This window comes from Paraburkholderia elongata (genome assembly GCF_013177735.1).
Classification (GTDB): Bacteria; Pseudomonadota; Gammaproteobacteria; order Burkholderiales; family Burkholderiaceae; genus Paraburkholderia; species Paraburkholderia elongata.
This window is the reverse complement of record NZ_WOEZ01000061.1, coordinates 1-49,805: the sequence shown is the minus strand read 5'-3', so window position 1 is coordinate 49,805 and position 49,805 is coordinate 1. Positions and strand designations below refer to the sequence as shown.

Annotated in this window: 40 protein-coding genes; 26 read left to right on the top strand and 14 right to left on the bottom strand. The window is 62.4% G+C overall.

Annotation, left to right across the window (positions count from 1 at the left end; genetic code table 11):
* Positions 1–536: 536 nt before the first annotated feature.
* Entirely contained in the window at positions 537–890 is a 354-nt protein-coding gene (locus tag GNZ13_RS12935) for a BON domain-containing protein (RefSeq protein WP_172164530.1), read from the top strand.
* A 353-nt stretch (positions 891–1,243) separates the two neighbouring features.
* Positions 1,244–1,492 carry a hypothetical protein gene (locus tag GNZ13_RS12930; protein WP_172164527.1) on the top strand — a complete coding sequence of 83 codons (249 nt, stop codon included), beginning with the start codon at positions 1,244–1,246 and terminating at the stop codon, positions 1,490–1,492.
* Between the two features lie 11 nt (positions 1,493–1,503).
* On the opposite strand, the gene GNZ13_RS12925 is transcribed toward GNZ13_RS12930, so the two are convergent.
* Both GNZ13_RS12925 and GNZ13_RS12920 read right to left on the bottom strand, forming a co-directional pair.
* Positions 1,504–2,292, bottom strand: coding sequence for a sulfite exporter TauE/SafE family protein (locus GNZ13_RS12925; RefSeq protein ID WP_172164524.1), 789 nt, complete (start codon positions 2,290–2,292; stop codon positions 1,504–1,506).
* Positions 2,293–2,598: 306 nt separating this feature from the next.
* Positions 2,599–3,252: a LysE family translocator gene (locus GNZ13_RS12920; protein WP_172164521.1), complete on the bottom strand. Its 654-nt coding sequence runs from the start codon at positions 3,250–3,252 to the stop codon at positions 2,599–2,601.
* A 295-nt stretch (positions 3,253–3,547) separates the two neighbouring features.
* Between GNZ13_RS12920 and GNZ13_RS12915 the strand changes: the two genes are divergently transcribed.
* The 4 genes from GNZ13_RS12915 to GNZ13_RS12900 all read left to right on the top strand — a co-directional run bounded on the left by GNZ13_RS12915 (position 3,548) and on the right by GNZ13_RS12900 (position 8,431).
* Entirely contained in the window at positions 3,548–4,441 is an 894-nt protein-coding gene (locus GNZ13_RS12915) for a LysR substrate-binding domain-containing protein (RefSeq protein WP_172164518.1), read from the top strand.
* 221 nt (positions 4,442–4,662) lie between these two features.
* Positions 4,663–5,640, top strand: a complete 978-nt coding sequence (locus tag GNZ13_RS12910) for a hydroxymethylglutaryl-CoA lyase (RefSeq protein ID WP_172164515.1) — start codon at positions 4,663–4,665, stop codon at positions 5,638–5,640.
* The gene (locus tag GNZ13_RS12905) at positions 5,637–6,893 is read left to right on the top strand and encodes a CaiB/BaiF CoA transferase family protein (RefSeq protein WP_172164512.1); all 1,257 of its coding nucleotides are present in this window, start codon (positions 5,637–5,639) and stop codon (positions 6,891–6,893) included. Before GNZ13_RS12910 ends, GNZ13_RS12905 begins: the two co-directional genes overlap by 4 nt.
* Before the next feature lie 53 nt (positions 6,894–6,946).
* The gene (locus GNZ13_RS12900; protein WP_172164509.1) at positions 6,947–8,431 is read left to right on the top strand and encodes an MFS transporter; all 1,485 of its coding nucleotides are present in this window, start codon (positions 6,947–6,949) and stop codon (positions 8,429–8,431) included.
* Positions 8,432–8,481: 50 nt separating this feature from the next.
* Here the strand turns inward: GNZ13_RS12900 and GNZ13_RS12895 are convergent, their stop codons facing one another.
* The gene (locus GNZ13_RS12895) at positions 8,482–8,622 is read right to left on the bottom strand and encodes a hypothetical protein (RefSeq protein WP_169486169.1); all 141 of its coding nucleotides are present in this window, start codon (positions 8,620–8,622) and stop codon (positions 8,482–8,484) included.
* 894 nt (positions 8,623–9,516) lie between these two features.
* Entirely contained in the window at positions 9,517–10,500 is a 984-nt protein-coding gene (locus GNZ13_RS12890; RefSeq protein ID WP_172164506.1) for a helix-turn-helix domain-containing protein, read from the bottom strand.
* Positions 10,501–10,826: 326 nt separating this feature from the next.
* Here GNZ13_RS12890 and GNZ13_RS12885 point away from each other — a divergent pair, with 326 nt between their 5' ends.
* Both GNZ13_RS12885 and GNZ13_RS12880 read left to right on the top strand, forming a co-directional pair.
* A complete protein-coding gene (locus tag GNZ13_RS12885) occupies positions 10,827–11,603 on the top strand; it encodes an SDR family NAD(P)-dependent oxidoreductase (RefSeq protein ID WP_172164503.1) in 777 nt (258 codons plus the stop codon).
* Between the two features lie 76 nt (positions 11,604–11,679).
* The gene (locus tag GNZ13_RS12880; RefSeq protein ID WP_172164500.1) at positions 11,680–13,218 is read left to right on the top strand and encodes an amino acid permease; all 1,539 of its coding nucleotides are present in this window, start codon (positions 11,680–11,682) and stop codon (positions 13,216–13,218) included.
* 124 nt (positions 13,219–13,342) lie between these two features.
* Here GNZ13_RS12880 and GNZ13_RS12875 read toward each other — a convergent pair whose 3' ends face one another.
* Positions 13,343–14,941 (bottom strand): glycoside hydrolase family protein, encoded by a 1,599-nt coding sequence (locus GNZ13_RS12875; protein WP_236001974.1) that lies wholly within the window; start codon positions 14,939–14,941, stop codon positions 13,343–13,345.
* On the opposite strand from GNZ13_RS12875, the gene GNZ13_RS52260 reads away from it, so the two are divergent.
* From GNZ13_RS52260 to GNZ13_RS12865, 3 genes are all read left to right on the top strand, one after another.
* Positions 14,925–15,305: a hypothetical protein gene (locus GNZ13_RS52260; protein WP_236001973.1), complete on the top strand. Its 381-nt coding sequence runs from the start codon at positions 14,925–14,927 to the stop codon at positions 15,303–15,305. The two genes, GNZ13_RS12875 and GNZ13_RS52260, sit on opposite strands and share 17 nt — an antisense overlap.
* A 312-nt stretch (positions 15,306–15,617) precedes the next feature.
* Complete coding sequence (locus GNZ13_RS12870; protein WP_172164494.1) at positions 15,618–15,929, top strand: hypothetical protein; 312 nt, start codon at positions 15,618–15,620, stop codon at positions 15,927–15,929.
* 89 nt (positions 15,930–16,018) lie between these two features.
* Entirely contained in the window at positions 16,019–17,104 is a 1,086-nt protein-coding gene (locus GNZ13_RS12865) for a glycosyltransferase family 4 protein (protein ID WP_172164491.1), read from the top strand.
* A gap of 25 nt (positions 17,105–17,129) precedes the next feature.
* Here the strand turns inward: GNZ13_RS12865 and GNZ13_RS12860 are convergent, their stop codons facing one another.
* The 3 genes from GNZ13_RS12860 to GNZ13_RS12850 form a co-directional block, all read right to left on the bottom strand.
* A complete protein-coding gene (locus GNZ13_RS12860; protein ID WP_172164489.1) occupies positions 17,130–19,511 on the bottom strand; it encodes an RICIN domain-containing protein in 2,382 nt (793 codons plus the stop codon).
* A gap of 146 nt (positions 19,512–19,657) precedes the next feature.
* On the bottom strand, positions 19,658–20,110 hold the full coding sequence (locus GNZ13_RS12855; RefSeq protein WP_172164486.1) for a GDP-mannose mannosyl hydrolase: 453 nt from the start codon (positions 20,108–20,110) through the stop codon (positions 19,658–19,660).
* Between the two features lie 169 nt (positions 20,111–20,279).
* Entirely contained in the window at positions 20,280–22,574 is a 2,295-nt protein-coding gene (locus GNZ13_RS12850) for a hypothetical protein (protein WP_172164483.1), read from the bottom strand.
* A gap of 819 nt (positions 22,575–23,393) precedes the next feature.
* Here GNZ13_RS12850 and GNZ13_RS12845 point away from each other — a divergent pair.
* The 9 genes from GNZ13_RS12845 (at position 23,394) to GNZ13_RS12805 (ending at position 35,865) form a co-directional block, all read left to right on the top strand.
* Complete coding sequence (locus tag GNZ13_RS12845; RefSeq protein ID WP_172164533.1) at positions 23,394–24,380, top strand: helix-turn-helix domain-containing protein; 987 nt, start codon at positions 23,394–23,396, stop codon at positions 24,378–24,380.
* 90 nt (positions 24,381–24,470) lie between these two features.
* Positions 24,471–26,087, top strand: coding sequence for a sugar phosphate nucleotidyltransferase (locus GNZ13_RS12840; RefSeq protein ID WP_172164481.1), 1,617 nt, complete (start codon positions 24,471–24,473; stop codon positions 26,085–26,087).
* Between the two features lie 58 nt (positions 26,088–26,145).
* On the top strand, positions 26,146–27,531 hold the full coding sequence (locus GNZ13_RS12835) for an undecaprenyl-phosphate glucose phosphotransferase (protein WP_172164478.1): 1,386 nt from the start codon (positions 26,146–26,148) through the stop codon (positions 27,529–27,531).
* A 65-nt stretch (positions 27,532–27,596) separates the two neighbouring features.
* Positions 27,597–28,736, top strand: a complete 1,140-nt coding sequence (locus GNZ13_RS12830) for a polysaccharide biosynthesis/export family protein (RefSeq protein ID WP_172164475.1) — start codon at positions 27,597–27,599, stop codon at positions 28,734–28,736.
* A gap of 49 nt (positions 28,737–28,785) precedes the next feature.
* Positions 28,786–31,020, top strand: a complete 2,235-nt coding sequence (locus tag GNZ13_RS12825) for a polysaccharide biosynthesis tyrosine autokinase (protein ID WP_172164472.1) — start codon at positions 28,786–28,788, stop codon at positions 31,018–31,020.
* A 100-nt stretch (positions 31,021–31,120) separates the two neighbouring features.
* A complete protein-coding gene (gene gmd / locus GNZ13_RS12820; protein ID WP_172164469.1) occupies positions 31,121–32,239 on the top strand; it encodes a GDP-mannose 4,6-dehydratase in 1,119 nt (372 codons plus the stop codon).
* 5 nt (positions 32,240–32,244) lie between these two features.
* Positions 32,245–33,204 carry a GDP-L-fucose synthase family protein gene (locus GNZ13_RS12815; protein ID WP_172164466.1) on the top strand — a complete coding sequence of 320 codons (960 nt, stop codon included), beginning with the start codon at positions 32,245–32,247 and terminating at the stop codon, positions 33,202–33,204.
* Positions 33,205–33,317: 113 nt separating this feature from the next.
* Positions 33,318–34,460, top strand: coding sequence for a glycosyltransferase family 4 protein (locus GNZ13_RS12810; protein ID WP_172164463.1), 1,143 nt, complete (start codon positions 33,318–33,320; stop codon positions 34,458–34,460).
* Between the two features lie 55 nt (positions 34,461–34,515).
* Complete coding sequence (locus GNZ13_RS12805; RefSeq protein WP_172164460.1) at positions 34,516–35,865, top strand: glycosyltransferase WbuB; 1,350 nt, start codon at positions 34,516–34,518, stop codon at positions 35,863–35,865.
* A gap of 31 nt (positions 35,866–35,896) precedes the next feature.
* Here GNZ13_RS12805 and GNZ13_RS12800 read toward each other — a convergent pair whose 3' ends face one another.
* Positions 35,897–36,418, bottom strand: a complete 522-nt coding sequence (locus GNZ13_RS12800; RefSeq protein WP_172164457.1) for a hypothetical protein — start codon at positions 36,416–36,418, stop codon at positions 35,897–35,899.
* A 176-nt stretch (positions 36,419–36,594) separates the two neighbouring features.
* Between GNZ13_RS12800 and GNZ13_RS12795 the strand changes: the two genes are divergently transcribed.
* Positions 36,595–37,215 (top strand): LbetaH domain-containing protein, encoded by a 621-nt coding sequence (locus tag GNZ13_RS12795; RefSeq protein ID WP_172164454.1) that lies wholly within the window; start codon positions 36,595–36,597, stop codon positions 37,213–37,215.
* A 228-nt stretch (positions 37,216–37,443) separates the two neighbouring features.
* Positions 37,444–39,186, top strand: coding sequence for an FAD-dependent oxidoreductase (locus GNZ13_RS12790; RefSeq protein WP_172164451.1), 1,743 nt, complete (start codon positions 37,444–37,446; stop codon positions 39,184–39,186).
* A 38-nt stretch (positions 39,187–39,224) separates the two neighbouring features.
* Here the strand turns inward: GNZ13_RS12790 and GNZ13_RS12785 are convergent, their stop codons facing one another.
* Together GNZ13_RS12785 and GNZ13_RS12780 are read right to left on the bottom strand one after the other, a co-directional pair.
* A complete protein-coding gene (locus GNZ13_RS12785; RefSeq protein WP_172164448.1) occupies positions 39,225–40,463 on the bottom strand; it encodes a glycosyltransferase in 1,239 nt (412 codons plus the stop codon).
* Positions 40,460–41,953: an O-antigen ligase family protein gene (locus GNZ13_RS12780; protein ID WP_172164445.1), complete on the bottom strand. Its 1,494-nt coding sequence runs from the start codon at positions 41,951–41,953 to the stop codon at positions 40,460–40,462. The genes GNZ13_RS12785 and GNZ13_RS12780 overlap by 4 nt, the downstream gene beginning before the upstream one ends.
* A gap of 282 nt (positions 41,954–42,235) precedes the next feature.
* Between GNZ13_RS12780 and GNZ13_RS12775 the strand changes: the two genes are divergently transcribed.
* Complete coding sequence (locus GNZ13_RS12775) at positions 42,236–43,384, top strand: acyltransferase family protein (RefSeq protein ID WP_172164442.1); 1,149 nt, start codon at positions 42,236–42,238, stop codon at positions 43,382–43,384.
* A 28-nt stretch (positions 43,385–43,412) separates the two neighbouring features.
* On the opposite strand, the gene GNZ13_RS12770 is transcribed toward GNZ13_RS12775, so the two are convergent.
* Positions 43,413–44,603 carry a glycosyltransferase gene (locus GNZ13_RS12770; protein ID WP_172164439.1) on the bottom strand — a complete coding sequence of 397 codons (1,191 nt, stop codon included), beginning with the start codon at positions 44,601–44,603 and terminating at the stop codon, positions 43,413–43,415.
* A gap of 350 nt (positions 44,604–44,953) precedes the next feature.
* On the opposite strand from GNZ13_RS12770, the gene GNZ13_RS12765 reads away from it, so the two are divergent.
* Together GNZ13_RS12765 and GNZ13_RS12760 are read left to right on the top strand one after the other, a co-directional pair.
* Positions 44,954–46,207, top strand: a complete 1,254-nt coding sequence (locus tag GNZ13_RS12765; RefSeq protein WP_172164436.1) for an oligosaccharide flippase family protein — start codon at positions 44,954–44,956, stop codon at positions 46,205–46,207.
* Positions 46,207–47,286: a glycosyltransferase gene (locus tag GNZ13_RS12760; RefSeq protein ID WP_172164433.1), complete on the top strand. Its 1,080-nt coding sequence runs from the start codon at positions 46,207–46,209 to the stop codon at positions 47,284–47,286. Before GNZ13_RS12765 ends, GNZ13_RS12760 begins: the two co-directional genes overlap by 1 nt.
* Positions 47,287–47,324: 38 nt before the next feature.
* On the opposite strand, the gene GNZ13_RS12755 is transcribed toward GNZ13_RS12760, so the two are convergent.
* Complete coding sequence (locus tag GNZ13_RS12755) at positions 47,325–48,344, bottom strand: hypothetical protein (protein ID WP_172164430.1); 1,020 nt, start codon at positions 48,342–48,344, stop codon at positions 47,325–47,327.
* Between the two features lie 80 nt (positions 48,345–48,424).
* The gene (locus GNZ13_RS52255; RefSeq protein ID WP_236001972.1) at positions 48,425–49,018 is read right to left on the bottom strand and encodes a hypothetical protein; all 594 of its coding nucleotides are present in this window, start codon (positions 49,016–49,018) and stop codon (positions 48,425–48,427) included.
* Positions 49,019–49,594: 576 nt separating this feature from the next.
* On the opposite strand from GNZ13_RS52255, the gene GNZ13_RS12745 reads away from it, so the two are divergent.
* The coding region (locus tag GNZ13_RS12745) for a hypothetical protein (protein WP_172164424.1) at positions 49,595–49,805 on the top strand (211 nt) is incomplete at its 3' end.

Below are 49,805 nucleotides of genomic sequence, written 5' to 3'. Positions count from 1 at the left end.
TGGAAGCACTTCAAGTACCACTGGCGGCGATTCGCGACGTGGACGAAAGAAACCATCGATGCGGAGCTGGAAATTCTGCTCAACGGATATGGTTCGAAATTCCAAGTAAATTTTTCGTGAACACTTAATATGAACGGCGCATGAATAAAACACGGTCCATGCCTTCATGGCAACCAGCAGGCACCCCGACGTATGACCAAACCCTTTGCGCTTCTGGCGCGACTAGATTAAATTGTCGATCGCTGCCGCGAACAGACGTTTGCGCGGCGTGACCCGGCACGGCAGACAAGAACCGGGCGCGCTGGCGGACTTCGCGGCTTGCCGGCTCTCGTACCGCATTGCATGCGTGACATCGCATGCGACTAAGTATGCGGCTAACTTCAGCCGGCCTCTCTCGCCTCTCGCACACCGTGTTGCAGCCATAGTCGGCCGTCGCTGAGCCGCGCCTCGTCGCGACTGAAAAGCATGGCCGCCCGTAGTCGTAACGAAGCCGCTTTTACATGCGGTCCAATGTGTAGCTAAGGAGAAGAGAAACTATGAAATCGGTCGGTTTTCTGAAAACGCTGGGCTCGGTCGTGGCGATGGTGGTGGCGTGCAACGTGTACGCTCAGACAAGCGATGCAACGGCTACGGGCACGACCGCAGCGCCGGCTGCAAGCACCAAGGCCGTCAAGAAGGCCAATAGCCAGTTGGGCCGCAAGGTGCGCGCCGCGCTCGCCAAGGCGCAAGGCATCGACGTCTCGAGCATTGCCGTGCGTGCTCGTGGCGGCGCGGTGACCCTGACGGGCTCGGTGCCTGCGCAAGGCCAGATCGACGCTGCCGGCGAAGTGGCCAAGGGCGTCGCCGGCGTGACGTCGGTGTCGAACAAGCTGACCGTTGTTCAGCAGTAAGGCGGCTGCATTGAGCAGGCCGCAATAAGCGGCCTGGCCCAAGCAGCGTGCAACAAGCGGCTTGCAACACGCGCACGAGGCGCCGGCAGGCGCGGAAGGCTGCATCGGGTGGTGTATGCGATTCGATATCGCTATGCGCTATCGTGATGTATGCCAGTGCGAGGGTTCCGGCGAATAACCGGGGCCCTTTTTTTCGCTTTATTTTTCGTAGCGGTGATTTTTAAAACGGTGATGATGGCTTCGACCTGTTACGGGCTGAACGCCAGCACCGCAACGGCCAATCTGTGCGCTGTGACACACAATTGACGCGTCGTGAAGCGTACTGTGATGCGAGCGGAACCGGAGCCAACGCCATGGAAATCACGCCTTTGCGCTATACCGATCTGCCGATCAGCGATCGGGCGGCTTTCGAGCTGGTGTGTGCGCGGCACGGATTTGCGCCGGCGCATTTCGACATCAGCGCCTGCCCGGATCCGGGCGATGCCGCGCACGAGCGCCTCGTCACGGTTCGGCGCGGCGGCTGGGCGCAGTCCTATCACGACCATCACGGCCAATGGGTCAGGCAGTTCGAGACCGATCTGACCTGCAGGTTTTTCAAATAGAGCGGCTTGCTCTATGCCAGCACGAGGCGCACGCCGACCAGCGTGAGCGTAGCGGCGAGCACGTTGCGCAATAGCGCGTCCGGCGCGCGCGACGACAGATAACTGCCGATCGCGATGCCCGGCAACGACCCCACCAGTAGCGACAGCAGCATCGACCAGTCGACCGAACCCAGCAGCCAATGACCCGCGCCCGCCAGCAGCGTGAGCGGCACCGCATGCGCGATATCGGAGCCGACGATGCGCGTGGTCGGCAGCAACGGATACAGCAGCAGCAACACCGTCACGCCGATGGCGCCCGCACCCACCGACGTCAGCGACACCAGCACGCCCAGCACCGCGCCGGTCAGCATGGTGAGTGCGAGGGTGCGGCCTTGCCTGGGGGCGCGCTGACGGCGCGCGCCGAGCGCCGCGAGTTGCGGGCGGAAGATCAGCGCCACGGCGGTCACCAGCAGCGCGACGCCGAGCACGATCTGGATCAGCCGGCTCGTGCCCGGCGTGTCCATCCCGTACCGATGCAGCAGGATCAAGGTGACGGTTGCGGCCGGTACGCTGCCGGACGCGAGGCGCAGGGTGATCTGCCAGTCGACGGAGCCTTTCAGACCGTGCACCAGCGTGCCGGTCGCCTTGGTGGCGGCCGCGTACAGCAGATCGGTGCCGACCGCGGTGGCCGGATGCACGTTGAACAGCAGAACCAGGATCGGCGTCATCAGCGAGCCGCCGCCGACACCCGTCAGTCCGACCAGAAAGCCGACGAACAGGCCGGAGACGGAATACAGCAGATTGATATGGGGAAGAGCCATTGAGCAGACCGCTGACGGTCGGGTGGGTTGGACAGGTTAGGCGGCAAGGCCGGTGCGCGCTTGCCTTCGAGCGTCGGCGAATGTCGGCGACAGGCCCGCGGCGGCACGGCGAAAGCCGCTATTGTCGCAAAACTGCCGCGCTTGCGTAGAAAGTGCTACGACAGGCCTAGGTGCGCCGCCTGCATCCGGTTCTCTATGTGGTGGTTTGATGGCGATTGCCGGTGGGGTGTTCGTGGCGTTGCGCGGTCGCTCGTGAGTCCGAAGGCGTGACTCTGAGCGTCCTTGCGCGGCGCTGCTAAACCTCATTCAAAGCGCGCGGCGAATCTCGACGATACCGAACGCCGCCAGCGTGAATCCGACGATCCGGTCGATCGCCACGCGCAGCTTGCTGCCGATCGCATGACGCGCGAGCGACACCACCGTCACGAGAAAACACCACCACGCGATCGAGCCGCAAAACACGCCGCCTACCGTGGTCAACGCGATGCTCGATGAAAACGCCCCACGCGGCGCGAGCGTCGTGAACAGCGCGGCGAACATGATGACGGTTTGCGGGTTGGTCAGCGTGAGCAGCAATGAACTCGCATACGCGCGCAGCGCGCCGGCGCGGCCCACCTGCGCGAGCTTGCCGTTGCCGTCGCTGCTGCCATTGCCGTTGGCCGTGTCGGCGGGCGCTTTTTGCAGCAAGGTACGCACGCCGAGATAGAGCAGGAACAGACCGGCGAGCAGATGCAAGGGGCGGTCATAGGCGAGCATGAACTGCGAAATTCCGACAAGGCCGAGTGCCGCGATCAGACCATAAACCGCATCGCCGGTCGCAATGCCGAAGCCGATTGCGAGCCCCGCGCGCGGACCGCCCGTCAGCGTGCGGCGAATGCATAGCATGCCCATCGGGCCGACCGGCGCGGCAATCGCGAGGCCGACGCCGGCCGAGGTGATGAAGAGACTGGCGGTTGACATGGGCAAGCCTTATGGGTTGTTCTGTTTAGTGGTTGATCGCGTGCGGGCGGGCGTCAGGCCGGCGCGCCCCCAAGCATAGCCAGACCGAAAATCCCGAGCAAGGCTGCGGGGACCAAGCAGCGCGAACCCGCACCGCGTCAACCTACGCAGTTTGACACACGGTCAGCCCTCACAACCTGGCGCGCGATCGACGATGCGAACCGGCGCGCCTGCCGTGGATACCCTGGGACGGACTCGGCCGCCACCTTCCTCGGGCATAATTTTCCCACTTCAAACACCCAGGGCACGCCCGTTCATGTGGCAAATCGATCAGGTGACGTTGCGCTTGTTCATCGCCGTCTGCGAGGAAGGCACGATCGCGCGTGCGGCTGAACGCGAGTTCATCGCGCCGTCCGCGGTCAGCAAGCGGCTCGCCGATCTCGAAGCGCTGGTCGACGTCGCGCTGCTCTCGCGCAGCCAGCGCGGCGTGCGCGCGACCGCCGCTGGCGAGACGCTGCTCAGACACGCGCGGCTCATCATGCGCGGCCACGAACGGCTGCAGGCGGAGCTCAGCGAATACGCGGCCGGCGCGCGCGGTCAGGTACGGGTGCTGGCGAACGTGTCGTCGATGGTCGAGTTTCTGCCTGAGGCGCTGTCGGTGTTTCTGAAGGCCAATCCGCAGATTCGTGTCGATGTCGAAGAGCGTGTCAGCGCCGAGATCGTGCGCGGCCTGGAAGAGGGGGTGGCCGATCTCGGCATCTGCCGCGATGTGGTGCCGATGGGCAGTCTCGATGTGCTGCAGTATCGATCCGATCATCTCGCGCTGATCGTGCCGCGCGATCATCCGCTGGCCGGAGAGGCCGCAATCAGCTTTGAGCAGACCCTGGCGTTCGATCATCTCGGGCTCGCATCTAACGCGTCGGTGAATGCGCTGATGCAGCGCATTGCGGTGGAAAAAGGCCGCGAGCTCAACTATCGAACCTATGTATCGACCTTCGATGCCGCCTATCGTTTTATCCAGGCGGGCCTTGCCGTCGCGATTCTGCCGAGCGAAGCGCTGCCCAGGCATGCCGCCGATGAATACGGCATCGTCGCCGTGCCGTTGCGCGAAGCGTGGGCAGAGCGGCGCTTCGTGATCTGCATGCGCGATCGCAATGCGCTGACGCTGACGGCGTCGCATTTACTCGACCATCTGCTGCGCTCGGTTTGAGCGCCGGCTAGACGTCCTCTCAACACCCTCAGAAAATCCCTTAAGGGTTTCCCCTTTTCGGCGGCGCACGCCCGTCCCGCTTGCCTGCGCCGCCATCGCGAGCGGCGATGGAGTGCGTCGTCAACGCAGACTTTGCCGTGTGGCCGCGGGCGGGCACGCTGTCACTCAGTTGCTTCCATCCCTCGCATTCCACTCAAGATTCAAGACCGGGATTCAAGACCATGAGTGACACCCAGAAGCGCGTCGTCGTGACCGAAGTCGGCATGCGCGACGGCCTGCAAAGCATCGCACGCACGATGCCCACCGAGTTCAAACGGCGCTGGATCGACGCTGCATATGCCGCCGGCGTGCGGCATATGGAAGTCGCGTCGTTCGTGCCGGAGAAGCTGTTGCCGCAAATGGCCGACGCCGACGAAGTGATCGCCCACGCGCTCACCTACGACGAACTGATCGTGACGGCGTTGGTGCCGAACCTGAAGGGCGCGCAACGTGCGCTCGAGTCCGGCGTGCATCGGATCGTCGCACCGATTTCGGTGAGCACGGCGCATAGCCTTGCCAATGTTCGCAAGACGCCTGTCGAGATGATCGAGTCGTTTGCCGCGATGCGCGAACTGATCGATAACACGGCTAGCGCGAACGCGCGGCGCGTGGAATTGATCGCCGGATTGTCGACGGTGTTCGGCTGCACGCTGCAAGGCGCGGTGCCTTACGCGGATATCGCCGCGATTGCGCGTGACGCGTTGCAGGCGGGCGCTGATGTCATTGCGCTCGGCGACACCACCGGCGAAGCGACGCCGCGCCAGGTCGGCGAAATCATCGAACTGGTGCGAGAGGTCGCGGGAAACAAGCTGCGCTCGCTGCATTTCCACGACACGCGCGGCCTTGGTCTCGCCAATACGCTGATAGCGCTGCAGCACGGCATCCGTGAATTCGATGCGTCGCTGGCCGGCCTCGGCGGCTGTCCGCATGCCCCGGGCGCAACCGGCAACGTGAACACCGAAGACCTGGTGTTCATGCTCGACAGCATGGGCTACGACACCGGCATCGACCTCACCAGACTCATTGCGTCGCGCGACGTCCTCGCCGACGCGCTGCCCGGCGAACCGCTGTACGGCTATCTGGCGCGTGCTGGTTTGCCGAAGCAGTTCAGTGCCGCCGCTCAACGTTTTGAACCTTCCGAATCACAGGTGCTGCAATGACTCCAGTTTCTTCTACGTCTGCCTCTTCCGCTTCTTCTGCACCTGCTTCTTCGGCGGAGCAGCAGGGCGCGTTGCCGCTTGCGGGCATTCGCGTGGTCGAGTTGTCGCATATGGTGATGGGGCCGACCTGCGGGATGATTCTTGGCGACCTCGGTGCCGAAGTCATCAAGGTCGAGCCACCGCGTGGCGATGGTACGCGCCGTTTGCTCGGCACCGGTGCGGGTTTTTTCCGTACCTTCAATCGCAACAAGAAGAGTGTCGCGCTCGACCTCGACAGCGAAGCGGGATTGGCCGCGCTGCACAAGCTGGTCGATACCGCGGATGTATTCGTCGAAAACTTCAAGCCCGGCCGAATGGCGAGCCTGGGTCTCGATTACGCGTCGCTGCGTGAACGCAATCCCAGGCTGATCTATGTCTCGCACAAAGGCTTTCTGAACGGTCCGTACGAACACCGTCTCGCGCTTGACGAAGTCGTGCAGATGATGGCCGGCCTCGCCTACATGACCGGACCCGTGGGGCGTCCGTTGCGTGCGGGCAGTTCGGTCAACGACATCATGGGCGGCATGTTCGGCGCGATCGGCGTGCTTGCCGCATTGCACGAACGGCATACGAGCGGACGCGGCAAGGAAGTGCAGAGCGCGCTGTTCGAAAACTGCGTGCTGCTTTCCGCGCAACACATGCAGCAATTCGCCGCGACTGGCGTGCCAGCTGCGCCGATGCCCGAGCGCATCAGCGCATGGGCGGTCTACGACGTGTTCAAGCTTGCCAACGACGAGCAGATGTTTATCGCCGCGACCGGCGACGGCCAGTGGCGCGCGTTGTGCGCGATTCTCGGCCGGGCCGACCTGCTGGCCGATCCGCGCCTCGCGACCAACAACGACCGCGTGCTGGCGCGCGAGTGGTTGCTGCAGACGCTCGGCGAAACCTTGAGTCGTTTCGAGGGTGTTGCGCTTGTGCCGCTGTTCGAACGCGACCACATCCCCTTCGCGTCGATCACGAAACCCGAAGACCTGTTCGACGATCCGCATCTGAACGAGAGCGGTGGCCTCGCGCGATTGACCCTCGATGACGGAAGCGAAACCGCGATGCCTTTGCTGCCGATTTCGATGGACGGTGCGCGTTTGCAACCGCGCCAGCCGATCGCCAAGATCGGCGAGCACACCGCCGAAGTGCTGCGTGGTCTGGGCTACGACGAAGCGCAGATCACGGCGTTGGGCGGTGGCGTGGCGCAGGTGCCGCAAGAAGCAGCGTGAACATAGTCAATCAATCTCATCCGGCGTCAGACCGGAATTCATGGAGACAGACGATGAAATCGTCGAATCATGCGGTGTATGCGACAGCGGTCGGCGATGCCGGCGCTCTGGGTGGTTTGCCCTCAGGCGCCGGCGCATCGGCGGGTGGCCGCGCTGAAGAAATCGCGCTGGACGGTGCGCGTATATCCGCGCGGCTCGACCGTTTGCCCGCCACGCGCTCGATCTGGCAACTGGTGATGCTGCTGAGCCTCGGCCTCTTCTTCGAACTGTACGACCTGATGTTCTCCGGCTACATCGCGCCGGGCCTCGTGCGCAGCGGCATCCTCACCGCGACGACGCACGGTTTGTTCGGCATCAACGGCGTGGCGAGTTTCATTGCGGCGTTATTCGCGAGCCTGTTTATCGGCACGGCGGCATGCGGTTTCCTCGCCGACCGTTTCGGGCGGCGTGCGATCTTCACATGGTCGTTGCTGTGGTACACCGCGGCCAACATCATCATGGCGTTTCAGGACACGGCGCTTGGGCTCAACCTCTGGCGTTTCATCGCGGGGATCGGCATTGGTGTGGAGATCGTGACGATCGGCACCTACATCTCCGAGCTCGTGCCGAAGCATGTGCGCGGCCGCGCGTCGGCCTTTTCGCAGGCGGTCGGTTTCTGCGCGGTGCCGATCGTCGCGTTTCTATCGTATTTGCTGGTGCCGCATCGTTACTTCGGTCTCGACGGCTGGCGTCTGGTCGTGCTGACCGGCGTGATGGGCGCAATCGTGGTGTGGTGGATTCGTCTGCGTTTGCCGGAGAGTCCACGCTGGCTCGCACAGAAAGGCCGCATCGAGGAAGCCGACGCGGTGATGAAGCGACTCGAAGCGCGCGTCGAACGAGAATATGGACGGCCCTTGCCGGAGCCGGCGTTGCCTGAACCGGTGCGTGCGCGTGCGGCGTTTCGCGATCTGCTGGTGGCGCCGTATCGCAAGCGCACGCTGATGCTGATCATTTTCCACGTGTTCCAGACGATGGGTTATTACGGCTTCGCGAACTGGATTCCGACGTTGCTGATCAAGCAGGGCATTACGGTCACGACGAGTTTGATGTACGCGAGCATCATTGCGATTGCGGCGCCGCTTGGACCGTTGTTGGGGATGCTGATTGCCGACCGCTTCGAGCGTAAGACGGTGATCATCTGCATGGCGGCGGTGAACGTGGTGTGCGGGCTGCTGTTCAGCCAGGCGCGGGAGACGGTGTTGCTTGTGAGTCTTGGGGTGTGTCTTGTGCTGGCGGGCAATATTATTTCGTACAGCTATCACGCCTATCAGGCGGAGCTTTTTCCGACCAGTATTCGGGCGAGGGCAGTGGGATTTGTTTATTCGTGGAGCCGGATTTCGGCGATGTTTTCCGCGTTTGTGATTGCGGGGTGTTTGAGCCGCTTTGGCGTGAGTGGGGTGTTCGTGTTTATTTCGGGCGCGATGGTGGTGGTGATGGCGGCCATCGGAACACTTGGGCCGAAGACGCGGGATGTCGCGTTGGAGGATATTTCGAGGTAGTGCCTGGGGGATGGTTGATGCCCGCCTGGCGGGGCGGGCTTAGTGCTTTCTTAATGTTTCTTTTGCGTTGCCGATACGGTTGGTGCCACGCGGATCGGCGGCGCGCCTGAAGGTGTCGTGGCCGGTGTAGGTTTCTTGGCCTGCTTCGGTTTCTTTACTTCGCGGTTACTGCGCATTTGACCTTTTGCCATGATGGGCTCCCCAATAGGCTTTTATCGCTCCGCGAGGGAGCAGGAGGGTAGTGTGCGCTGATTTTTTGGTTTATGGGAGGGGTTTTGGTTTTTTTTGCCTTCGCGGCGCGTTTTGTTTGTTTGCCTACGGCGTTGGGGTTTGCTTGGTCTGTTTGCCTGCTCGGCGCTTGTTTGTCTGTCTGCCTACGGCGTTGGCCTTTCCTTGAGTTCTTATTGGTTTATTAGCGTCGCCCCTGTGCGGGGCGGGCACTTACTTCTCTTTGCCGCCGCAAAGAAAGTAAGCAAAGAAAGCGGCTCCAACTGCCAACTCTTAAGCGGGTCCCCTGGCTTGGAGGAGGTAGTGGTGCATCTGGAATCCGTGTCCTCGCACATTCGGCGCGAGTGACAAAGGGCTCATCAGCTCCCACTCCGCACTGCGTGCGTCGCGGATGGGACTGCATGGGAAACCGGCGGTTTCGTTGGGGCGTGGTGGGAGCCATCGGCTTCGCCTTGGCGAAGTGCCGAATGGAGCGCGAGTGCGAAAACGTAGTGGTCGGTTTTACGAAGTGCTCTTCGGCGCGCGTAGCGCCGCCGGAAGTATGACTGCCTTGTCACTCGCGTCGAATGCGCGAGGGCACGGATTCCAGATGCACCACTACCTCCTCCAAGCCAGGGGACCCGCTTAAGAATTAGCGGTGTGAAGCCGCTTTCTTTGCTTACTTTCTTTGCGGCGGCAAAGAAAGTAAGTGCCTGCCCCGCACAGGGGCGACGCTAATAATCCAATATCAAATCAAGGAAAGGCCAACGCCGCAGGCAACCAGACAAAACGCGCCCGCAGGCAACGAGATCAAGGATCAAGGAAAGGCCACCGCCGCAGGCATACAGAAAACAAGCGCCGCAGGCACAAAACCACCCTCAACCCCTATGACTCTTACTGCGCCGCCAGGTCTCCGACGGCAACTCCCCAAACTGCCCCCGATACTCGTTGGAGAAATTCCCAAAATGCCAAAACCCCCACCGCGTAGCGACCTCGGTAACAGACCCGGAACCGCGCAATTCGCGCCGCACGTGATCAAGCCGAACAGCTCGCATATACGCTGAAGGATTCACCCCAAGCGTATCCTCAAAGGCATATTGCAACGTGCGCCGGCTCGCGCGAAACCGTGCACATAGCTCGGCCACAGACAGCGGGCAATCGGGCGATTCTTCCACCAACTCGCGAACCCCCCGCACGAGCTGCCAATTCCGCGCGGTGCGCGCCTCGACATTCCCGTGCGGATCGGCCCCCCGCATCCCCTGCAATGCCTCGGCAAGACCAAATATCACCGACTTCTCGAACGCTTCCGCCACGCCGGCATGATCGAGCAAAGTCGGCGTCGCAGCCACGGCGTCGAGCATTTGCTTTAGCACCTCGCGAAAGCCCTGCAACCTCGCCGGATCGACATTCAATATGCCAGGCCTCGCGCCCAGCAGCAGCGCAATTTCATCGAGCTGCGAGCGCGCCACCTCATCGCCAATCGCGCCAGGCTCAACCTCCAGATTCACCACGACGTGCTTGTCGGGCGATAAAAACTCGAACCCGCCATCGCCGGAAAACACATGCAGGCCATCACGATGACTCGTCTGGCCGCACAGCAATGCATGCCCTTCGAGTTGGAACGGAACGCCCACGGCCAGCTTGGATCGCGCTACCTGGCCGCGTTGATAGACCGCGCGGTTCAGGCGCTCCACCAACACCCGCACACCGCCCGCGGCGAACGAACTCACCGAGCCGTCGAAGGCGCCGCGCGAAATCTGGCAATAGCTCTGGTTCCACGCATCGAGCAACATCGCCTGCTCGTCGATGTTCCGGCAACAGCGAATCTCGACGGCGCTGCTTGTCTGATTGACCGGCTGCATAGCTTCTCCCGATTCTGTTGGCGCTCCCCGAAAGCCTCGTGTCGGTCAGTGTATGCGAAAAAAAACATGCGTCGCAGTATTGGAGCAACCCGTCCAGGGCGCACACCCGCGGCTTCCCGCCCCGTGTCCGCACAGATCACGAACCCGGCGGCTGCCAGATACGGCAAGCGTTCACGTCTAGATGTAATGCATTTGTCAGTAAGCCGAATTTTTACGGGATTTTTACTTTTTTGCCAATTTTGGATAGTCGCCGCTTTTTGCTGCACCTACTTTGTGCATAACGTAATGCAACGCTGATGCACCAGACATTGGAACGGGAGTCACGCATGAGCAGATCGGCAGGCAGGCTGGAAGGCAAGATCGCAATCGTGTCAGGCGGCGCAACCGGTGCGGGCGGCGCGGCGTCGCTGCTGTTCGCGCAGGAAGGCGCGCAGGTTGCGGTGGTCGATATCAATACCGATGCGGGCGAGGAAGTCGTGACCCGAATTCGCGCGGCAGGCGGCACAGCCGAACTGTTTGCCACCGATGTGTCGAAGCGCGAAGCCGTGGACGCCTCCGTGGCGAACATCATGGCGCGCTTCGGGCGCATCGACGTGCTGTTCAATCACGCCGGCAGCATCGTCGTAAAGCCGTTCATCGATACCACCGACGAAGACTACGACTGGCTCATGAACGTCAACGTGAAAAGCATGTTCATGATGACGCGCGCGGTGCTGCCGCACATGCTCGCCGCGGGCGGTGGTTCGATCGTCTGCACGGCGTCGATTTCGTCGGTGGCGGCCACGCCGCTCGAGGTGCTGTACTGCACGACCAAAGGCGCGTGCGCCATGTTCGCGCGTTCGATTGCCGTCGAGTATCGCGATCGCGGCATTCGCTGCAATGCCGTGTGCCCCGGCTTCATCGATACGCCGCACGGACGCCGAGAAATCAGCGCGCTCGCCAAATATGGCTTCGATGCGAGCGAGGCGGCGCTGTCGGTGCAGCAGGGCCGTCTGTGCGCTCCGGAAGAAGTCGCGCGCGCCGCGCTCTTTCTCGCCAGCGACGACGCCAGTTTCGTCAACGGCGCACACCTGTACGTGGATAACTGCTTCACGGCTGCGTGAGCCGGTCCTTCGTCGCGCGGTCACGCCTCAGCATCGCTTAGCCGCTTCGTCATAACCCTGTTCAAAGGATCGCGTCATGGACATCAACACGGCCGTGCCGTCGGCGGACTCCGCCGACAACGACGTCAAGCTGTTGCACAAGATGGGCTACGCGCAGGAACTGTCCCGACGCATGGGGGCGTTCTCGAACTTCGCGGTGTCGTTCTCGCTGATCTGCATTCTGTCGGGCGGCATCACGTCGTTCCAGATGGGCTTGTCGGCGGCGGGCGGGGCATCGATCGGACTTGGCTGGCCGCTTGGCTCGCTGTTCGCGTTGGTCGTCGCGGCGGCGATGGCGCAGATCGCGTCGTCGTATCCGACGGCCGGCGGCCTCTATCACTGGAGTTCAATTCTCGGCGGCAAAATGTGGGGCTGGCTCACCGCGTGGCTGAATCTGCTCGGTCTCGTGTTCGTGGTCGCCGCGATCAATTACGGTACCTATGATCCGTTCTTTCGCACGCTGATTGCACCGATGTTCGGCGTGAGTCCCGATTCGCTCGGCTGGTGGCAGCAGACGCTCTTTCTGACGGTGATCACCGCTTCGCAAGCGTTTCTGAATCATCGCGGCATTCGCATCACCAGCAAGATCACGGACCTGTCGGGCTATCTGATCTTTGTGGTAACGGTCATGCTGGTGGTTTCGCTGCTGGTGTATTCGCCGGTCAAGATCGATCTGTCGCGGCTTTATACCTTCACCAACTTCACGGGTGTCGATGGCGGCGCGTGGCCCAAGCAGACCATCGCCATGGCGTTTCTGTCCGGCCTGCTGCTGACCGCCTATACGATCACGGGTTTCGACGCGTCTGCGCACACCTCGGAGGAAACGCATCAGGCGGCGCGCAATGTGCCGCGCGGCATTGTCGGCTCCGTGTTCTGGTCGACCACGTTCGGCTACGTGATGGTGTGCGCATTCGTGCTGGTGATGCCGGATATCAGCGCGGGGGTGAAGCAGGGCACCGGGTTCTTCGAAGCGATTCTCGCGCCGATTCCGGGACCGCTGCGCATCGTAATCGAATTGCTGATGTTCTTCATCAATTACGTATGCGGTCTCGCCGCTGTCACGTCGACCTCGCGCATGATGTTCGCGTTTGCCCGCGACGGCGGCTTGCCTGGCTCGAAGTGGCTGCGCAAAGTGAATGCGGCACACCGCACGCCGGGCGCCGCGATCTGGACCTCGGCGGTGCTGGCGATCGTGGTGACGTTGTACGGCGATGCCTTCACGGTGCTGAGCGCGGGTAGCGCGGTATTCCTGTTCATTTCGTACGGCATGCCGATTGCGGCCGGTATTTTTGCCGAAGGTCGTACCTGGAAAGAAAAGGGCCCGTTCCAGCTAGGCATGCTGTCGAAGCCGTTCGCGGTGGCGGCGGTGTTCGGCGCACTCGTGCTCGCCTATGTCGGCATGCAGCCGCCGAATCAGAAAGTGGTGTACGTGATCGTCGGATTGCTCGCGGTGTTGCTGGCGATCTGGTACGGCGCGGGCGTGCGTAAGAGCTTCGCGGGGCCGCCGATCGGCAAGGTGTCGAAGGAGCGCGAACAGGAGCTAAGCGGGATGGAGGGGCAGTTGGGGGAAAGCTGAGGGAAAGCTGAAGCTCTGCGAATGTGCGGCCCGTTGCCGCCATTCATGTCTGAAAAAATAACGTCAGCCGGCCCTGAAGCCGGCTGACGTTTTTACACCTACCGCATGACGTGGCGGTCGCTGCTTAGATACCGGCGTATCCCACCGGAACCGTCGCGTTGGCCTTGGCGACCGACGCGTTGTTCGACACCACATACACCGGCGATTCGGTCAGGTTGAGCGTGAGTGTACCGTTGCTGTAGCTCGCGCTCGACGCATTGCCCATCATGTCGACGACCTTCACGGTGCCGCTCGTGCCCGGTGCATCCACTGTGAGGCTATATGGCACGCTATAGGTCGAGCTGAAGCCGGCGCTCGCGCTCCACACGCTGTTGTTATGCGCCCACAGCGCGGTGATCACGGCGCCGTTGCCCACCTGCTGGAACGCATAGGCGTAGACGCCGGTCGGCGTGCCGTTGATGGGTCCGAGCGTGTGGGTGCCGTCGAGCGTATGCGTCATCGCGCTGATCGCCATCGCGACCGGCTTCGGGCTGATGTTCGTCGCGCCGAATGCGCCTTGCGCGTCGTTCAGATCGAAGAACGTGCCGTAGCCGACTTCGCCCGGATAGTCCGCACCGTAGAACACGTAGGTCTGATCCGCGCCTTCACCCAGCGTGATGATGTGCATGCGCGCCGCGACCGCCGCTTGCGCGTACAGCACGTTCGCGGTCGGGTAGTTCGGACCGTACGAGGTGCCGAGGTCATAGCTGATGCCGGCTTCCGTCGAGAACAGCTTCATGCCCGAACGATAATCGGTGGCCATTTCCGCGCGCAGATCGCGCATCTGGCCGCGCAGTGAACCTTCGGCGGTCGACGGGTCGGCATCGTAGCGCTCCGGCGGATGCGACGGCGAGGTCCCCGCGTCGTAGTAGCCGTGCGTGGCGACGGCGTCGATGTATTGACCGAAGCCGAGCGGCGCGAGGCGCTTCAGACGCGTCGTGGTCAGGCTCGGAAACGCATCGGCCGGGCCCATCACCACCGCGCTCGGATCGGTCGAGTGGACGCCTTGATAGACCGACTGATACAGCGCGATGAAGTTGGCGTCGGTGTCGGTCCAGAACTGATTCGGTTCCCACGTCACCTGATAGTAGTTCGCCGACTGGGTCGGGAAATACGCCGCACGAATCGCGTTCGATTCCGTGCCGGCGCGGCTCATGTAGTTCTGGTAGTACGAAAGGTTGGTCGGCACGCTCGTGTCGTCCTGGAACGCACCGGTGCTGCTCGCCCAGGCGGGGATGCCGTCGAGACGGATCAGCCGCATCACGTTGCCGGTCTTGTAGAACGGATCGAGATTGTTGGCCGAAGGGCTGAACGTGTTCGGTCCGCTCGGTTCCATCGTCGAGAGCTGGCGGTCGTCGATCGTCGACGAAATGCCGAGGTCGGCGAGCAGAGGGCCGTTGTCGTTCGCGCCCTGCATGCCGAAGCGATGCTGTTCCTGATGTGCATAGGTGACGGCAGGCACGACACCGGACAGGTTCGGCAGCACACCGAAAGTCGCGATGCCGACCGGACGCGTGCCGGCTTGCGGCAACTGTCCGCCGTTCTGCGCGAGCGTGCCGGACGCCGCGAAATAACCGGCGAGCGTCGAGGTGCAGTTGAGTGTGATGGTCTTCGAACCGCTCGGCACGGCGGTACTGCCGCTCGCCGCTACCCGGCCGAGGGTGTCCGTGACGGCCCAGTTCAACGTGTCGGCGTTCGGCACGTTGGTGGTGAAGGCGAGCTGGAAAGCGCTGCCGGAGGCGAAGATGCGTGTGCCGTCGGCGCTGGGCGTGTCGGCGGAAATGGTGGCGCTGCCAGAGCCTGCCGAGACGGCCGGCGATGCACAGCTTAGTGTCGCGATGGCGTTGCCCGCGCCGTTCACCGTGGCGGTGCCGCCGGTGCTGCTGTTTCCCGCCGCAGTCGAGGTGGGTGAACTGGATGGGCTGGCGGTGCCGTTAGCCTGGGTTGTCGCGTTGCTGCCGGCGCTACTACCACCGCCGCCGCCGCAACCTGCTAGTGCCAAAGAAAGTGTTGAGAGTAGGAGGAGTTGCGATTTCATCAATCTCTAACCAATGCGTGAGCTCAACGTTCGTTCGCCTCTTCGCGCAAAGCGCGTCGGGAGACGAAGCGAACAGAAATTCATATCGTACGAATCCGTGCCACTCGTCATGGCGGATTTGGCGGAATCGGACGGTCGGGGAAGGTACGACGAAAACAACCAACTTCATGAGGAACAGCGAAATTCACATCGCAGTGCTTGAGTTCATGGCGCCGCTCAATGAACTTTTTACTGTCCTGTAAGCAAGAAAGGCCTCTGATGCGGAGAATCGACCGGAACGATACGCATTAGTATGTTTAAAAGAAGTAACGAGTCGTTACGTATGAACAATGGTGCAGTACTAATTGCATTGATCGCATCAAAAAATACGTATGACGAGACCAGTCTTTATGCGCCAAACAGAAGTAGGGTCGAAAAGATTTGTAACGGATGCCTAACCAGTCAAATCGGCGTAAACCACGCGGAAATGGGCGATGGCGCTAATTCCATAGCCGATGGAGCCTTGGAGATGGCGGAAAAGTGCTGGGCCTTCGGTGTAACGTTTCCTCGCGACGGTGACTTCGCGGCGGAACTGTCGCTGTTTTATAGAGACGAGGCCGCGTCTCGCGAAAGGGGCGCGCCAGATAAACGATGATGGGATGCCAATGTTTTCCGGGACCGGTACTTGCTGGTTGGCATGTCCATCCGCTGCGCAAAAAAGGCGGTTATCCAGAGAGATAAATCGTGAGAATTCTTCAATTGGTTCACGCACCGCGACTTTCCGGGGCAGAGGTACTGGTAAAGGGTCTCGCGATCCATCATCAGCGCGGCGGCCATGAGGTCTGCATCGCATCGTTGCTTCCGCAGCAGGACGATTTCGTCGGTATTCGCGCAGAGCTTGAGGCCGCGGGCGTCACCTGCCTGTTCCCGAGCATCCGCTACGGCCGGGTAGGCAAACTGCTGCACCTGTATCGCGTGGTGCGTCAGTTCCGTCCCGATTTCATCGTGGCTCACGCCACGCTCGCTGCACTCTATGTGCGTCTTCTGCCCGTGCATACGCCGATCGCCTGGGTGATGCACTCCGGCGTGAACGACTTCGAGAACGGCATGCTCAAGCGGGCCGAGCGCCTGCTGTCACGGCGGGCGAGAGCGATCATTGGCGTGTCGCAGCAAAACATCGACGACTACCTGCGCGAGATCGGCAAACATCCGGCGATGGTCGTGATCCCGAACGGCGTGGACGCATCGATGTTCGCGGAGGACAGCGGCGCATCGATACCTGATATCGCCGTGCCTGCGAAGCAGATCGTTCAGCTAGGGCGCTATATAGAAGGCAAGAGCCAGTTGCACACGATCCGCGCGTTCGAGCGTGTCGTGCAGAGCGAGCCCGACGCGCGCTTGCTGCTGTGCGGCGTCGTCGAGGAGATCCCCTATTACGAAGCGGTGCTGTCGCTGGTTCATGAACTCGGGTTGGAGAGCCGCGTGACGGTATGCGGGCCGCGCTCGGATGTCGCCGCGATCCTGCGCTCCTCGCGTGTCTTCGCCATGCCGTCGCGATTCGAAGCGCAGAGCATCGGTTTTCTGGAGGCGCTTGCCTCGGGTATTCCTGTCGTGGCGAACCGGATTCCATCGTTCGGCTTTGCCAGTGGGTTTGCCGGCGTCAATCTGGTCGATACGACCGATCCTGAGGCCTACGGCCGCGCCTTGCTCGGGGCGCTCGACATGCCGCGTGCGCACCGGCAGCTGGCGGGATACACGTTGCATGACACGGCAGATCGCTACATGACGATCGCGCGGCAGTTCGTCCGGCCGCTGCAGGTGTCGGCCTGAACTGCGCCGGATCGATCGGCTCGCGCTATTGCGCCAATCGATCGATTCGCACCGTTTCCGAGAACAGCCCCGGCAGTTCTCCGAGATCCTGGGCTGGGCCCAAGGCGAAACCGTCGCCTACCGGATAGCGCGTCAGCGCCGGTGCGCCGCCGGTAAAATAGAAATCGCCGAGCGTCGCGTCGGTTCTCCGGTAAAGCACGAGCGCCGCGTTGCGTTTGTCGCGCACGAAAACCGGAAAGACATCCGACCACGACATGCCACGCAGCGTCGCTGCCTGGACAGGCACGCTCCTCGCGTCTGCCGTGTCGAGCGTGGCAATGTCGATGACGGCGTCCTCGTTTGTTCCATCGGGATGCGGTGTCAAAAGAATCAGCGTATTGCTAGCTTTGCCGTGCACGGCGCCGACCGTTGCCTTGACGAAATCGGGTAGGAAATTCGCCGGCAACAGTTTGCGTTCGCCGACGGTCATGCGTGTGCCGTCGTTGGCGATTTGCGTGAGCGCGAGCCGACCGTTCGCACGCTCCACCGCGACTATTGACGCACGTGATCCTGGAACCTGGAGCGGTAGAAGATCTGCGTTTTGCCTTAGCGTCCTTGCCTGTGCCATGAGCGTCGGCGCTGAGCCGGCTGAGCCCGTGGAAGACGCGAGCCAGAGGTCGAGCCCGCTATCGCTTCGTTTTTGTGCGATCAGCACGCCGGCACGTCCCGTTCCGCTGAAATCCGCCGCCACATATTGCTGTGCCAGCTCCGGCCTGAACGCACTATTGGTCTGGAGCCAGAGACGTGGGGCCTCGAAGTGATCGCCTGTACTGCGAAGCAACCAGAATGCCGTGCCGCCGCCGCGCGCAGTGATCACCATCAAGTCCGCTTTGCCGTCACCTTCGAAGTCGCCAAGCAGAAAGCGCGCGCTGTCGAAGCACAACGTGCCATTCGTGCAACTCGGCGCCGTGGCGCGGGGATCGAACGGGACCGTGCTCGCGTACCAAAGGGCAGGAGGCGACGCTTTCACGAGCGACGCCGCATACACGTTGAATCCGGGCCCATCGTGTTGTCGCTGCACATAGACCGCGGCTTGTTCGCCTGTGCCGGCGATGTCGCCAACCATCGCGGTGGCGAGCCGCAAATCGGTTGCCTGCGTGCGCTGTGTGGTCGCCCAACGGTAGCGTGTGGTGAGCTGGGTACAGCCGCGCATGGTGAGCTTGCCGTCGTTTTCGCCGAGACAGTGCCGCAGCGGCGTATACACGAGGCCGAAGTCCCACGGTGTCCAGCGCTGCGCCATGTCCCATTGATCGCACGGCTCGGAACTCAGATAGCCGTCGCGTTCGGCGATGCATTGCGAAGTCGCGATGCTGACGAGCGCGGCGTTGCGCGGATTGCCGGGATAGACGGTCAGCGGATCCCAACGCCATTGTTGCGCGGAGGAGCCCGTGCACGCGGCGAGTGTCGGCGCTTGGCCGCTGCCCGCCGAGGTCAGGCAACGGCTCGTCGCCGCATTGAACAGCTGAATGGCACGCGACTGGAAATCCGCGACGCGGCGATCGCTGCGATCGGCAAATGCATAGCGGCGCGCGACCCAATTGCCGTTCCATTGGAACTCGCCGAATACGTGCGAAAACTCGTTGCCGTCGACAGAAAAATAGCTGGCGACGATGTCACGCTTGCGCTGAACTTCAGCCGCTGGAATGTTGCCGGGCCAGTCGCCGGTTGGATAGGTGATGTGATATTCGATCGGCACGCTTTTGTTCAGCGTCTGGGCGACGTGGCGCGTGATGCGCGCGGCGTAGATGTGATCGGGATGCTCGAGAAACGGCACCGTGTCCGGATTGAGCGTGTAGATCTGCGACGCCTCGGCGAGCATCACTTTCAGCGTGGCCGACAGCGAGGCCCGATCGTATTGCACACGCACGGAACCGTCGGCGTTCATCGGATAGGTGGAGAGCGTGGCGTGCTGTTCCCACAGGAGGCCGAGCGGTTCGCGGCCGCCGCGCACAGCGCCGCCAGGCAGCCGGAGTTCGAGCAGACGAACCTGCGGCTTCGCCTTCAGCACCATCTGATGCACGAGCTTGCCGGCAATCGGAATATTCGTTTCGATCCATTCGTCAGGCACCCCCGCCATACGCGCATAAGCGAGCCGTGAAGCCCGCTCGCGGGTCAGCACATAAGCGAAATTCGCGCCATTGGCGCCGCCGATCAGATGCACCGTGGTGATACACCAGCCGGCGTCGAGCCGTTCGCTGATAGCGGGGTCCACGAAGAGCAGATCGTCATCGAGGTGGGCGACGAAGGTGACCAGCGTACCAGCGCCGCAATCCGCCGCGCGTGCCGATCCGGGAAGGAGAGTGAAGAAAAGTAGCGCTAGAAAGGCAATGGATGAATCGCGAACGAGCCTGGCTGCCGATGATCGCATGTTGATTCGAGCCCTGACGGTGAGCTCGATCATACTGTATCGGCGTGGGCCGCCACGTTGGCGAACTCACAGTTGGCATCACTTTTGCGGACGGGTAATCAGTTACGCCGGTAGCGGGGCTGTTGGCGCCAACGCTAGCCTTGGCGTTAGCGGAAATAAGCTTTGGTGTTCTCGTGAACATCGGCACGCGCGAGCAGTTCCGAAGGCGCGAGCCAGAGATATCCGCTGTGCTGGTCGAGCCGGCCGACCGAGACGGTGCTGGTGAACTGCAGCGAATAGGCGAGCACGATGTAGTGCGTCGACACGTCGGGCTCGGCGGCAAAGTTGTCCGGGTAGTGGTGCTCGAAAACGCCTTCGAAGCGCGCTTTCGAGCGGGCTAGCCTCGCGATGCCCAATTCGGCGTCGGCAATGCGTGTGAACGCTGCGTCGAGTGTTTCGTCTTTAAGAATGCGCCCGCCAGGAACGAACCATGTGCCGCGCGCAGGGCGATTGCGCCGATGGCCGATCAACACGCAGCCCTCGGCGTCGCTGACGATCAGATCGATCGCAACCAGCGGCGTCAGACGCACCACGTCGAGGAAATCGATCTCGGTCAGCATGTCATCTCCTGCGGGGCGTGCGGCGATTGAGCCTGGATTCTACTTGCGCAAACAATGGGCCGCCCTGTCACATCACGCCGAAGTATCGGCGCATCGCGACAACGAGCCGTGCTTATCGAAGCGCCCGATGCGGCCACTCGATGCGACATGCGCGCCATGCACGGCATAGTTAGCGAGGAACGTAACCCTCCGGGGTCATAACCGCGTCCTTGAACACGCCGGCGTTGGCGGAGACCACGTAGATGGGGGCTGGCGACAGCTTGAGATTCGCGACGCCGTCGCGATACGGCAAGCTCGATGCGTTGCCCATCATGTCGAACGCCGTCACTTCGCCCGACGTGCCGGGTGCGTCGACCCGCAGACGATAATCCGCGCTCTGGCTCGCGCTGAAGCCGGTTTGGGCGTTCCATGCGTCGTTGTCATGCGTCCATAGCGCGGTCACGATCTTGCCGCCGCCGAGCCGGCGGAATGCGTACGCGTAGACGCCTTTGGGCAAAGCCTTGAGCGGCCCGAGCGTATCCGTTCCGTCGATGATCCGCGTCATCGCCGCCACCGCGAGCGCGGCAGGTTTGGGGCTGATGCGAGCGGCGCCGTAGGCGCCGTCCGGATGATCGAGTTCGAAGAAGATCCCATAACCTGGCGCGGTGTCCGGCATGTCCGCCAGGTAGAACACATAGGTCATGTCCGCGCCTTCGCCGAGCAGGATGAGATGCGTGCGCGCCACGACCGCGGCTTGCGCATACAGCACGTTCGCGCCCGGGTAGTTTTTGCCGTACGCCTGGCCGATGTCGTAGCTGATACCGGTTTCGGTCACGAACAGCGGCGCGCCCGGCTTCAGGTACTGATGCAGCTCGTGGCGCAGCGCCCGCATGGCGGCGGGCAGCGCGCCCGGCACGGTGCCTTGCTTGCCTGGGTCGGCAACGCGCTCGGGGGGATGCGACGGTGTCGTGCCGAAGTCGTAATAGCCGTGAATGGTCATGCCGTCCATATAGCGGCCGATCCCGATCGGACCGAGACGGCGCATCCACTCGACATTGGCCTGCACCGAGGCGTACGTCACACCCATCACTACCGCATGCGGGTCTGTCTGATGAATGCCCTCCCAGACGGCTTTGTACATCGCGACGAAATTCGCGTCGGTGTCGCGCCAGGGCAGCCCGCCATCGGCGTCCGGCTCCCATGTCACCTGATAGTAGTTGTCGCGCTGTTTGGGGAAGTAGGTCATCCGCGTGCGGTTGGACTCGGCGCCGACTTTTGCCATGTAGTCCTTCATTTGCGCGAGCGAGGTCGGCGCATAGCTGTGCGTCTCTTTGCCGGTCGGGCTGACCCACTGAGGAATGCCGTCGAGCTGGATCAGGCGCATGATGTCGCCGCGCCGGAAGTAGGGGAGCAACTGCGTGCTCGCAGGATCGAACGTGCCCGCGTTTTTCGGCTCTTCCATATACCAGTTGCGGTTGTCGTTCGCCCACGAAAGGCCGAGCGCCGTATAGACCGGCCGATAGCCGTCGCCGTCGCAGCAATGCTGCCCGGGCGCAATGTAGGCCGTGCCCTGTCCGCCGAATCGATGCAGGTCTTCGTAGGGAAAGCGTATGGCGGGTAAGGCAGCGGAGGTGTCGGGCAACACGCCGAAGGTGGCGATGCCGGCAGGACGTGTGCCGCGCGATTCGAGCTGGCCGTGTGCGCGTTCCAGCGAAGCCGAGACGGCGAAGTAGCCGGCAATCGTCGACGCGCAACTGAGGGTCGATAGTGTGGCGCCCGCCGCAACGGGGAAGCGGCCGCTGGCGCGCACGGCATTCCAGCTGTCGCGGATCTGCCAGTTGAGCGTGTCGTTTTGCGTCGGACGTGTTGTGAAGACGAGTGCGAATGGCTTGTCCGCTGCGAACAGACGCGTGCCGTCGCTCGGTGTGTCTGCTTCCAGTAGTTCGCCGTTTGCGGCCGCGCGCACCTGTGAGGAGGGCGCGGCGCAGCGCAGACCCTGTCCGGGTGGTGCCTTTAATGCGGTGGGCACGGTGGCTGCCGATTCCGGCGCGCTGTCTTTGCTCGCCGAGGCGGCCGCAGCCGCCTTGGCCGCCGTGCTCGAATCAGCCGCGGTGAGCGCAACCGCGCAGCGCTTCTCCACCCCTGGCGCCGGATCGCCGAACACACCGTTATTGCAATCGGCGCTGTTCGAGAACGTCTTTACGACATGCTGCTCGACCGTGCCGTACAGCACGTCGCGCGTACCGCTGAACCGGCAGGTACCGTATTCCGCCGCGCAGAGTGTCCACTTTCTGCCGTCGACGGTCAGATCGGCATTGCTCGCGCTGTCAGGACCGGCTGACGCCGCTGCCGCACTACACGAGGAGGACACGATGCCCAGCAGGATAAATGCCGCCGCCGAGGCAGCGACGCACAGCGCTAACCCGTGGGCGGCGCAGGCCCCGGCGAGTGGTCGCAGCGCTCGATATTCGCGTAAATTCGACATGTGTTCCCCGTGTCGTTCGACGTATATTGTTCCGACATGTTCAGGCATGTTCCGACGAAAACGCGTCGCCGAAGTACTAGTTGACCAGGCCAGACCCGCCTCAGGTTACCTCGTGTCGCAATCTGTTGCGGAAACCGCATAGGCCATTTCCGCAATTCGATGGCGGAATCGTACCGGCTCTCATCCGACAGAATCCGCCATTGGCCCGTCTATTGCCGGACGGGCTAAAGTTGTCTTATTGCCGTGTTTCACGTTTGAAACATTAATCGTCCTGTTTATATTCTCCGGATCCAATAACAACGAATTAGATAATTTTTTCTCTCAAAAAGTGCTTATATTAGATACTGCTTTACATGTCTCTGCCGACCGAAAATATCGTCAGAAGAAAGCGCCTCGGGCATCTGGTAAGAGCGATTACTGGTGCAGGCAAGGCGGCTACGCTCATTCTGGCGACGTGATGGAAAGAAGTCACTTCAAATCCGCGGAATGACGGTCGGATCAAATTGCAACTCAAGCATTCGAGTAGCGATTGTATGTGTGCCAACGCACAAAAAATCGCATTAATTACCATTAAAATTCGCAGAATGTAAATTCATTCATATGCAGAATCGGTATTTAATTCATTGAAAAAATAGGTAGTGGAGAGATTGTTCCGAAAATAACTGGCTGGCCACCATAGCAAAGCGCCAACATGTCTGCACTTTCGGTCATGGCGGCTAAATGCTTGATTACTGATGGCTATGATGCACCGCACCGAGCATGCCTCTGTGTGGGCATTCAAGGTTGAAAAGTAGATCCGTTTCTGGTGAGAGGATGACTATGACCTGCGCGAGTCTCGAATCAGCAATGCTGCGCTGGGCGCACGCACCGAACAAGGGTATGCGTCGCATCGCAATACTGATGTTCAACGACTGCTCGCTGCAGGGCGCGGGCGTGGTCGCCGAGGTGTTCCAGGCTGCGAACGAACTGGCATCGTCCGGCTCGGGAGGCTGGTTGTATGACGTTTCCTTCCTGTCGGCCGACGGCGGCATGGTGACCTCGTCATCGGCACTGCGGGTCTGGACCGACGGACTCGACGCGCGGCATTACGGCGGCTTCGACGCGTTGTATGTCGCCGGTGGCAAAGGCGCATTCGCCGCAGCCGACGACGAGCGCCTGATCGCCTGGTTGCGGCGCGTTCGCCGCAATACCGGCATGATCCGGCCGATCGGCGAAGGGCGCGTGCTGCTCGAAGCAGCCTATGTGCCGGACAGCAAGGAAAGCGCCGATTTCCGCCAGTCCCAGTCGATGCCGTCGCGCCAGACCGAGCAGAACGGCGATGCGGGCGACCGGCTTGAATCGATGAGAAGCGCGTTCGCCATGATCAAGCGCGATCTCGGTGGCGCGACTGCCCGCACGGTGGCCGAGCGTCTGCTCGCCGATTCGTGCTCGAACCTCGCGCCGCTGCTTGGCGAAGACGGCGGTTTGAGCCCTGGCGACAAAGTGCGCGCGGCGGCCCGCTGGCTGCAAGAGAATTGCCAGCAGTCGATTTCGATTGCCGATGCGGCTCAGTTCGCCGCGATGAGCGAGCGCAACTTCCTGCGCCGCTTCAAGATGGAAATGGGTATCACGCCCTCGAGTTTCCTGTTGCATGAGCGCCTCGCGGTGACCTGCAGTCTTCTGACCGAGTCGGAATTGCCGGTCGACAAGATTGCCCGGCGCACCGGCATGGGTAATGGTGACCGCCTCGCGAAGGTCTTCCGCAAGCGGATGAGAATTTCCCCCACTGAGTTCCGGATTCAAAGCCGCCGCATGGTCGGCGGATAGCGCGCACGCCGCGAACCGGCTGACCGCGCCTGTCACTCAGTGCTTCGGTAAATATTTCGTTGGCTTCACAAAATCATAAGGAATGCGAATATGTTGACTAAGGGAGCTGTGAGCGCTGCGTCGGCGAACCCGGACGGCGCAAGTGCCGGGGCCGCCGGTGCGCGTTGCGCGCGCATCGTCCCGGTCATTCTTGCCGGTGGCTCGGGCACGCGGCTGTGGCCGGTGTCGCGCGAAAACTATCCGAAACAACTGATCGACGTCGTCGGTTCCGACTCGCTGCTGCAGGCGACCGCGCGGCGGTTGAACGACTTTCCCGGCGGCTGGAACGTGGACGTGTCGCCGATCATCGTATGCGGTGAAGAACACCGGTTTGTGATTGCCGAGCAGCTTCTTGAAAACGGCGTGAACGCACGTCTGGTCGTCGAGCCTGCGCGGCGCGATACGGCGCCGGCGTTGACGCTCGCGGCGTCGCTCGCGTGCGCGGACGGCGACGACGCGATTCTGATCGTCATGCCGGCCGACCATTCGATTGCGGACGTGCCCGCGCTGCAAGGCGCGCTGGACCGTGCCGCCAGGTACGCGGAACAGGGCTCGATCGCCACGCTGGGTGTGCCGCCCACGCGCCCCGATACGGGTTTCGGCTATATCCGCATCGGCGTGCAATTGCCTGATGGCGGCCATGCGATCGACGGCTTCGTCGAGAAACCGGCCGAGGAAATCGCCGCGCAATACGTCGCTGCGGGCACGTATTGGTGGAACGCCGGGATCTTTGTCGTGCGGGCGCGTGTGTGGCTCGATACGCTGAAACGCCTGCAGCCCGAGATGCACGCAGCCTGCGAACGCGCATTCGTGAACGGCCGCACCGATGGCGCGTATTTCCGGCCGCTGGTGGACGCTTTCCTAAGTTCGCCCGCCGACTCGATCGACTATGCGGTGATGGAGCGTCTTACTGACGTGAGCGACGCGGGCGAAGTGAATGACGCGGGCGACGTGAACGACACGGGCGCCGCGGACGAGACGGCCGCCGCCCACGGCACGGACCCGCAAGTGCCCGGCGCGAATCCGTCCGGCGTGGTGGTGCGCCTCGATGCGGGCTGGTCGGATCTCGGTTCCTGGGACGCCGTCTGGGCGGCGATGGAGAAGGACGCCAACGGCAATGCCGGGCGCGGCCGCGTGACGTTCGAAGGCGCGGTGTCAAGCTATGCGCATTCCGAAGGCCGGCTCGTCGCCTGTGTCGGCACGACCAATGTGGTGGTCGTCGAAACGGCGGACGCCGTGCTGGTGGTCGACCGTTCGCACGTGCAGGACGTCAAGGGCTTGGTGTCGCGCATCAAGGCGCAGCACGCCCCCGAGGCCGATGCGCATCGCAAGGTGCGCCGTCCGTGGGGTTTCTACGATTCCATCGACCACGGCGAACGCTTCCAGGTGAAGCGCATCGTCGTCACGCCGGGCGCGAAGCTTTCGCTGCAACTGCATCACCACCGGGCCGAGCACTGGGTCGTCGTGCGCGGTACGGCGCTCGTCACGCGCGGCGAAGAGCAGTTCCTGGTGAGCGAAAACGAATCGACCTACATTCCACTCGGCACACGTCACCGGCTCGAGAACCCCGGGAAAGTGCCGCTCGAAATCATTGAAATCCAGTCTGGCACCTATCTCGGTGAAGACGACATTGTGAGGTTCAACGACAACTACGGCCGCTGCTCCTAACGGCGCGCCCGGGATCATTTGCGGAAAAGAATGAAGGGCTAGAAACGAGGTAAGCAAAATGCGCAAGTTTCAGGATTTGCTCGCGCGAGTTTTCGATGTCGCGTTGGTACTCGCGGGGGCGGCGGTGGCGTCGCAGATCCGCTTCGACTACCTCGCTCAATCCGGGTTCTATTGGGCGCTCGTGATGTTTTCCGCCGCCTTCGCACTGGCCATCTTTCCGGCCTTCGGCGTGTATGAATCATGGCGCGGCCGCTCCAAGCTCTCGCTGGCCGGGCAGGTGTCGCTCGCGTGGCTAATGGTGCAGGGCTGTGCGCTGGTGCTGATGTATTCGCTGCACCGCAGCGACTTCGTGTCGCGACTCTGGTTCTCGTACTGGACCGCGGTGACGGGCGGCCTGCTGATCGCTTACCGGCTGATCACGCATGCGGTGCTGGCGCGTGCGCGCAGTGCCGGCCTGAATCTGCATCAGGTCGCGATCGTCGGCAGCGGCTCGCAATGCGACGCGATCATCCGCCGGATCGAGTCGACGCCGACCAGCGGTTTTCGCGCCACCGCCGTCTATAACACGCACCCGGACGTGTCGGCTGTCACCAGTTCGCGCGTACCGGTGTTCGACACCGTGGACGCGCTCGCCGATTACATCCGTACGAACGACGTGCACGAACTCTGGCTGATGCTCTCGCTCACCGAGGAGCCGCTGATCTGCTCGCTGGTCGGCGAATTTCGCGACGACCTGGTGAATATCCGTTTCATGCCGGACGTGCGCAGCCTCGCGCTTTTCGAAGGCAGCGGCGTGATCGATCTGCTCGGCGTGCCGGCGATCAACCTGGTCGCCTCGCCGCTCTCGGCCAGTTCGATGCTGAAGAAGGAAATCTTCGACCGCCTGTTCGCCGCAACGGCGCTGATCGGCCTGGCGCCGATCCTGCTCGCCATTGCGCTCGCGGTGAAGCTGTCGTCGCGCGGCCCGGTTCTCTTCAAGCAGAAGCGTAAAGGCGCGGACGGCCGCGTCTTCACGATCTACAAATTCCGCTCGATGCGGCTGCATACCGAGGAAAAAGGCACGCTCAGGCAGGCGACGCGCAACGATGCGCGCGTCACGAAAGTCGGCGCATTTCTGCGCCGCACGAGCCTCGACGAACTGCCGCAGTTTTTCAACGTGTTGCGTGGCGACATGTCGGTCGTCGGACCGCGCCCCCATGCACTCGAGCACGACGACCTCTATCAGAAAGTGGTCGCCGGCTACATCAATCGCTATCGGATCAAGCCGGGCATTACGGGTTGGGCGCAGATCAACGGCTTTCGTGGCGAAACCGACCGCATCGAGAAGATGGAGCGCCGCGTCGAACATGACCTGTACTACCTGGGGCATTGGTCGTTCGCGCTCGATATGCGGATTATCGGCGCGACGATTGTCGCCGGACTGGTGCATCGAAACGCTTACTAAGTGGTTAACAAGCACGCTGGGGCTACCTCCCCCGAGGACAGTCCCTGGCGCAAGGAGGAAACACCATGAGCTCGCTTGGCATACGCACGGGAAGTCTCGTGATTTTCACAGTTACAACACTGCTTTCCGGATGCGGAATCGTACCCGGTCAACGAATGATTACGCCAGCCGCGATTCAGGACACGGGTGGGGATTACAGCACGGAAGCATCGCAGCAACAGCAGATACAGATTACCGATATCAACCTCGCGCTGCTGCGCAAGATGAACGCGGCGCAGACGTCCGCGACGCTGCCGCCGGAGACAGCCGCGCTGTTCGGCAAACCGACGGCTTACAAGGTCGGCCCCGGCGACGTGCTGCAGATCGTCGTGTGGGATCACCCGGAACTCGCCGCCGCGCTTGGCCAGCCTGCGCAGAACGCGAAAACGACGGATGCCGCGCCCGGCTTTCTGATCGACGAAAACGGCGACGTGCAGTTCCCGTACGCGGGCACGGTGCATGTGGCAGGCAAAGACGTCGCAACGATCCAGAAGGAGCTCCATAAGCGCCTGAGCGTCGTGTACCAGAAGCCTGAGGTCACGGTGCGGGTGGCGTCGTTCCGGAACGCGCAGGTTTACGTCGATGGCGAAGTGCGCTTACCTGGGGCTCAATCGCTTAACGACATCCCGATGTCGCTCACGAGTGCGATCAACCAGGGCGGTGGCTTTAGCGCCAACGCGGATCGCAGCCGCGTTGAGCTGGTCCGCAACGGCGTGACCTATCCGCTCAACGTGGACAACCTGATCAAGCGCGGCCGCAATCCGTCGGACATTTACCTTCAGGCCGGCGACATGGTGCGGGTGGGATCGCGCGAAGACAGCGGCGTCTACGTGATGGGCGAGGTCAACAAGCCGGCAACCATCATGCCGATGCGTAACGGTTCGCTGACGCTTTCGCAGGCCATTTCCGATAGTGGCAGCTTCGATTCGAACACGTCGGCGCCCAGGCAGTTGTTCGTGATCCGCAATTCGACAAGCGAATCGCCGCAGGTCTACCACCTCGATGCGACCTCGCCGGTGTCCATGGTGCTCGCCAATCAGTTCGAGCTCCAACCGAAGGACGTCGTGTATGTGGGTCAAGGCGGGCTGGTCCGTTTCAACCGTGTGTTGAACCTGCTGCTGCCGGCGATCAATGCGGCTGTGACGGGTGCCGTTCTTGCGAAATAACAACCGTGCAACGTGACCATGAACCGCCGGGCTTTGTTGGGTGAACAAAATGGCAATTAACTTCGAAAACCGCTACACCGACGTGTCCGGATCGGACGAGTTGCACCTGTCGGACTACCTGCGCACGATCGTGAGGGGTTGGCGCACGATCGTGATGGTGACTCTGATTGCGCTCGCGCTGGGGTGCGCGTACGCGTTTCTCGCTCCGCCGACCTATCGCGCGGATGTGCTGTTTCACGTCGAGGACAAAACGGCCAATGCCAACGCGAACGGCAAGGAATCCCTGCCGCCGCTCACGGGCATGTTCGACACCAAGCCCTCGACGGCGGCGGAGATCGAGTTGCTGAAGTCGCGTCTCGTCACCGAGGAAACGGTCAAGCACCTGCACCTCGACATTTCGGCGTCGCCGCGCTATATGCCGTTCATCGGCGGGATGATCGCGGGCCTGGTGAACGGGCAATGGGGCTTCAAGTTGCCGTCGTTCATCAACCTGTCGGGCTACGCATGGGGTAACGAGAGCATTGCCGTGTCGCGCTTTGACACGACGAAGGAGTTCTACGACACGAGCTTCACGCTGATTGCGGGCGAGGGAGGCTCATACGTGCTGCGCGACAAGAACGGTATCGCGATTCTCTCCGGCCATGTCGGCGAGACCGTGCAAACCGATACCGCCGACGGCCCGATCGCGTTGCACGTCGATAAGCTGGTCGGCCCTCCGGGCTCGCGATTCGAACTCCAGCGCGCCTCGACGCTGGGCACCGTGGACCGCTTGCAAAAGGCGCTCGTGGTGGCGGAGACCACGCTGCAGTCCGGCGTGATCCGCACGAGTCTCGAAGGCGGCGACCCCGCGCTGACCGCGGCGATCGTCAACAGCATGGCGCGCGAATTCGTGCGTCAGGATGTGGAGAGCCGGTCGACCGAAGCGGAGCACATGCTGGCCTTCCTCGACCAGCAACTGCCCGGCTTGCGCAAGGAACTCGACGAGGCCGAGCAACGCTATAACAAGTTCCGCAACCAGCACGGCACGGTCGATCTCGGTGAAGAAAGCCGCCTGCTGCTGCAGCAGGTGGTCGACAACAAGACCAAGCTGCTCGATCTGCAGCAGCAACGCGCGGAGATGTCGCAGCGCTTCACGGCGAATCACCCGGCGGTGGCCGCGCTTGATGCACAGATCGCGGCGTTGCAGGGCGCGGCGGCCAGCATGAATCGCAGCGTGGCCGTGATGCCGGATACCGAGCAGACGGCATTGCGTCTGCTGCGCGACGTGCACGTTGACACGGAGCTCTATACCAATCTGTTGAACAGCGCGCAGCAACTTCGGGTGGCGAAAGCCGGCCAGGTGGGCAACGTGCGGGTGGTGGATTTCGCCGAAACGCCTGACGAGCCGGTACGGCCGAAGCGCGTGCTGGCGATCGTGATCTCGCTCGGCGGCGGCTTGCTGATCGGCATCATGCTGACCTTCTTCAAGCGCGCGATGTACGGCGGCGTGGAACGTCCTGACGAACTCGAAGCGGTGCTCGGCGTGCCGGTGTTCGCGATCGTGCCGCGCAGCCAGACTCAGCTGCGTTTGCAGGAAAACGTCATGCTGCGCCGCCGCGGGCTTCATGTGCTCGCGCAGCAGGCGCCGGAAGACATCGCGGTGGAAGGCGTGCGCAATCTGCGGACCTCGTTGCAGTTGTCGCTCGATCACGCCGAGAACAATGTCGTGATGATCACGGGTTCGCGTCCCGACACCGGCAAGTCGTTCCTGTCGGTGAATCTGGCGGCGCTGGTGGCGTCGGCGAACAAGCGGGTGCTGATTATCGACGGCGACATGCGGCGCGGCGACGTCCATTCGCATTTCGGCATCGCCCATCAGCCGGGGCTTTCGGATGTGCTGAGCGGCGGCGATCTCGGGACCATGATCCAGCGCGACGTGCTGCCCGGCCTCGACGTGCTCGCCAAAGGCACGCTGCCCTCGCATCCGTCCGAATTGCTGATGAGCAAGCGCTTCGAAACGATGCTCGAGGAATTGAAATCGCACTACGATATCGTGATCGTCGACACGCCGCCGGTACTCGCCGTGACCGACTCGACGGTGATCGGCAAGTACGCCGCCACGACGCTGCTGGTGGTGCGCCACGGCCGTCATCCGCTGAACGAAATTGCCGAGACGGCCAAGCGGCTGTTCAACGGCGGTGTATCGCTCAAAGGTGTGTTGCTCACCGATGTGCCTCAGGAAGGGGCATTCCTCGGTTCCGGCTATCAAGGCGGTTATTACGGGTACGACAGCATCGCCGGCTGAGGGTTGAGGGTTTATGCAGCGGCGGCCTCCATCACGGGGGCCAGTCACTCGATCGTGCCGTTGCACCAGCATCGCAACGTTCAACGAGGGGGATAGCTTCATGAAACGCAAGGTCGCGCTGATTACCGGCATCACTGGACAGGACGGGTCCTACCTTGCCGAGCTGCTGCTCAGCAAGGATTACGACGTACATGGCATCAAACGCAGGTCATCGCTGTTCAATACAGACCGGATCGATCATCTCTATCGCGACCCGCACGATCCGGATCAGCGGCTTTTTCTGCATCACGCCGACCTGACCGACTCGACCAGCATCCTGCGCGTGATCCAGCGCGTGGAGCCGGACGAGATCTATAACCTCGCGGCGCAGAGCCACGTGGCGGTCTCGTTCGAGGAGCCGGAATACACGGCTAATGCAGACGGCCTTGGCGCCCTACGGATTCTCGAAGCGGTCCGGATTCTTGGGCTTCAGCACAAGACGCGCTTTTATCAGGCTTCCACCTCGGAGCTGTACGGCCTCGTGCAACAGGTGCCGCAGTCCGAGACCACGCCGTTCTATCCGCGCAGCCCGTATGCGGTCGCCAAGCTGTTTGCATACTGGACCACGGTTAATTACCGCGAGGCGTACGGACTCTATGCCTGCAACGGGATTCTGTTCAACCACGAATCGCCGGTGCGCGGCGAGACCTTCGTGACGCGCAAGATCACGCGCGCCGTGGCGCGCATCGCGGTGGGCATGCAGAAGACCTTGTATCTCGGCAATCTGTCGGCGTTGCGCGACTGGGGCCATGCGCGCGACTACGTGGAGATGCAATGGCGCATGCTGCAACAGGAGCAGCCGGAGGACTACGTCATCGCCACCGGCGTGCAGTACAGCGTACGTGAGTTCCTGCAGCATGCCGCCGCTGAGCTGGGTGTCACGGTGCGTTTCGAAGGCACGGGCGTGGATGAAGTTGGCATCGTCGAGAAGGTGGAAGGGCGCGAAATCAAGATGTCGCCCGGCGATGTGATCGTGCGTGTCGATCCGCGCTACTTCCGGCCTGCCGAAGTCGAGACGCTGTTGGGCGATCCGTCGAAAGCCCACGCGCAGCTCGGCTGGCGACCGACGACGTCGTTCGCCTCTCTCGTCAAGGAAATGGTGCGGGCGGACTATCAGATTGCGAGACGTGACGCGCTTGTCACGCTGGCCGGTTTCACGGCGCTGGAACATCACGAGTAACGGCGATGAACAAACAAGCACGCATCTTCGTCGCGGGCCACCGTGGCATGGTCGGCTCCGCGCTGGTCCGGCGGCTCTATGCCGAGGGTTACCACAACGTCGTCACACGTTCGAGGGCGGAGCTCGACCTCACGGATCAGGCTGCCGTGAACGGTTTCTTCGAGCGGGAAAAGATCGACGTGGTGCTGCTCGCGGCTGCGCGGGTGGGCGGCATTCTTGCCAATGCGTCGCGGCCGGGTGAGTTCATCTACGACAACCTGGTGATCGAAACCAACGTGATCCATGCCGCGTATCGCGCGCAGGTGGAGCGGCTGGTGTTTTTCGGTTCGTCGTGCATCTATCCGAAGCAATGTCCGCAGCCGATCCGCGAGGAGTATCTGCTGAGCTCGCCGCTCGAGCCGACCAACGACGCCTACGCTATCGCGAAGATCGCCGGGCTCAAGCTGTGCGAGGCGTACAACCGTGAATACAACACGCAGTATGTCTCGTTGATGCCGACCAATTTGTACGGCCCTAACGACAACTACGACCTGAACAGCAGCCATGTCTTGCCGGCTTTGCTGAGGAAGGCGCACGAAGCAAAGGTGAACGGCTCCGCGACCCTGACGGTGTGGGGCTCGGGCACGCCGCGCCGCGAGTTTCTGCATGTCGACGATCTCGCCGAGGCGACGCTCTTCGTGCTCGAGCACAACGTGACGGAAGGCCTGTTCAACGTCGGGGTGGGTGAGGACCTGTCGATTCGCGAGCTGGCCGAATGCATCTGCAAGGTGGTCGGCTTCGAGGGTGAACTCGTGTTCGACGCGTCCAAACCCGACGGCACGCCGCGCAAGCTGCTCGACGTATCGCGGCTCACGCAAATGGGCTGGCACGCGACCATTGGCCTTGAGGAGGGCATCGCGTCCACGTATCGGGAATTCGTTGAATTGCACGCTGGCTTGACCTCCGTCGCCGCCATGCAGGCATAGGCGCGCACTGGATGGCCGTTGAGCGCGGTTCCGGAATCGAGGGAACGCGTGGGGCGTTTCGCGCGCATAGCGTGCAACGCACACAGGGACGATTTTCGAGGAGTGGCATAAAAATGACAGCGTCAGTCACGATCTTCCACAACGTCGTGTGGTCGCGCCACAAAGGTGTCGTGTTTTCCGCCTTGCATAACATTTCGTCATCCGGAGCGATTCGCTACTCGATGGTGCAGATTGCGGATACCGAGCACGACCGTGTCGGCTTTTCGGATGTCGACTATTCGTACCATCGCTATCCGATGCAGAAGCTGTTCGACGGTTGCTACGAAGATGTGCCGACGCTGAAGATGATCGCGCGGCTCACCTGGGAAGTGCTGCGGACCAAGTCGGATCTGATCGTTCTGCCGGGCTACCACCGTCCCGAATACTGGGCGATGCTGGCGGCGTGCATTGTGACCGGCAAGCGGCGCGCGGTGTTCTGCGATTCGACCGCGCGCGATCGGCCCAAGAAGTTGCTGACGTCGATTCCGAAGCGCCTGTTCTTCGCGCTCTGCGACGGCTATTTCGGTTTCGGCGAACGTAGCCGCGAGTATCTGCTATCACTCGGCGCGAAGGGCGACAAGATATTCGTGCCGTGTCAGGCCGCCGCCATGCCTGGATCGTTTTCGCCCGAGCGCGCGCTGGTCGAGCGGGTCGCCGCGCGTGCCGGCAATCCGCCGGTGTTTCTGTACGTGGGCCGTCTCTCGGAAGAGAAGGGCATCGGCACGCTGATCGAGGCGTTCGCCGGCCTGCGGCGCCGTATTCCAGCGGCGAAGTTGCGCATTGTCGGCACGGGGCCGATGGCGGACGTGCTGCACGCGAAGGTGGCTGACCTCGAATTGGGCGACGCGGTGACCTTCGCCGGCAGTTTGCAGGACGAGCCGCTCACCCGTGAATACTACGGCGCGACCTGCATGGTGCTGCCGAGCTACAGCGAGCCGTGGGGACTCGTTGTCAACGAGGCGCTCGCGCATGGCTGCCCGGCGGTGGTCAGCGAGAGTTGCGGCTGTGTGCCGGAACTGGTGATCGACGGCGTAAGCGGCTATGCATTCACGGCGGGCGACGTCGCCGGACTGCAGCGCACGATGCTCAAGGCGATGGAAGCTTTCGCCGACGCCGGCGGCACGGCGCGCCGTTGCATGGATGTGATTCGCCGTTTCGATCCGCCTTCTGCCGCCGCCAATATCGCTCGTGGCTGCGCACTGATGCTGAGCGACTGACGCGCCGTTCGGCGCCGTCGCACATGCGAAGCCCTAATACGTTCTGGCAGTCACAATGAAGATTCTGATCTACGGCCTCAACTACGCGCCTGAACTGACGGGAGTGGGCAAGTACACGGCGGAAATGGCGGTGCTTCTGGCCAGCCGTGGCCACGAGGTTCGCGTGGTGTGCGCGCCGCCTTATTACCCGGAGTGGCACGTTGCTGCTGGCTATGTGTCCTGGCGGTATCAGCACGAGATGCGCGACGGCGTGACGATCTGGCGCGCGCCGCTGTGGGTGCCGGCGCGTCCCAGCGGCCTGAAGCGGATGCTGCATCTGGCAAGCTTCGCGGCGAGTTCGTTGCCGCTGCTCGCACGGCAGGCGCTGTGGCGCCCCGATACGGTGATGCTGATCGCGCCGACCCTGATGTGCGCGCCGGCTACGCTGGCGCTCGCGCGTCTCACGAACGCAAATGCGTGGGCGCATATTCAGGACTTCGAGGTCGATGCAGCGTTCGATCTGGGTCTTCTGAAAAGCTCGCGCGCAGCCCGCGTGGCACGCTGGATCGAAAGCACGCTGCTGCGGCGCTTCGATACCGTGTCGTCGATTACGCCGCAGATGAGTTCGCGCGTCGTGCTCAAGGGTGTCGAGCCTTCGCGAGTTGTGTGCCTGCCCAATTGGGTCGATGTGTCGACCATCTTTCCGCTTGCGCGCGCGAGCGACTACCGGCGTCTGCTGGGCATTCCGGTTGACCAGAAGGTGGTGCTGTACTCGGGCAACATGGGCGCGAAGCAGGGTATCGAAACGCTCGCCGATGCGGCGGCATCGCTTGCGGCGCGTGCCGATGTCACCTTCGTGTTCTGCGGCAGCGGTGCTGCGAAAGAGGGTTTGCTCGAGCGCTGCGCCAAATTGACAAACTGCGTTTTCATTCCGCTGCAACCGACCGAGCGCCTGAATGAACTGCTCAACCTCGCCGACATTCACGTGTTGCCGCAACGCGGCGATGCTGCTGATCTGGTGATGCCTTCAAAGCTCACCGGCATGTTCGCAAGCGGGCGCGCGGTGGTGGCCATGGCGCGGCGTGGCACGGGTCTCTACGACGCGGTGTCGCCGCGCGGCGTGGTCGTGCCGCCGGACAACGTCAAGGCTTTGGCGGCGGCAATCACGGTATTGGCGAGCGATCCTGAGCGCCGCGCGGCGCTCGGCAAGGCCGCACGCCATTTTGCGGAGCGCGCGCTATCGCCGGAGTCGACGATCGGCACCTTCGAAGAGCGGCTCGCAATGCTGGTTCGCAAGACGCTGGTTGGCAAGTCACGTGGCAAGCGCGCGAAAGTGGATGCACCGTATTTCGGTGGCCCGAGATCCTCATCCGCTGCGGCCCGGCGGCACAAGCCGGCTACAACGGAGGAAGCCGCGCCGGATTGATCCGGCACGCGGCCACCTCATGAATGCGATATCACCACGGGGACTTGTAGACGGCGTGCTTGCCCGGATCGTACGGATCGGCGTAAGTGGTTTTCGCGGCGCCTTCGGGCATCAGGCGGTCGGCCGCATTCGGACCGCCTGGCTGGCCGGCCACACGCACCTTGCCGTTGGCGGCGGCCGGCGCCTTGTTGCGCTGGCCTTTGCCCACCGCCGGCTGGCCGCCTTGCCCGCCCAACACCGTCATGCGTTGTTCGTCGAGCAGCGCGGCCTGCTGGGCGTCGACGGTATTGCCTTGTTGCCCGTCTGGCGAGCCGTATTCGCGCGGGGCGCCGAGCAATTGTGCTTCGCTGTTGCGATGCGCAGCGCCCGGGTTGACACGCGGTGCTGGGGTGGGCGTGCCGTAGCTCGTCGCAGCCGTAGCGGCAAGGGCTGGCGCAGCGGGCGCGGGTGCCGCGTTCTGCGCGAGCGCCGGTGCGGCATAGGTGGCGATGGTGATGGTGATGGCAATCGCGAGAAGCAGGGAGGGAGTTGTGTGCCGAAGCGAGACGGTCATCGTGGGCCCCAGGGAGATGCAGTCGCAATAAAGCAATCGTGCGCCAACTGGTCCGCGTGTAGCCGCCAAAACGCTTGCCCGGACGGCCATGAAGCCGGGTTCAGTAAGGAGTCGCAACATAATGTAGACGTGATGCACGGGTATGTTGATTCGCGTTCGTGGTCCGGAGAAAACTGATGGGTAACGTTGCCGACGATCCGCAGATCGGGCGTGTGCCGGAAGCCGAAGGCGCGCGCGAGGACGGCCGCGTCATCGATCTGAGTCTGGCTGGAAAGGGAAACTATCGCGCAAAGCGCGGCGCCCTGATCGAGTTCATCTGGTTTGTCGTTGAAGCCTGCGTGATCAACAACAAGCTGCTACCTCTCTCATCGGTCCGGGTTGCGCTGTTACGCCTGTTCGGCGCGAAGATCGGCACAGGTTGCCGCTTCGTGCATCCATTGCGTGTGAAGTCGCCGTGGAATCTGGAGGTGGGCAACAACTGCTGGTTCGGCATCGACGTCTGGATCTACAACCAGGCGCTGATCCGCATCGGATCGAATGTGTGTATTTCTCAGGGTACGTTTCTGAGCGCCGGCTCTCACGACATGAGCACCACGATGGATCTGCGCGTGGCGCCGATCGTCATCGAGGACGGCGTCTGGATCACGTCGAAATGTGTTGTGCAGATGGGCGTGACGATCGGGCGGTCGGCCGTGGTGACGCCGTTGTCCGTCGTGCATCGCTCGCTCGATCCAGAGGGCGTGTATGGCGGCAATCCATGCCGTTTTATCCGGAATCGTTTCGATTCCGTGATCTGAAGTACAGACAGAGAACCGCAGCGTTTATACGCTGAGGAGGCCAGGTCGTTGACAAGCCGGAATGGCGGCGGCCGCAATGGGATTGTCGATCGATGCCTTTGATCGACGCCGCGGCAATGCCGATGATGTGTTTGGCAACGACGTGTGCGTGGTTTGCTTGCCAGCCCCGGTTGGATGAGTAGCCGGATTGACGCACTCAGATATGCATGAAGAAGATGGGGAGTAGGGATGTTTATCGATACTCGCACTGTTCAACACAACGCGGTTATTGAAACGGCGGTCTGCATCATCGGCGGAGGTGTCGCCGGCATTACGCTTGCGTTGGAAATGTCGAAGGCGGGGATCGAAACCTGCATGCTCGAAAGCGGGGGCTTCGGGCCTGATGACGAAACTCGCGACCTTTATCGCGGTGAGAACGTTGGGCTTCCCTATTCTTTTGCGGACGGCTCGCGCAGCCGTTACTTCGGCGGCAGCAGCAACTGCTGGGGTGGCTGGTGCCGCCCGCTCGATCCGTGGGACTTCGAGAAGCGCGACTGGATTCCGCATAGCGGCTGGCCGTTCGGATTCGAAGAACTGGCGCCGTACTACGCGCGGACACATGAACTGCTGAAGCTCGGCCCGCAGAATTTCGACCCTGCCTACTGGGAGCACGAGATCGGACGCCATGACGTCCGCCGCATACCGCTCGCGACCGGCGATATGCGCGATACCGTCGCGCAGTTCAGCCCTCCTGTGCGTTTCGGCAAGGCCTATCGCGACGAGCTGTCGCGTTCGTCGCGGGTGCGCGTGTTTCTGTATGCGAACGTCCAGAACATCGACGCCGACGCTCAGGGCAGGTCCATTTCGCGGCTTCAGGTGGCGACCATCAGTGGGCGCAAGATGACGGTGACCGCCAGGATTTTCGTGCTGGCCACGGGCGGCATCGAGAACGCGCGGCTCCTGCTCGCCTCGAACAACGTGCAGGCGGCGGGCCTCGGCAATGCCAACGATCTGGTGGGCCGCTACTTCATGGATCATCCGCGGATGATGTGCGGGAAAGTGCGTTTTCGTCCGGGTAACGCTCGCAACAAACTGTATGACATCAAGTATCACTACCAGAATGCCGCAGTGTCGGCGCACGGCACGAAGATCTCCTCACAGTTCGCGCCGAAGCAGGAGCTGATGGAGCGCGAGAAGCTTCTGAATTCGCGCGTGTGGCTCTATTCGCGATGGTACGGTGAAGGCACTGCGGGGTCCGAGGCGCTGATCCACTGCAAGGAAGCGCTGCTGCAGAAGGACCAGCCAGGCCGCAGTCTGAAAACTGATATCGCCACAATGATCGCGCACCCGCTGCACACCGTGGGCTATGGATTGACTCGGCTCCTGCAATGGCCGTTGCTGATTACCGACGTGACTTTGCAGGCAATTGTCGAAGCCGTGCCCGATCCCGATAGCCGGGTCACGTTGTCGGCGGAAAAGCGGGACCGGTTCGGCATGCCACGCGTGAAGGTGGCGTGGCGTCTGGGCGAACAGGTACAGCGCACCTTCGACAAAACGTTCGCGCTGCTCGCGCAGGAGTTGCAGATGGCCGGTATCGCGGACGTCGAACTCGACGCGCCGCTCGAAGGCCGGCCCTGGCCAGCGAAGCTGGAAGGCACGTGGCACCACATGGGCACCACGCGCATGCACGATTCACCACGTGAAGGCGTGGTCGATCGTGATTGCAAGGTGCATGGGATGAGCAATCTCTACGTGACGGGCAGCTCAGTGTTTCCGACCGTCGGCGCCAACTTTCCGACCATCACGATCGCTGCGCTTGCGCTACGTCTCGCGGGTCATCTGGTGCGGCGACTCGGTGTCCCGGATATCGTCGGCAATACGCGGGGCGACGCCGCGAACGGTCCCATGGTGTCGAATCAGACGCAGCATCCTCAAGTCGAAACCCTGCCGATCGCAGCCTCGACCTTGACGCCGCTGATGAAGGAGCCGTGAAGAACAAGGGGTGACGGTGCGCGCCAGGCGGCGCGCTTTCACCGGCTCGGTTGAGTGCTTGGCTGGGTGCTCGGTTGAGTGGCCCCGCGCAGCGTGGTGAGCGTGTTGTCACGCGTTTCGCCGGTGCTGCCCTTCGCTTCCAGCAGCGCGGTCAACGCGCTAACCATGGTTTCGACCCGGAAGCGTGCTTCGAAAGTGCGGGCCGCCTGAGCGCGCATGGCGGCGCGAGCGGTGTCGTCGAGTTCGAGCCAGCGCACGAGATTCTTTTCCGTACCGTCGATCGTGTCGGCGGCCACCATCCCCGCGCCGTCCGCTTCGATCTCGCGCCACACGTTGACCTTGTCGGAGATCAGGGCCGGCAGTCCGCAGCCGAGTGCCTCAGCAACCGCCACGCCGAAGTTCTCCTGATGCGAGGGCAGAACGAACACGTCGCTTGCATGAAACGCACCCCACTTGAGATCGCCCTGCAGCATGCCCGGCAGACTGATGCGGTGGGCGATGCCGGCCGCCTGAGTCTGGGCGCGCAGACTGGCCACCCAGCCGGTCTCGTCGGGACCCGCGATCATGAGATGCAGCGACTGATCGCGGCTGGCGACGCGCGCGAACGCGTCGATCAGCAGATCGCAGCCTTTTTTCGCATGCACGCGGCCGAGAAACAGCACGATGCGTTTGCCGCGTAAGCCGGGCACCGCGTTCAGGAACGCTTCGCGCAAGGGCGCGGCTTCGTGTGGCGGCACGGTCGTGCCGTACGGCACGATCCGCTCATGCGCCCGGTATAGCCAGAACGATTGACGGGCGCGTGTGCACTCTTCTTCGGTCGTAAAGATGACGGCGCGTGCGTCGCGCAGCACCCGGTATTCGGCCCACGGCCAGTACAGCCACTTCTTCAGATGCTTGAGCGGATAAGCCTGCTTGAACCAGGGGTCGAGCATGCCGTGCACGTACACGTAGTAGGGCACGTCGCTTTTGCGCAGCGCTTTCCATGCCGCAAAGCCGTGGTACTGCCACAAGCCGTGCACGATGACCGCGTCGAACCGGTTCGCGTTGGCGGCGAGCCATGGCGCGAGTTGCGCGCTGTAGCTGTAGCGGCTGTTGACGGGGCCGAACGCGTGGACCGGAAACGGAAAGGCCGTGAGGTAGGCGTCGGCGGGGGCATCGCAGGTGGCCACTTCGATTTCGTGCCCGGCGTCCTGCATCGCCACACCACTGCGGCGCACGCCTTCAACCGGGCCGCCGGCGCGCGGGTCGATGCTGGAAAGCAGATGGAGAATTTTCATCTGGCGAATTTCGGTCGATTGGCGTTTCGCGACGACGTGGTGCGCGACGCGAGGGCGCTGAACTGGCTGGAGCCAGGCGCGCCGGTTGCCGCGCGTGACATGCCGAGGGTCGTCGCGAGATCGGCGCGGCCCATGCCGGGCTGGATTCTGCCCGGCAATTCAGGCATGGCGGCCGGGCGCAAACGCGGTGGAGTGGGCGCGCGCTTCAACCGCGCCGGCAGCGCACGCTGCAATCGTGCGTGCGTTGCGATCATCAGGCCGAGGGCTACGCCGAATACCAGCCCCGAGAAACGCGGCCCGAGCGGATTGCCGCCGATCGACGTGGCCGGCAGCGCGGCAAATAGCATGATGGCGCGTCCCAGTACCGGAAGCATGGGCGCGTCGGGAACCATTGAGCGCCAGTAGCGATATGAGAGGAAGCAGATCGCCAGTGCGGCCAGGGTCGCCAAAGGCATGGCGATACCGAACAGCAGTCCGCCCGCGAAGAGTTGATAGACCCAAAAATTGTGACCCGCAGCCCATTCGTTGATCGCGTAGAAGTCTTTCTCGCTGATCTGGTCGGCGAGGTCCGGCAGGTAGGCGGGGGAGTAGCGATAGTAGTGGCCGTAGCCTGCGCCGAACAACAGCGTTTCCGGCGACGCCGTTACCTGATCATACTGATCGCGCATCTCGGCGAGGCGGGTGATGGTGGTCGGATCCTTGCCGGTGACGGTTTCCTCCGACGCGAATATGCGCTGGGTCCAGTGCTCGGCGACGGTTGGAAAGCTCAGCGCCGCGATGCCGGCCACGCCGGCCAGCACGGCGCCGACGATCAAGGTACGGGCGGTCGCGCGCCAGACATGCTGGATCGTCGGCGCGGACAGTGCCATGGCGAACAGGAAGAGCAGCACGGTGCCGAGCAGCATGCTGCGGGTGACGCTCAGCAACTCGACGAGCACGCTGCCCGCGAACATGGCGACAGTAAAAAAGGAAAAGCGTTTGGCGACGACGAATTCGTGCAACAGCACGGCTTGCAGTCCCAAAAATGTCACGGAGAGGATACGAAAGCGCACGTCCTCGAGGTCGCCGCCTGTCGCTACGCCGAAGACGAAGGTGAACACGAGACTGATCGCGTTGGCGACGAACAGGGCTTTCTCGAACTGCGAGATTCTGTATTCGCTCCACGGACGGCAGGCCACGAGGTAGCCCAGCAAAAACAGCACGAACGGCAGCAGAACACGTAGATAGTTGCCGGTGTCGTTATCCTGAACGAACTGCGCGACGATGCTGCCGAGCACGCACAGCAGCATGCTAAAGGTGACCGCCGAGCGCAGCTGCGAGCGGCCGTGAAAGCGCGGCGCGATCAGCACGAGGGCGAGCCCCGCGGCGATTACCGGGATCACCAATCCGGACTGCGCAAAGTGGCCTACGTTGGCGTTAGTCGCCTTGTAGTCGAATGCAAGCGGTAACAGAAAAAGCCAGATCCAGAGCCTCGCATACTGATGGCGCATTGCTGAGTCCTCCCCGTGCTGTCGATCCGCCGTTGGTCTATAGCGGACGGTCTCGCATCGGGTCATTGTGGGGGAAACTCCCCACTTGCTGATTCAGCCGACCCTATTTCGTCGCCGTTGGCCTGGGTTCTGGCGACGGTGGCAAGGGCGGTCCCTGCAAGACGCGCGCACACCTGGTTATGTTGTCGGCCAATGCCTTGATGTTGGCGCGCACGCACGCTTGCCGCCACCGAAGATGCAAAAAGGGACATGCGCCCGGGAATGGTGACAGGGGAGAACAACATGAAATTTTTCGGCGGGGCGAGATCCGTAACAGCCGGCCGGGCCGTCGAGCTGGATTTCGTGCGCGGCATCGCCATTATCATGGTGATGGGCTTTCACTTTCATGCCGTTCATACCGGCAACTTCCTGCTCCAGATCATCGAATATCCCCTGAAGAATTTCGGGCGCGAAGGCGTCAATCTGTTCTTTACGCTGAGCGGTTTTCTGGTTGGCGGCCTGTTGCTTCGACAGTACGCCGAAACAGGTAACGTCGACGCAAAGCGCTTTATCATCAGGCGGATTTTCCGCATCTGGCCCGCGTATTACGTGCTGATCGCTTTTCATGTGCTGGCCGGGCGCCATCCGTGGAATACGTTCCTGATTCAGAACCTGACCCACCTGCAGAATTATCTGGGCACCTCGATTACCCAGACCTGGAGCCTCGCGGTCGAAGAACACTTTTATCTGTTTCTGCCGGCGCTGCTGTTGCTGTTCGCGCGCTGGCGCCTCGGCGCATGGACGATTGTCGGCGTGCTCACCGGAATCTGCGCGGTGGCGTTCACCGCGCGCTGCTTCGCGGTGGCGGACGGCAACCTGGAAGGGGCATTCGCGTACACGCAATACCGCATCGACAGTTTGTTGGTCGGCGTGATTCTGTCCGCGATCTACTGGATGAAACCGGGCGTCTATCATCAGATCGCGAAGCGCAAATGGCTGCTGATCGCCAGCATCGTGCTGCTGTGCGCGTGGCTCGCCTTTGCGACGCCACACCTCGCGCTTGACGAAAGCATTGGTTACACGATTCAGGCACTCGGTTTCGCCGCGCTGATCGTGTTCGTGCTGGAGTATTCCGGATCGCTGCGTTCGTCGTGGGTGTATCGCGGGATTGCCTGGATCGGCCTCTATTCGTACGGCATCTACCTGTGGCATTCGCTTGCGCTCGCCCCAGGCGACATGCTGATTCGTAAAATGACCGCCATAGGTCTTGCGCCGAGCGTGATCTGGATTGTGGCGCTCGCCGCGCAGTTCGCGTTCGCGATTGCGATCGGTTACGTAACCACGCGCGCGATCGAGTACCCGTTCCTGCTGATGCGCAACGCGCTGTTCCCAGCAAAGCGCAACAGTTCGATACGCGAGGAAGTGCCTGTTGCAGGTGGCCAGTTGTCCTGACCTTCTCCGACCTTCGGATATTGCCGGATCAGGCCATCTGCTGAAGCAAGGTCTGCTTGAATTGTCCGAGCGTGTGCCGTGACAGCAGATCTTCGCCTGCCGGCGGCACGGCTTGCGGCGCGTGCGGCCAGGAGGTCATCGTCTCGGTGATCGCACGACCGATCGAGGCGGAACTCAGATCGCTCAGAATCGGCCCCAATTCGCAGCGCCGGCTGAACCAGCCGATCAAACCGTCTTCTGTTGCAATCACGGGCTTGCCGAATCGGTACGCCTGCACGAGCACGCCGCTCATTCCATAGTGGCCCTTGTAGCCTAGCCAGACTGCGTCGCAGGCGGAGAACAGATCGCGCTCGACGTCGTTCGCAATGAACGAGTCGAGCACCACCGGCGCGGGCGTGAGGCTGCGCACATGATTGCGCATGAAATGCCGCGTGCCCGCGTCCTGCTCACCAGCGACGATCAGCGTGGGCGCATGCTCCAGACGGGTCAACGCATGGACCAGTTCGTAGATCCCTTTGCGTTCGGAGATCGCGCCGTACACCAGCAGATAACGCTGCGTGGGGTCCAGTCCCAGCCGTTCGCGCGCCAGCACCGGGTTTTCCGCATGCTCGTCGGGAAACGGGTCCGCTACGTAGGCGACGGCCGCGCTGGTCTTCGAGGCGTTGCGCGCCGACCACTCCGGCAGCGTCGGGTCGATCGTCAGCAGCGTGCGCAAGCCGGGGCACTGGATCGCGCGCTTGAAAAGCAGTGCCTTGACCGCATTCACGATCGGTCGATCAGGCGACTTGATGCCGACCTTGTGATGATGGAAGGTCGAACGCATCGTGATGCCGATCCACGGTGTCTTGCGAAAAGGCGTGCCGAGAAACGGCAACCCATACAAGAAGTAATCGACATAGGGAACGACTACCAGCCTGATCGGTTGCGCGTGGCTGACGATTCTATGCACACGTTTGAAATAGCGGTGAAAGCGCGAGTACTGGTTCGACTGGCGCAGCAGCCCGCGTGGCCGTTTCTCGGGGTCGACGAATGCGATCTGCAGATCCGCACGGTTCGCGGCGACGATCTGTCTGGCAAGCCGATGGTCTTCGTTGGCGGATTCCGTCGCGAGGATGCAGGGATAGCCGGCTTCCGTGCAGGCCTGCATGGTCCATTCGACATAGCGCCAGCGATGGCCTGTGAGGTTGGGTTCCACAATCAGGACGTAATCTTGTTCCATCGATTCAGTGGTTTTCAGTGGTCGAACGCGTGGTGGAAAAACACCTTCAGGCCGGCTATCCGGGGGCGCTAACTGATCAACGTTAGCATCGGCGGCGGGAGCGGACCCGTTTATTTGACCCGTTCTGTGGGTAAACGTACCCGAACGCAATGGGTTCGGCTGAACTGGACTAGCTGATGGCGGTTGTTGCCGATTCTCTCGCGGTAAGGTCGTATATAGGATTCGATGAAAAAGCTCGCCAGCTTGCTGGTGCGACCTAACTATTTATGCGCCGGCGGCGTTTCGCAGCGATGCATTGAATCGCTGTATGTGGCCGATTCAACGGCGTTCCGATTCGACGGAGATACAGCTTGCGGGCGATCAGGCTTCCGGCGCTCTCGATAGCGGCCAGCTTCGGCGCGAGCGCGGCGACGTGGGTGCTGTTGCAGCAGTTCGCCGTGCGTGGACTCGTAGCAATCAAGTTTCTGGCGATTGGCCGGCTGCTCGGGCCGGCGGCGATCGGCAGCGTGAGCGTGGCCTTGCTCGCGGTGGCGATTGCCGAAGCGCTCTCGGACACGGGTCTCGCGCAAGCGGTCATTCAAGGCGAACATCCGCCGACGCGTTCGCAACTCGGCGCGGTGTGGACGACGCTGACAGCGCGCGGCGTGCTCATCTCACTGCTGCTGGTCGCGCTCGCGCCATTGCTGAGCAGCCAGTTTCATCTGAACGGTTCACTGGTGCTGATTCAGCTTGCCGCGCTGCTGCCGCTGTTGCGCGGCCTGGCATCGCCCACGTATTACCTCGTGCAGCGCGAGCGGCGCTTCCAGCATATTGCCGGCGTTGAGATTGCGGCAGCCTTTGTCGATTGTTCGGTCGGGCTCGCGCTCGCATATTTCGGTACCGGCGCGGTTTCGGTGCTGATCGGCCTCGTGGCTGGCGAAAGCCTGAAAAGCATCCTGACCTGGTCGACGATGAACCCGCGCCCGCCGGTCCGTGCCGTTTGGTCGGGCATCGGTCAGTACGTGGGTTTCAGCCGCTGGATCTGGGCCAGCAGTGTGGTCAATCTGCTGCTCAACCAGTTCGACAAGGTCGTGGTCGGCAAACTGCTCGGCCCGGCGCAACTCGGCGGCTATCAGATGTCGTCGCGGCTCGCGCAGATGCTGCTCGCCGACGCCGCGATCGCCATGTCGCAATACCTTTTCCCCACCTTTGCCGCGCATCATCGTCGGAGTGCGCAATCGGCATCGCGGCTCATCAAGATCTATCTCCTCGTGATCGCGATCGGGCTGGCGGTTCTCGTCGAGGTGCTGAGGCTGATCGCCGAGCCGCTCTTCTCGCTGATTCTCGGCGCGGCCTGGTTGCCTGCGGTGCCGCTGTTCAGAATTCTGGTGATCAACATGGCGATCGGCGCGTTGATCGCCGTGCTGGTTGCCTATCTGCGCGCGGTGGGTGACGCGAAGGCGACCGTGCATGCGTCGCTGATCCAGGTCGTCGTGCTGCTGGTCAGTGTGCCGCCGGCGGTTCATTGGTGGGGCGTGACGGGCATTGCGTGGTCCATGACACTGGGCCTTGGCTGCGCCGCGGCGTGGATGCTGTTCAGGACACTGACTGCAAGGACTGCGTGATGCGCGTTCTACATCTGGTTCTGGCGCCGCGATTGTCGGGCGCCGAAGTCCTCGCGAAGGATCTCGCGATCGATCAGAGCGCCGAGGGCATGGCGGTCTGTGTGGCCTCGCTGTTGCCCGCGCATGTCGAATTCATGCCCTTGCAGGACGACTTGCAGAAGCACGGGGTGCAGTGCTGGTTTCCGCTGCGGCGCAACCGCATCGCCGGCAAACTGTGGACTCTGTTTTTCGCGGTGCAGCGTTTCCGCCCGGACGTGATTTTCGCGCACGCCACGATTCCGTCGTTTTATGCGCGCGCGTTGCCGCTGCGCGTGCCGGTCGTCTATGTCATGCATTCGGCGACCAACGACTTCGAGCGGCCGCTGTTCCGGCGCGTCGAGCACATCCTGTCGGGACGTGCCCGCGTCGTAATCGGCGTATCCGAGCAAGGCGTGACCGACTACATGCAGGCCATCGGGCCGCATCCTTCGATGATCGTGGTGCCCAACGGCGTCGACCTCGGGCGTTTTGCGTTCACCGATGGTGCCGGGCATAACGGCCGGGCGCCTCAGATTGTGCAGATCGGGCGGTATGCATCGGTAAAAAATCAGCTTCTGACGGTGCGCGCTTTCGGCCAGGTGCTCGAGCGGGTGACAGACGCGCGCCTCTTGCTGTACGGCGTGGTCGAAGATCCGGATTATCAGCGCACGGTGATCCGCCTTGTGCGGGAGTCGGGGCTAGCGGACTGTGTCGTGGTGGCCGGGCCGCGCACCGACGTGGCGAGCGTGCTGTCGGAGTCGAATGTGTTCGTCATGCCCTCGCGCTCCGAGGCACATAGCGTGGCGTTTCTCGAAGCGCTGGCCTCCGGTATCCCGATCGTCGCGAGCAAGATTCCGTCGTTTGCGTTTGCGAGCGGATTTCCCGGCGTGCAGTTGGTCGATACGGACGATGTGCCGTGCTATGCGGACGCCGTTGTCGCGGCGCTAGGGCAGGCGCGGGCGCAACGCTCGCTTGCCGGCCTGACGCTCAGGGATACGGCGGCCCGTTATCGGGCGATCGCGCATCAGGTCAGTCGTCATCCGGCCGTGCCGGCCCGCTAATTCGCCTTGGCCGTGCAGGTTGCACCGCGGCACCTCATTCAGTGATGGGTGGGGGCGGGGCTGTGTTCGTCGGGCGTCGTCTCGGGTGCGGGTGCCGGTGGCGGCCACGCGCTCGACAGTTCGGACTCGCGCATCGCAAGCGAGACGAGGTTCAGTGCTTCCTTGCTGCTCGAATCGACCAGCAGCGCGTTGGCAGCGTTGTGCCAGGCGCATCCCCAGCGCGCGATATAGCCGCAGCCTCGGGCTAAGCTCAGCAGTGCGTCGCGCTGCTGCTCGCGCTCGGCGAGCGTCGTGCGCATGCTCAGCGCGTCGCGGTTATCCGGCTGCGCGGCGATGGCTGCCGCGAGCCGCGCCTTTGTCGCCGACAGATTGTTCCGTTGCAGATTGGCGTGGGCGGCTCTGAGCTGCTTCGAGACATCCACGCGAGGTTTGTCCGGCGGGCTGCCGGGGTTGTGTTTCGGGCCGGACGACGCGACCACCACACGGCGCGAAGCCGGTAGTGCTTCAGCCGGCGGCGGGATAGGCGGCGAGCGCACGGGCGCGGTGCGAGGAGCGAGCGCGGCAGGCGCAGACCGCTGTGCGGCGAAAACCGGCGCGGACCGCTGGGCGAGGGCAATGGCAGCGGGCGGCTTGCCGTTCTGGGTCGTCACTTTGCCGGATACCGCGATAGGGGGGCTGATTTCTTCGTCGTTAGTGTGGATGAAGCCCAGGTACACAGCGGATGTCACCATCACCAATGACATGCCCATCACGAGCGGCCGGCGCAGTTTCTGGGTGACGGGTGCGGCGAGTTGCGGCTCATCGGCGACATAGCGCGGATCGATGAGGGCTCGCGAGGATGGCCTCCAGATCTTGCGCACCGGCAACTGCGGCTTAAACATCGCCTCGCTGTCAGCCAGCGGGATCTTCAGGGGCGGCGGAGGCGCGGAGCGCGCGCCCAGTGAACCGAGCGGGCGGGCATTGCATGAAGGACAGGGCGTAAAGCGACCGGCTAACGGCGCACCGCAATGCCCGCATTGGAGGGGATCGTGCTCATCGGGTGTAATGTCGCTCAACATTGCCATGTCGAAAACGGGCGTCAAATGCCGGCGCCAAAATCAAAAAATGCAAGGCACGGCGACGAGGCTTGCAACCGGGGTTACTGTGTGACGACGTAACCTCGCGCTTGCATGCACGCGCCATACGCGGCCCAATAGCGGGTCATTGGCGGCTCAGGCGCCGGCAGAGGGGGCAGCTTTACGTTGGACGCTGCTGTCGTCTGCGACGCGCCGATTGCCGCTGTCTCGGAAGCAGCGTTATTCGCGATGGCCGCCGAACCTGCTGATGCGGATGCCGCTGTCGTTGCTGCTGTCGTCGCGGGTGCGCTCGCGGCCTTCATCGCCGCTGGGTTGTTTGCCGTGGTCACAGCGGGCGCGCTTGCGGCTGGCGCAGACGCGGCAGCAGGCATGCTCGCGCCAAACGGGCTTGCCGAAAAGGTGCTGGGAGGCAGAGGCGGCCGCGACGGTGCGCCGGTCGACGAAGTCTTGCTTGCCGGAGGTTGGCGCGGCGGGATCTGCGGTTCGCGGGCGATATTGACCTTGGTCTCTTTGTTCGCCGTTGCGAAGCACATCGCAGTGTCGATGCTGCGCTGATAAGCGCCTTGACTTCTGATTGGATAGGTGAGCGGCTGCCATGCGAAGGCAGCATTGCTAAACACCCATACCGTCAACGCTATATGTGTTTTGAATTCCATCGCAGTCGCTCCCGCAGCGATGTTTCGCCGTTCGTAGGCAATGGCGCTTCGCGGTATGTTCTGGTGGTTGCCGATTTTGCCGCTTTTAACGGCGGCTCACTCTCGCGAAGGCTTCTTTCTTGAGCGTAACACCGTACGGTCTCGAAGCAACGCATCGCATAGCGCGCGAAAACGCCATCCTGCAGTCGAATCACGACATATTTGCCTAAAGAGGTGGACATGTTGCCAGCGCGTAGGGGCAATCCCTGGCGCGTTTGTCCGCCGAACGATGCCGGTGTTGCGCAACCGTCAGCAGCATGCCGGCGAGGCGCAGGCCGCGCAAACGGGCAAGCAAAACCACCTTCCATCACGAACAAGATCGACTTGACGTTCCGATACAGAAATTCAATCTCGCGCAAACCTTTGCGAGCGTCCGGCCCGGGATGACGAGGCTACGGTACCGCTCAATAGTGCCGTAATCCTGAATACATAGACACATCGAGCGGCGTCGAAGCGTTCGTGATTGCGCCGAAAAGGGCTGCATCGTTCTATGTACCTTCGCCTTTTCGAACGGGGAAACTCACGAATCGGAAAAATATGTCAGCAAAGGCCAGGCTCACGACGGCTTTCGGGGTGCTTGCCGCGCTGACCCTCGAGCGAAGCTTCGAGGATCTGGTGCCCTACCTTCTCTATCTGCTTGGCATCGGCGAGCGCGGAGCGGCGCTCGCGGAAATGGATCCGCAGATCCGGCGTGATCGGACCATTGACGCGATCATCCAGCTTCTAACGCGGGAGAGCCGCGACCAGC

Excerpts from the sequence above, each read along its gene's own strand:
- GNZ13_RS12805 (WP_172164460.1), top strand. The coding sequence starts at position 34,516 with ATGAAGATTCTGATCTACGGCCTCAACTACGCGCCTGAACTGACGGGA.
- GNZ13_RS12815 (WP_172164466.1), top strand. The coding sequence starts at position 32,245 with ATGAACAAACAAGCACGCATCTTCGTCGCGGGCCACCGTGGCATGGTC.
- GNZ13_RS12795 (WP_172164454.1), top strand. The coding sequence starts at position 36,595 with ATGGGTAACGTTGCCGACGATCCGCAGATCGGGCGTGTGCCGGAAGCC.
- GNZ13_RS12910 (WP_172164515.1), top strand. The coding sequence starts at position 4,663 with ATGAGTGACACCCAGAAGCGCGTCGTCGTGACCGAAGTCGGCATGCGC.
- GNZ13_RS12825 (WP_172164472.1), top strand. The coding sequence starts at position 28,786 with ATGGCAATTAACTTCGAAAACCGCTACACCGACGTGTCCGGATCGGAC.
- GNZ13_RS12855 (WP_172164486.1), bottom strand. The coding sequence starts at position 20,110 with ATGCTGACCGAGATCGATTTCCTCGACGTGGTGCGTCTGACGCCGCTG.
- GNZ13_RS12885 (WP_172164503.1), top strand. The coding sequence starts at position 10,827 with ATGAGCAGATCGGCAGGCAGGCTGGAAGGCAAGATCGCAATCGTGTCA.
- GNZ13_RS12780 (WP_172164445.1), bottom strand. The coding sequence starts at position 41,953 with ATGCGCCATCAGTATGCGAGGCTCTGGATCTGGCTTTTTCTGTTACCG.
- GNZ13_RS12775 (WP_172164442.1), top strand. The coding sequence starts at position 42,236 with ATGAAATTTTTCGGCGGGGCGAGATCCGTAACAGCCGGCCGGGCCGTC.
- GNZ13_RS12895 (WP_169486169.1), bottom strand. The coding sequence starts at position 8,622 with ATGGCAAAAGGTCAAATGCGCAGTAACCGCGAAGTAAAGAAACCGAAG.
- GNZ13_RS12840 (WP_172164481.1), top strand. The coding sequence starts at position 24,471 with ATGTTGACTAAGGGAGCTGTGAGCGCTGCGTCGGCGAACCCGGACGGC.
- GNZ13_RS12935 (WP_172164530.1), top strand. The coding sequence starts at position 537 with ATGAAATCGGTCGGTTTTCTGAAAACGCTGGGCTCGGTCGTGGCGATG.
- GNZ13_RS12905 (WP_172164512.1), top strand. The coding sequence starts at position 5,637 with ATGACTCCAGTTTCTTCTACGTCTGCCTCTTCCGCTTCTTCTGCACCT.
- GNZ13_RS12800 (WP_172164457.1), bottom strand. The coding sequence starts at position 36,418 with ATGACCGTCTCGCTTCGGCACACAACTCCCTCCCTGCTTCTCGCGATT.
- GNZ13_RS12830 (WP_172164475.1), top strand. The coding sequence starts at position 27,597 with ATGAGCTCGCTTGGCATACGCACGGGAAGTCTCGTGATTTTCACAGTT.
- GNZ13_RS12785 (WP_172164448.1), bottom strand. The coding sequence starts at position 40,463 with ATGAAAATTCTCCATCTGCTTTCCAGCATCGACCCGCGCGCCGGCGGC.
- GNZ13_RS12920 (WP_172164521.1), bottom strand. The coding sequence starts at position 3,252 with ATGTCAACCGCCAGTCTCTTCATCACCTCGGCCGGCGTCGGCCTCGCG.
- GNZ13_RS12755 (WP_172164430.1), bottom strand. The coding sequence starts at position 48,344 with ATGTTGAGCGACATTACACCCGATGAGCACGATCCCCTCCAATGCGGG.
- GNZ13_RS12770 (WP_172164439.1), bottom strand. The coding sequence starts at position 44,603 with ATGGAACAAGATTACGTCCTGATTGTGGAACCCAACCTCACAGGCCAT.
- GNZ13_RS12880 (WP_172164500.1), top strand. The coding sequence starts at position 11,680 with ATGGACATCAACACGGCCGTGCCGTCGGCGGACTCCGCCGACAACGAC.
- GNZ13_RS12845 (WP_172164533.1), top strand. The coding sequence starts at position 23,394 with ATGACCTGCGCGAGTCTCGAATCAGCAATGCTGCGCTGGGCGCACGCA.
- GNZ13_RS12850 (WP_172164483.1), bottom strand. The coding sequence starts at position 22,574 with ATGTCGAATTTACGCGAATATCGAGCGCTGCGACCACTCGCCGGGGCC.
- gmd (WP_172164469.1), top strand. The coding sequence starts at position 31,121 with ATGAAACGCAAGGTCGCGCTGATTACCGGCATCACTGGACAGGACGGG.
- GNZ13_RS12900 (WP_172164509.1), top strand. The coding sequence starts at position 6,947 with ATGAAATCGTCGAATCATGCGGTGTATGCGACAGCGGTCGGCGATGCC.
- GNZ13_RS12860 (WP_172164489.1), bottom strand. The coding sequence starts at position 19,511 with ATGCGATCATCGGCAGCCAGGCTCGTTCGCGATTCATCCATTGCCTTT.
- GNZ13_RS12915 (WP_172164518.1), top strand. The coding sequence starts at position 3,548 with ATGTGGCAAATCGATCAGGTGACGTTGCGCTTGTTCATCGCCGTCTGC.
- GNZ13_RS52255 (WP_236001972.1), bottom strand. The coding sequence starts at position 49,018 with ATGGAATTCAAAACACATATAGCGTTGACGGTATGGGTGTTTAGCAAT.
- GNZ13_RS12835 (WP_172164478.1), top strand. The coding sequence starts at position 26,146 with ATGCGCAAGTTTCAGGATTTGCTCGCGCGAGTTTTCGATGTCGCGTTG.
- GNZ13_RS12810 (WP_172164463.1), top strand. The coding sequence starts at position 33,318 with ATGACAGCGTCAGTCACGATCTTCCACAACGTCGTGTGGTCGCGCCAC.
- GNZ13_RS12760 (WP_172164433.1), top strand. The coding sequence starts at position 46,207 with ATGCGCGTTCTACATCTGGTTCTGGCGCCGCGATTGTCGGGCGCCGAA.
- GNZ13_RS12930 (WP_172164527.1), top strand. The coding sequence starts at position 1,244 with ATGGAAATCACGCCTTTGCGCTATACCGATCTGCCGATCAGCGATCGG.
- GNZ13_RS12790 (WP_172164451.1), top strand. The coding sequence starts at position 37,444 with ATGTTTATCGATACTCGCACTGTTCAACACAACGCGGTTATTGAAACG.
- GNZ13_RS12925 (WP_172164524.1), bottom strand. The coding sequence starts at position 2,292 with ATGGCTCTTCCCCATATCAATCTGCTGTATTCCGTCTCCGGCCTGTTC.
- GNZ13_RS12890 (WP_172164506.1), bottom strand. The coding sequence starts at position 10,500 with ATGCAGCCGGTCAATCAGACAAGCAGCGCCGTCGAGATTCGCTGTTGC.
- GNZ13_RS12870 (WP_172164494.1), top strand. The coding sequence starts at position 15,618 with ATGAACAATGGTGCAGTACTAATTGCATTGATCGCATCAAAAAATACG.